The organism is uncultured Streptococcus sp. (assembly GCF_905372115.1).
GTDB lineage: Bacteria > Bacillota > Bacilli > Lactobacillales > Streptococcaceae > Streptococcus.
On record NZ_CAJPNR010000006.1, the window covers coordinates 1 to 57,671 of the forward strand.

General features: G+C 43.5%; 39 protein-coding genes and 3 pseudogenes (1 of these 42 running past the window's edge). 8 read left to right on the plus strand and 34 right to left on the minus strand.

The annotated features are described in order from the left end of the window. Positions 1-107 precede the first annotated feature (107 nt). Entirely contained in the window at positions 108-1,073 is a 966-nt protein-coding gene (locus QZ169_RS03160; protein WP_125383181.1) for a polysaccharide deacetylase family protein, read from the plus strand. A 106-nt stretch (positions 1,074-1,179) separates the two neighbouring features. Here QZ169_RS03160 and QZ169_RS03165 read toward each other — a convergent pair whose 3' ends face one another. The 8 genes from QZ169_RS03165 to QZ169_RS03200 form a co-directional block, all read right to left on the minus strand. After that, positions 1,180-2,136 carry an ABC transporter permease gene (locus tag QZ169_RS03165; RefSeq protein ID WP_125383179.1) on the minus strand — a complete coding sequence of 319 codons (957 nt, stop codon included), beginning with the start codon at positions 2,134-2,136 and terminating at the stop codon, positions 1,180-1,182. Between the two features lies 1 nt (position 2,137). Then, complete coding sequence (locus tag QZ169_RS03170; RefSeq protein ID WP_111675894.1) at positions 2,138-3,232, minus strand: ABC transporter permease; 1,095 nt, start codon at positions 3,230-3,232, stop codon at positions 2,138-2,140. Beyond that, the gene (locus QZ169_RS03175) at positions 3,225-4,760 is read right to left on the minus strand and encodes an ABC transporter ATP-binding protein (RefSeq protein WP_061591855.1); all 1,536 of its coding nucleotides are present in this window, start codon (positions 4,758-4,760) and stop codon (positions 3,225-3,227) included. Before QZ169_RS03175 ends, QZ169_RS03170 begins: the two co-directional genes overlap by 8 nt. Positions 4,761-4,899: 139 nt before the next feature. Further along, positions 4,900-5,955, minus strand: a complete 1,056-nt coding sequence (locus tag QZ169_RS03180) for a BMP family protein (RefSeq protein WP_295504852.1) — start codon at positions 5,953-5,955, stop codon at positions 4,900-4,902. A 71-nt stretch (positions 5,956-6,026) separates the two neighbouring features. Beyond that, complete coding sequence (locus tag QZ169_RS03185; RefSeq protein WP_002906685.1) at positions 6,027-6,416, minus strand: cytidine deaminase; 390 nt, start codon at positions 6,414-6,416, stop codon at positions 6,027-6,029. After that, positions 6,403-7,065, minus strand: a complete 663-nt coding sequence (deoC, locus tag QZ169_RS03190) for a deoxyribose-phosphate aldolase (protein WP_295504853.1) — start codon at positions 7,063-7,065, stop codon at positions 6,403-6,405. Before deoC ends, QZ169_RS03185 begins: the two co-directional genes overlap by 14 nt. A gap of 17 nt (positions 7,066-7,082) precedes the next feature. Beyond that, positions 7,083-8,360, minus strand: coding sequence for a pyrimidine-nucleoside phosphorylase (locus QZ169_RS03195; protein WP_295504854.1), 1,278 nt, complete (start codon positions 8,358-8,360; stop codon positions 7,083-7,085). A gap of 1 nt (position 8,361) precedes the next feature. Next, positions 8,362-8,949 (minus strand): class I SAM-dependent methyltransferase, encoded by a 588-nt coding sequence (locus QZ169_RS03200; RefSeq protein ID WP_295504855.1) that lies wholly within the window; start codon positions 8,947-8,949, stop codon positions 8,362-8,364. Between the two features lie 94 nt (positions 8,950-9,043). Between QZ169_RS03200 and coaA the strand changes: the two genes are divergently transcribed. From coaA to QZ169_RS03220, 4 genes and pseudogenes are all read left to right on the plus strand, one after another. Next, positions 9,044-9,964: a type I pantothenate kinase gene (coaA, locus tag QZ169_RS03205; RefSeq protein WP_295504856.1), complete on the plus strand. Its 921-nt coding sequence runs from the start codon at positions 9,044-9,046 to the stop codon at positions 9,962-9,964. A gap of 70 nt (positions 9,965-10,034) precedes the next feature. Further along, on the plus strand, positions 10,035-10,271 hold the full coding sequence (gene rpsT / locus QZ169_RS03210; RefSeq protein WP_002895661.1) for a 30S ribosomal protein S20: 237 nt from the start codon (positions 10,035-10,037) through the stop codon (positions 10,269-10,271). 57 nt (positions 10,272-10,328) lie between these two features. Continuing rightward, positions 10,329-10,436, plus strand: a pseudogene (locus tag QZ169_RS03215) (topology modulation protein); the annotation flags it as partial. Between the two features lie 100 nt (positions 10,437-10,536). Next, a pseudogene (locus QZ169_RS03220) lies at positions 10,537-10,956 on the plus strand (topology modulation protein); the annotation flags it as partial. 14 nt (positions 10,957-10,970) lie between these two features. Here the strand turns inward: QZ169_RS03220 and QZ169_RS03225 are convergent. Further along, a complete protein-coding gene (locus tag QZ169_RS03225) occupies positions 10,971-11,546 on the minus strand; it encodes a TetR/AcrR family transcriptional regulator (protein WP_002895666.1) in 576 nt (191 codons plus the stop codon). A 134-nt stretch (positions 11,547-11,680) separates the two neighbouring features. Here QZ169_RS03225 and QZ169_RS03230 point away from each other — a divergent pair, with 134 nt between their 5' ends. Both QZ169_RS03230 and QZ169_RS03235 read left to right on the plus strand, forming a co-directional pair. Then, positions 11,681-12,523 carry a DegV family protein gene (locus QZ169_RS03230; protein WP_295504857.1) on the plus strand — a complete coding sequence of 281 codons (843 nt, stop codon included), beginning with the start codon at positions 11,681-11,683 and terminating at the stop codon, positions 12,521-12,523. A 104-nt stretch (positions 12,524-12,627) separates the two neighbouring features. Next, positions 12,628-13,401, plus strand: coding sequence for an XRE family transcriptional regulator (locus tag QZ169_RS03235; RefSeq protein ID WP_295504858.1), 774 nt, complete (start codon positions 12,628-12,630; stop codon positions 13,399-13,401). Between the two features lie 75 nt (positions 13,402-13,476). Here the strand turns inward: QZ169_RS03235 and QZ169_RS03240 are convergent, their stop codons facing one another. From QZ169_RS03240 to QZ169_RS03250, 3 genes are all read right to left on the minus strand, one after another. Continuing rightward, positions 13,477-15,114 carry a hypothetical protein gene (locus QZ169_RS03240; RefSeq protein ID WP_295504859.1) on the minus strand — a complete coding sequence of 546 codons (1,638 nt, stop codon included), beginning with the start codon at positions 15,112-15,114 and terminating at the stop codon, positions 13,477-13,479. Beyond that, positions 15,104-15,847 carry an ABC transporter ATP-binding protein gene (locus QZ169_RS03245; RefSeq protein WP_295504861.1) on the minus strand — a complete coding sequence of 248 codons (744 nt, stop codon included), beginning with the start codon at positions 15,845-15,847 and terminating at the stop codon, positions 15,104-15,106. The genes QZ169_RS03240 and QZ169_RS03245 overlap by 11 nt, the downstream gene beginning before the upstream one ends. Before the next feature lie 152 nt (positions 15,848-15,999). Further along, positions 16,000-18,951, minus strand: coding sequence for a CocE/NonD family hydrolase (locus QZ169_RS03250; protein WP_295504862.1), 2,952 nt, complete (start codon positions 18,949-18,951; stop codon positions 16,000-16,002). A gap of 179 nt (positions 18,952-19,130) precedes the next feature. Here QZ169_RS03250 and QZ169_RS03255 point away from each other — a divergent pair, with 179 nt between their 5' ends. Beyond that, positions 19,131-20,597, plus strand: a complete 1,467-nt coding sequence (locus QZ169_RS03255; RefSeq protein WP_295504863.1) for an alpha-amylase — start codon at positions 19,131-19,133, stop codon at positions 20,595-20,597. A gap of 45 nt (positions 20,598-20,642) precedes the next feature. On the opposite strand, the gene QZ169_RS03260 is transcribed toward QZ169_RS03255, so the two are convergent. From QZ169_RS03260 to QZ169_RS03370, 22 genes and pseudogenes are all read right to left on the minus strand, one after another. Beyond that, the gene (locus tag QZ169_RS03260; protein ID WP_227963365.1) at positions 20,643-23,537 is read right to left on the minus strand and encodes a MucBP domain-containing protein; all 2,895 of its coding nucleotides are present in this window, start codon (positions 23,535-23,537) and stop codon (positions 20,643-20,645) included. 12 nt (positions 23,538-23,549) lie between these two features. Beyond that, the gene (locus QZ169_RS03265; protein ID WP_295504865.1) at positions 23,550-24,665 is read right to left on the minus strand and encodes a glycosyltransferase; all 1,116 of its coding nucleotides are present in this window, start codon (positions 24,663-24,665) and stop codon (positions 23,550-23,552) included. Between the two features lie 92 nt (positions 24,666-24,757). Further along, positions 24,758-25,804, minus strand: a complete 1,047-nt coding sequence (locus tag QZ169_RS03270; protein WP_295504866.1) for a M42 family metallopeptidase — start codon at positions 25,802-25,804, stop codon at positions 24,758-24,760. A gap of 119 nt (positions 25,805-25,923) precedes the next feature. Beyond that, positions 25,924-26,391, minus strand: a pseudogene (locus tag QZ169_RS11545) (ABC transporter permease). Between the two features lie 259 nt (positions 26,392-26,650). Further along, complete coding sequence (locus QZ169_RS03285; protein ID WP_295504871.1) at positions 26,651-29,071, minus strand: SHIRT domain-containing protein; 2,421 nt, start codon at positions 29,069-29,071, stop codon at positions 26,651-26,653. A gap of 381 nt (positions 29,072-29,452) precedes the next feature. Further along, complete coding sequence (locus QZ169_RS03290) at positions 29,453-37,213, minus strand: SIALI-17 repeat-containing surface protein (protein WP_295504873.1); 7,761 nt, start codon at positions 37,211-37,213, stop codon at positions 29,453-29,455. Positions 37,214-37,424: 211 nt separating this feature from the next. Next, complete coding sequence (locus QZ169_RS03295) at positions 37,425-38,498, minus strand: hypothetical protein (protein WP_295504875.1); 1,074 nt, start codon at positions 38,496-38,498, stop codon at positions 37,425-37,427. Beyond that, the gene (locus QZ169_RS03300) at positions 38,485-40,968 is read right to left on the minus strand and encodes a phosphoenolpyruvate synthase (RefSeq protein ID WP_295504876.1); all 2,484 of its coding nucleotides are present in this window, start codon (positions 40,966-40,968) and stop codon (positions 38,485-38,487) included. Before QZ169_RS03300 ends, QZ169_RS03295 begins: the two co-directional genes overlap by 14 nt. After that, the gene (locus QZ169_RS03305; protein WP_061423395.1) at positions 40,968-41,867 is read right to left on the minus strand and encodes a UbiA family prenyltransferase; all 900 of its coding nucleotides are present in this window, start codon (positions 41,865-41,867) and stop codon (positions 40,968-40,970) included. Before QZ169_RS03305 ends, QZ169_RS03300 begins: the two co-directional genes overlap by 1 nt. Next, on the minus strand, positions 41,852-42,724 hold the full coding sequence (locus QZ169_RS03310) for a phosphatidylserine decarboxylase (protein WP_295504878.1): 873 nt from the start codon (positions 42,722-42,724) through the stop codon (positions 41,852-41,854). Before QZ169_RS03310 ends, QZ169_RS03305 begins: the two co-directional genes overlap by 16 nt. Next, positions 42,717-43,349, minus strand: coding sequence for a phosphatidylcholine/phosphatidylserine synthase (locus QZ169_RS03315; RefSeq protein ID WP_227963355.1), 633 nt, complete (start codon positions 43,347-43,349; stop codon positions 42,717-42,719). Before QZ169_RS03315 ends, QZ169_RS03310 begins: the two co-directional genes overlap by 8 nt. Beyond that, positions 43,336-45,831 carry a PEP/pyruvate-binding domain-containing protein gene (locus QZ169_RS03320; RefSeq protein ID WP_295504881.1) on the minus strand — a complete coding sequence of 832 codons (2,496 nt, stop codon included), beginning with the start codon at positions 45,829-45,831 and terminating at the stop codon, positions 43,336-43,338. The genes QZ169_RS03315 and QZ169_RS03320 overlap by 14 nt, the downstream gene beginning before the upstream one ends. A gap of 14 nt (positions 45,832-45,845) precedes the next feature. Next, entirely contained in the window at positions 45,846-46,436 is a 591-nt protein-coding gene (locus tag QZ169_RS03325) for a CDP-archaeol synthase (RefSeq protein WP_295504883.1), read from the minus strand. A 282-nt stretch (positions 46,437-46,718) separates the two neighbouring features. Then, positions 46,719-47,720, minus strand: coding sequence for a UDP-glucose 4-epimerase GalE (gene galE, locus QZ169_RS03330; protein WP_295504885.1), 1,002 nt, complete (start codon positions 47,718-47,720; stop codon positions 46,719-46,721). Positions 47,721-47,765: 45 nt separating this feature from the next. Beyond that, complete coding sequence (gene galT, locus QZ169_RS03335) at positions 47,766-49,247, minus strand: UDP-glucose--hexose-1-phosphate uridylyltransferase (protein ID WP_295504887.1); 1,482 nt, start codon at positions 49,245-49,247, stop codon at positions 47,766-47,768. 219 nt (positions 49,248-49,466) lie between these two features. After that, positions 49,467-50,645: a galactokinase gene (locus tag QZ169_RS03340; protein WP_295504889.1), complete on the minus strand. Its 1,179-nt coding sequence runs from the start codon at positions 50,643-50,645 to the stop codon at positions 49,467-49,469. Positions 50,646-50,821: 176 nt separating this feature from the next. Next, positions 50,822-51,958, minus strand: a complete 1,137-nt coding sequence (locus tag QZ169_RS03345) for an ABC transporter ATP-binding protein (protein ID WP_295504891.1) — start codon at positions 51,956-51,958, stop codon at positions 50,822-50,824. A 21-nt stretch (positions 51,959-51,979) separates the two neighbouring features. After that, complete coding sequence (gtfA, locus tag QZ169_RS03350) at positions 51,980-53,425, minus strand: sucrose phosphorylase (RefSeq protein WP_295504893.1); 1,446 nt, start codon at positions 53,423-53,425, stop codon at positions 51,980-51,982. A gap of 244 nt (positions 53,426-53,669) precedes the next feature. Further along, positions 53,670-54,503 (minus strand): carbohydrate ABC transporter permease, encoded by an 834-nt coding sequence (locus QZ169_RS03355; RefSeq protein WP_002904353.1) that lies wholly within the window; start codon positions 54,501-54,503, stop codon positions 53,670-53,672. A 13-nt stretch (positions 54,504-54,516) separates the two neighbouring features. Next, the gene (locus tag QZ169_RS03360; protein WP_223311319.1) at positions 54,517-55,383 is read right to left on the minus strand and encodes a carbohydrate ABC transporter permease; all 867 of its coding nucleotides are present in this window, start codon (positions 55,381-55,383) and stop codon (positions 54,517-54,519) included. Between the two features lie 13 nt (positions 55,384-55,396). Then, a complete protein-coding gene (locus QZ169_RS03365; RefSeq protein ID WP_295504896.1) occupies positions 55,397-56,656 on the minus strand; it encodes an extracellular solute-binding protein in 1,260 nt (419 codons plus the stop codon). A 12-nt stretch (positions 56,657-56,668) separates the two neighbouring features. Beyond that, positions 56,669-57,671, minus strand: partial view of an alpha-galactosidase gene (locus QZ169_RS03370; protein WP_295504897.1) — the final stretch only. It continues 1,160 nt past the right edge of the window; 1,003 of the gene's 2,163 nt are visible here — the last part of the coding sequence; its start codon lies beyond the right edge, outside the window; the stop codon is at positions 56,669-56,671.

The window sequence follows — 57,671 nt, forward strand, 5'->3', positions numbered from 1 at the left end:
TATTATAACAAAATTATATAAAAATGCCTACAAAACTACTTCTTTATTTGTTATAATAGATGTAAATTTCCGCAAGGAATTGTAATTTTTTTAAAAAAGGAGATATTATGACAGGAAAACACAGAGGAAATCGCATGCAGCAACGCAAAGCTAGGAAAAGAGCTATTTTGCTTTCTTTAACAAGTTTATTACTTTTTCTTGTCCTGATTGTAGGTGGCTTTTCTTTACTAGCCAAGCTGCAGAACTCACACAACCAAAAAGAAGCTAATAATGTGTCAACGAACCAAGTCAATACTTCATCTAAAACTTCGTCAGCACCGACTCGGGAAAAAAAGACGACTTCGGATGACAGCAACAAAGACAAGGTAAAATGGGTCAAACAAGACCAACCAGTTCAAGTACCTATCTTGATGTATCATGCTATTCACGTCATGGATCCTTCAGAAGCAGCTAACGCCGGTTTGATTGTGGACCCAGCCACATTTGAAAGTCATCTGAAAGCCTTGAAAGACGCAGGCTACTATCCACTAACACCAGCAGAAGCATACAAGGTACTGACGGAGAACGTCCTGCCAGAAAACAAAAAAGTCGTCTGGCTGACCTTCGATGACAGTTTAAAGGATTTCTATACTAATGCCTTTCCGCTTCTCCAGAAATATGACATGAAAGCAACCAATAATGTCATTACCGGATTTGTTCAAGCAGGGCGTGAAGATATGCTGACGCTAGATGAGATAAAGGAAATGAAGGAAAAAGGCATGTCCTTTGAAGACCATACCGTCAACCATCCTGACCTCTCAGCGACTGCAGAAGACCAACAAAAAATTGAGTTAAAAGACTCCAAGTCTTACTTAGACAAGGAACTGTCTCAAACCACAACAACTGTTGCCTATCCATCTGGACGATACAGTGATGCAACCTTGCAGATTGCTGAAAGCCTTGGCTACAAGATGGGACTGACAACCAATAACGGACTAGCTTCCCTATCAAATGGCTTGCTCTCACTCAACCGCGTACGCGTTAATCCAACCACCACTGCAGAAGACCTGCTAAATGAAATCGCAACAAACTAATCTTATTAAAAAGCCTGCTTCACCTGAAGCAGGCTTTTTCTATTCCTATGATTATAGCTTCTTTCAAACACCAAAAACACCAGCTCCAAAGAACTGGTGTAAAGGTTTATTTAGACTTGATATAGTTGATACCATCCGCTTTCGGAGCAACAGCTTTACCAAAGAATGCCGCAAGGACTACAATCGTCAAGACGTATGGCGCAATCTGCAGATAAACCGTTGGAACGCTTGAAAGCAAAGGCAACTGGTTCCCGATAACCGCCAAACTTTGGGAAGCTCCAAAGAAGAGACTCGCCAACATGGCACCAATAGGACTCCATTTACCAAAAATCATAGCTGCCAAGGCGATAAATCCTGGACCTACGATAGTTGTCACAGCAAAGTTAACAGAGATAGACTGAGCATAAATAGCTCCTCCAATACCACCGAGCAGACCAGAGATCATGACACCGTAATAACGCATGAGGTAAACATTGATTCCCAAGGTATCTGCCGCCTGCGGATGCTCTCCGACTGAGCGAAGACGCAGTCCGAATTTGGTCTTAAACATGACAAACCAAGCAAGGAAAGAGAAAGCAATGGCAAGATAACCAACCAAGCTTGTATGTTTGAAGAAAATATCTCCCAAGACTGGAATATCAGACAGGACAGGGAAATTAAACTTGCCGAATGAACGCTGAATATTATCCGTTTGTCCCTTGTTATAAATAGCTTTAACAAGAAAAATTGCCAAGGCAGGAGCCAGCAAGTTCAGCACTGTACCACTCACAACGTGGTCCGCGCGGAAAGTAATAGTTGCTACAGCATGGATAAGAGAGAAGACAACTCCGACCAAACCAGCAGCAATCAAAGAAAGCCACGGAGTCGCACTACCAAAACTCTTCTCGAAAGTCAGGTTAAAGAGAACGCCTGTAAAAGCCCCCATAACCATGATTCCTTCCAAGCCGACATTAACCACACCAGCGTGTTCAGAGTAAGCCCCGCCAATACTTGTGAAAATCAAGGGAGCCGCATAAATCAGCATAGATGATACTAATAAACTTAATACCGTTACAATATTCATCCTAGTTTCCCTCCTTCACTTTTTTAGCTTCTTGGCGACGATTTTTAAGGAAATCAAAGATAGTCATACCTGTCATACGCTCAATCAGATAGTGGGCGCTGACAAAGAAGATAATAGAAGCTGTTACGATGTTTACAAGTTCTGTTGGAATCTGAGCTACGTTCATACCTGGAGCACCAACACTCAGAACCGCAAAGAGGAAGGCTGCAAAGAGGATTCCAATTGGAGAATTGGCTGCCAAAAGACTTACCGCCATACCATTGAAACCAACACTCAAGGAACTTCCTTGAACAAAGACATTCTGATAAGTTCCAAGTCCTTCTACTACTCCTCCAAGTCCTGCAAGAGCACCTGAAATAATCATAGATACGATAATAGTACGCTTAGATGACATCCCTGCATATTCAGATGCATTTGGATTAAGCCCTACAGCACGAATTTCAAAACCAAGTGTTGTTTTCTTAAGCAAATACCAAATAACCACTACTGCAATCAAGGCAAAGAAGATACCGATATTCATCCGAGAGTTAGACGTAAGACTTCTCAACCACTCTGTTTGATAAATCGCATTGGCACTGACACGCTTACTAGAGTCAACACTCTGCATCACAGATTCTGGGAAACTATGAATAAGAGCATTTCCAACAAAAAGAACAATATAGTTCATCATAATGGTTACGATAACTTCACTCGTTCCCAGATAAGCGCGTAGAATTCCTGGAATAGCACCAACAATACCACCAGCCACTGCTGCAATGACTACAGTCGCCAATAACATCAGAGGACGAGGTAAATTAGGGAAGGAAAGTGCAAACCAACCAGCCAAAATCCAGCCAGCTAAAGCTTGACCAGGAAGTCCAACATTAAAGAATCCAGCACGGCTAGCTACAGCAAAGCCTAAACCGATGAGAATCAGAGGTCCCATTGCGCGAGAAATCTCACCCAAACTTCTCAAAGAACCAAAAGCTGTTTTAAAGAGGGACTCATACCCCCAGATAGCATCATAACCAAAGATGGCCATGACAACCGCTCCCAATAAAATCCCTAGAAGAACTGAGATTAAAGGAACCGCAATCTGTTGTGTTTTTTTAGACATTTGAAGCTCCCTTCTGAATCTTACCACCAGCCATGAGAATACCAAGCTCTTGCTTATTAGTTTCCTCTGGAGTTACAATTCCCTGAATCTTACCATCGTGGATAACGGCGATTCTATCAGAAACATTGAGGATTTCGTCTAGCTCAAAGCTAACAACTAGGACAGCCTTGCCTTGAGTCCGTGCTTCAATCAAGCGTTTATGAATGTATTCAATCGCCCCCACATCAAGTCCGCGAGTTGGCTGACTGACAATCAGAAGGTCTGGATCACGGTCCACTTCCCGAGCAATGATAGCTTTCTGCTGGTTTCCTCCTGAAAGAGCAGAAGCAGGTACATATTCGCTGGCCGCCCGAACATCAAATTCATCCATCAACTTGCGTGCGTAAGAATAAATGTTACCGTAATTCAGGATTCCATTTTTACTGAGCGGTTCTTTATAGTAAGTCTGTAGAGCAATATTTTCAGATATGGACATTGCTAGGACTAAACCATCACGGTGGCGGTCTTCAGGAACGTGGCTGACTTTCATTTCAGTTATCTGCCGCGGCTGCTTACCAATAATAGACTGGTTCTTAATTCTAATCTCGCCAGAGCTAGCTTTTCTAAGTCCTGTAATAGCCTGAATCAGCTCAGTTTGACCATTGCCGTCAATACCGGCAATCCCGACAATCTCACCAGCACGGACATCAAGAGAAAGTCCCTTAACAGCTGGAACACCACGGTTTTCTTCAACAACAAGATTTTTTATTGACAAGACAGTTTCTTGAGGATTAGCAGGCTCTTTCGCAGTCTTGAAGGAAACAGCCCGGCCCACCATCATTTCAGCCAAATCTTGGTTAGTTGCACCAGCAATTTCGACTGTTTCAATGGATTTTCCGCGACGAATAACCGTTACTCGGTCAGAAACTGCCCGAATCTCATCCAACTTGTGAGTGATAAGAATAATAGATTTTCCTTCTTTGACGAGATTCTTCATGATTTTCATCAATTCATCGATCTCAGCTGGCGTCAGAACAGCTGTCGGCTCGTCAAAGATGAGAATGTCCGCCCCACGATAAAGAGTTTTCAGAATCTCAACCCGCTGCTGGGCACCGACAGAAATATCTTCAATCTTAGCAGATGGATCAACTGCCAAGCCGTATTTCTCAGAAAGTTCCTTTATTTCTTTAGTCGCGCCTTTCAAGTCCAACACACCATTTTTGGTGATTTCACTTCCAAGGATGATATTTTCAGCGACAGTAAATGCTTCAACAAGCATAAAGTGCTGGTGCACCATCCCAATACCAAGTGAGGCCGCCTTTGATGGAGAGTCCAGTTTAACTGACTTTCCATTCACTACAATCTCACCGCTGGTTGGCTCAAGCAGGCCAGCCAGCATATTCATCAAGGTTGACTTGCCGGCACCATTTTCTCCCAAAAGAGCGTGAATTTCACCTTTTCTGAGTTCCAAATTGATTTTATCATTGGCTACAAATTCACCAAAAATCTTGGTAATTTCTCGCATTTCAATGACATTTTCATGTGTCATGGCTCTTTCCTTTCCAGAATTTCATTTTATTTCAATAAAATTTACTAGCACAGCCAGTGCTAATAAATTCTACTGACACAAAGGCGTCTCAATTTCAAAAAGAAGCGACCCTGCACGGTCGGATCGCTCTTAAATTGTTTTATTTGTCAGGAACAGTGATGCTGCCGTCAAGGATTTTTGCTTTCGCTTCTTCAACAGCCTTTTTAGTATCTTCCGACAGGTTTGTAGTTGTCAAGTCAACTCCACCGTCTTTCAGACCGAAGGTTGTAGTTTTACCGCCTGGGAATTTACCTTTGGCAGTTTGGTTAGCAATGTCTTGGACAGTCTTACCAACTTGTTTCAAGCTTGATGCCAAAACAAAGTTAGATTCTTTACCATCTTTAGACTTGTATTTACCTTCTTCAGTTTGGTCACGGTCAACACCGAGTACCCAAACTTTTTCATCTTCATTTCTTGTTTCGTTGATTGACTTAGCTTCGTTAAATACTCCAGCACCAGTTCCACCAGCAACTTGGTAAACCACATCTGCACCTGCAGCATATTGAGCAGCAGCAATTGTCTTACCTTTAGCTGCATCACCGAATGAGCCAGCATAGTCTACTTGAATCTTGATAGATGGGTCAACTGATTTCACACCAGCTTCGAAGCCTTTTTCAAAACGAGTGATAACTGCGCCTTCTATACCACCTATGAAACCAACTTGTTTTGTCTTAGTAGTTTTTGCAGCAGCAACACCAGCAAGGTAAGCAGCTTCATTATCAGCAAAAATAGCTGAAGCAACATTCTTTTGTCCTTCGATAACATCATCGACAATAACATAATTGATGTCTGTGTTATCTTGGGCAGCAGATTCAACCGCATCACGAAGAGCAAATCCGATACCATATACTAAATTATAACCATCCGTAGCAGCTTGGTTCAGGTTATTTGCATATTGAGACTCATCATTAGACTGATAGTAAGTAAAGCCGTTATCTTTAGAAAGACCGTTTTCTTTACCCCAAGCTTGCAAACCTTCCCATGCAGACTGGTTGAATGACTTATCATCAACACCGCCAGTATCAGTTACGATAGCAGCCTTCAAATCAGTTTTCGCGTTTGAAGAATCTGAGCGAGAAGCACGGTTTCCACATGCAGCAAGTCCGAATGCTGCGACAGTTGCTAGACCAAGACCTAGCCATTGTTTTTTGTTCATTTCTGAACCTCCTAAATAAGATGTGCAACACAGTTGCAAGTTTGAGTTTGGTCAGATGACCAATAACAGACTTATGTTAAATCTGTAAAAGAATATGGAAGTAATTCCTTGACCGTCATCACGACCGTCGATTTATCTTTAGCGACCAAGGTCACTTTTAGATCCTCAGCAAAAAATTCTGCCATTACTTGGCGGCAGGCACCACAAGGTGATATGGGTTTTTCTGTCTCACCATAGACAATCAGCTCCTCGAAGTCTAAAGCTCCTTCTGAAACCGCCTTAAAAATAGCTGTCCGTTCTCCGCAGTTGGTCAATCCAAAACTGGCATTTTCAACATTAACACCGGTAAATACCCGACCGTCTTTAGCGACTAAAACCGCTCCGATAGGGAAATGAGAATAGGGAACATAAGCATTTTTGCTGGCTTGGACAGCTAAGTCAATCAACTCAGTAGTCGCCACTAGCTTCTTCTCCCTTCATAATCGCCACACCGGCTGAAGTTCCGATACGAGTCGCACCTGCTTCAATAAAGGTCAGCGCATCTTCATAAGAACGAGCACCGCCAGAAGCCTTGACGCCCATGTCAGGACCAACTGTTTTTCTCATAAGGGCAACATCTGCGACTGTCGCACCGCCAGTTGAAAATCCCGTAGAAGTCTTAACAAAATCAGCTCCAGCTTTCTGAGCCAGTTGGCAGGCTTTAACCTTTTCCTCATCTGTCAGTAGGCAAGTTTCCAGAATTACCTTGACCAAGGTACCGTTAGCAGCTTCTACAACCGCACGGATGTCTTGCTCTACCAAATCATAATTTTTAGACTTCAGAGCGCCGACATTGATGACCATATCCACTTCGCCCGCACCCTTTTGAATTGCGTCCTTCGTTTCAAAAGCTTTCACATCGGAAGTGTTGGCTCCTAAAGGAAAACCAATTGGCACACAAACCTTGACATCTGAGCCTTTTAGCTGCTCCGCAGCAAACTCTATCCAGGTTGGATTGACACAGATACTGGCAAAATCATAAACTTTTGCTTCTTCAATTAACTTCAGAATCTGCTCTTCTGACGCTTCAGGTTTTAAAAGCGTATGGTCTATATATTTGTTTAATTTCATGTTTGCTTCTCCTAGAATTAAGCAATAACCTCGATAATCTCGCTTACTGCAACGCTTTCATCACCTATTTTAACATTTTTTTGAAAATCTGTAACTAGTTCTTGAGAAATTTTTTCATTTGAATAAATTTTTGCGAAAACTTCTCCAATTTCGACCTTGTCTCCGACTTTCTTTTCGAAAACAATTCCTGTTTCATAATCTAAGTCGTCAGATTTAACTGCGCGTCCTGCTCCAAGTCTCATGGCAAAGAGTCCGAACTCCATAGCAGGCAGTTCAGTGATATAACCTGCCTGTTCTGCTTTCACATCTACAATATGAGCTGCACTTGATGGACGATAGAGATCTTCCAAGTCACCACCTTGAGCTACAACCATAGCTTCAAATTTCTTCAAAGCAGCACCGTTGGTCAGCTGTTCTCTTACTTCTTCCACCGTTTTCTCAACATCTGCTAGTCCGAGCATAATCTGAGCCAACTCACAAATGAAAGTTGTGATGTCTTCACGACCCCTGCCCTGCAAGATATCCAAAGCTTCTAAGATTTCCAGACGATTGCCGATGCTGGTTCCCAAAGGTTGACTCATATCTGTCAGAACAGCTACCGTTTTTCTGCCGACAGCCTTGCCCAAATCCACCATAGTACGTGCTAGCACACGAGCATCATCTATATTTTTCATAAAGGCACCTTCACCGACCGTCACATCCAGAAGTATACTGTCTGCACCAGCAGCAATTTTCTTACTCATAACAGAGCTAGCTATCAGCGGAATCGTATCAACAGTTGCTGTTACATCTCGCAAGGCATAGAGCAACTTATCCGCCAGCACCAACTGATCAGACTGACCGATAACGGACAAGCCGATTTCCTGCACCTGCTTGATAAAGTCTTGCTGACTGCGCTCTACCTGAAATCCTTTAATGGATTCCAATTTATCAATGGTTCCTCCAGTATGGCCCAACCCGCGGCCGCTCATTTTAGCAACAGGCACACCGAAACTAGCTACCAATGGTACCAAGACCAGAGTTACTTTATCACCAACACCGCCAGTAGAATGTTTATCTACTTTTATTCCCGTGATTTCTGACAGGTCAAACTGCTCACCAGTTCCAACCATGGTCATGGTTAAATCCGAAATTTCCCGAGTCGTCATGCCCTTAAAATAGACAGCCATCGCAAAGGCTGCCATTTGATAATCAGGCACCGTCCCGTCCACATAACCCTCAATCAGCCACTGGATTTCCTGACTGGTCAGTTCCAGACCGTCTCTCTTCTTTTGGATAATATCTACAGCACGCATCCTATTTTTCACTCCTTAGTATATAGTAGCCTTTGTCCTTCTTAACAATCTCACAATTACCGAAGATAGCTTCCATCTTCGACTTGGCACTGGGTGCTCCCTGCTTTTTCTGAATCACAAGGGTCAAATCTCCGCCTTCTGTCAAATGCTCATAGCTTCCTCTGATGACGTCGTGCACGACTTGCTTACCAGCACGAATAGGCGGATTACTGATAATATGGTCGAAAATTCCAGTAACCTTTTCATAGACATTTGACTGGAAGATATGAGCAAATACCTGATTCCTCTCAGCATTCTTCTGAGCTAAGTCCAAGGCCCTCTGGTTGATATCTACCATGGTCGCAGCCACTCCGTACGCTTTGGCTAAGGTCAAACCTAAAGGCCCATAGCCGCAACCAACATCCAAGACCCGTTCTCCAGCTTCAAAGTCCAAGACAGACAAAAGGACCCGACTGCCATAATCAATCATCTTTTTACTGAAGACACCAGCATCTGTCAAAAAAGTCAGCCGCTGTCCTAACAGTTCCACATTTAATTCATGAATATCATGTTTGGCATCAGGATTTTCTGCAAAATACATTTTAGTCATACAACCATTTTATCATAATTTTCCTAGAATTGTAAATCGTTTTCATTTCTCCAAAAAGTATGTTATACTAAAGTCCATCATACAGGAGTAACTTATGACTAACGAATTTCTTCACTTTGAAAAAATTAGCCGCCATACATGGCAAAACCTGCATCGTAAAACAACTCCGCCCCTGACCCAGGCCGAGCTCAACTCTATCAAGAGTTTCAATGATAAGATCAGCCTGCAAGACGTGACGGACATTTATTTACCCTTGACTAACCTCATTCAAATCTATAAACGTTCTAAGGAAGACTTGGCTTTTTCCAAAGGGATTTTTCTACAAAAAGAGAGCCGGAAACAGCCCTTTATCATCGGAGTTTCTGGCAGTGTGGCCGTTGGGAAATCCACCACCAGCCGTTTGCTGCAGATTTTGCTTTCTCGGACTTTTTCAAATGCGACAGTCGAGCTAGTTACCACAGATGGTTTTTTATTTCCGAATAAAACCTTGGAAGATCATGGCATTTTAAACCGCAAGGGTTTCCCAGAAAGCTATAATATGGAGCTGCTTCTTTCCTTTCTGGACAGCATAAAAAACGGTCAGGATTTCCAAATTCCCGTCTATTCACATGAGACTTACGATATCGTCCCTCAGGATATGCAGGAGGTAAAGGCTGCAGATTTTGTTATCGTCGAAGGCATCAATGTTTTCCAAAATCCACAGAACGAGCGCCTCTATATGACAGACTTCTTTGACTTTTCTATCTATGTCGATGCAGAAGTCGAAAATATTGAAAACTGGTATCTGGATCGCTTTAAAAAAATGCTGACGCTGGCTGAAAACGACCCCAAAAACTACTACCACCGCTTCACCACGCAATCAGAAGAGGAAGTGGTGGCTTTCGCCCATAATGTCTGGAAAAGCATTAACCTTGTCAACCTGCTAGACTACATTGAGCCAACCCGCAATCGGGCAGAAATTATTCTGCACAAAGCTGGAAATCATGAAATTGATGAAATTTACTTAAAAAAATAAAAAAGCTTGTCAAATCCTAACTTTTCATATATAATTAGATAGTTAGTATTTTCAATGGAGGTGAAACAACTTGGCAAACATTAAATCAGCTATCAAACGCGCTGAATTGAACGTGAAACATAACGAAAAAAACTCAGCTCAAAAGTCAGCTATGCGTACTGCAATCAAAGCATTTGAAGCAAACCCATCTGAAGAACTTTTCCGTGCTGCTAGCTCAGCTATCGATAAAGCAGAAACAAAAGGTTTGATCCACAAAAACAAAGCAAGCCGCGATAAAGCACGCCTTTCAGCTAAACTTGCTAAATAATGCATACAAAGGGAGCTCTCAGGAGCTTTTTTTGTTTCTCACACAAAGGAGAAAAGGATGAAAATAGCAATTATCGGTTATTCCGGTTCTGGCAAATCCACTCTAGCAGTACAACTGTCCAACCACTACTCCATTCCCAAACTTCACATGGATAGATTGCTATTTTTTACTCAATGAAAATCAAAGAGCAAACTAGGCAGCTAGCCGTAGGCAGTACTGGCGTACGTCAAGGCGACGCTAACGTGGTTTGAATTTGATTTTCGAAGAGTATCAACCTGGCTGGAAGGATAGTGACCATGATTGGATGCGAGAACAAATGGACAATTTTTTATCAAAAAATACCGACTGGGTCATTGATGGGAACTACTCTTGGTGTTTTTATGAACGGCGGATGGCAGAAGCCGACCAAATCATCTATCTCAACTTCTCTCGCTGGAACTGCCTCTATAGAGCTTTCAAACGCTATCTAAAATACCGTAACCGTACCAGAGAAAGCATGGCTCCAGGTTGCCCCGAAAAGTTTGACTGGGAGTTTATCTGCTGGGTTCTTTGGAAAGGACGGCGCCAGACAGCACTGGCAAGATATAATAGAATCCTACAAACCTTTCCTCAGAAATTCTACGAATTAAGGAACCAAAAAGAATTGACCAACTTCTTACAGAACCTAAAAACAAGCGAGCCCTAATGACTCACTTGTTTTTATTTGATTTTCTTTTTCTGGGGAAAGAGGGGCAGACCTAAAGAAGCTATTTTTTCAGCTGGAACCTTCATGCCGTCCTTAATCCACTTGGAGAGAACGGAAACAACTGCTGAACTCCAGAAGGAATTCATATAAGAGTTAGTTGTTTTCTTAGCATTGCGATTACGCTTTTCCAAAAAGTCAAATACAGCCTGAGTCAGCAGCTTTTCAAAATTATAGTCGATGGCTAGGCTGATAACCCGAGCTTCTTTCTTAGCTTCCTTAAAAAGAAAAAGCCAAATTTGGTACATCTCCGTTTTAAAGTTAAACTCTTCCAATTTATCCGTAATGCCTTGAACAGTGTTTTTAAAAATCTCTTCCAGAATCTGCTCTTTAGAGCTATAATTGCGGTAAAATGCAGCGCGGGAAACCCCTGCTCGCTCAACCAGCTCTGAAATCGTGATTTTTTTTAGCTCTTTCTTCTCAAGCAACTGCATGAGAGAAATTTCCAGAGACTCTCTCGTGATTTGATTGGATTCCTGATTGTATTTCTTTAAATTCGCGAGTGATTTTTCCGATATTTTCTTTTCCGACATAACAATTTCTTCCCTCTTGTCTCAGCTGACAGTTTCCGCTTTCTAGTAAGCATTCTTCATGTTATAATTGTAAAAAAAGACAGGTTTTTTGTCAATTTTTTTATTGTACATACTTGACAAAAAAGGAGAAAAATATGACTTGGAAAATTATAGCCGACTCTGGCTGTGACTTTCGTGAAATGACAAACTTAGCTAAAGACACCCAGTTTGAAAGTGTTCCCTTGACCATTCAAGTGGAAAATGAAATCTTTGTAGATAATAAGGAACTTGATATTGACCTGATGATGGAGAAGATGTATGCTTCTTCTGCTGCTTCAAAGTCCGCCTGCCCTAGTCCAGATGACTATCTCAAAAGCTTTGAGGGAGCTGACAAGATCTTTGTGGTGACTATCACTGGAACTCTATCTGGCAGCAATAATAGTGCACAGGTTGCTAAGAAAATCTTTTTAGAAGAACATCCTGATGCCCAGATTCATGTCATTGATAGTCTTTCTGCAGGCGGCGAGGTGGACTTACTTGTGACTAAACTCAATGAACTCATTCAGCAAGATCTCAGCTTTGATGAAGTCGTTGAAGTCATTAATCGCTATCAAGAGAAAACCAAGCTTCTCTTCGTTCTGGCAAAGGTAGATAACTTGGTCAAAAACGGCCGACTGAGCAAACTTCTGGGAACCGTTGTCGGCTTGCTCAATATCCGTATGGTCGGTGAAGCTAGCCAGACCGGAACGCTAGAGCTTCTGCAAAAGGCACGAGGTCCGAAAAAGGCTCTCGCTTCTGCAATCGAAGAGCTACTCAAAGCTGGTTACAAGGGTGGCCGACTCATCATCGCTCACCGCAATAACGAAAAATTCTGCCAGCAATTTAGTCAACTGGTACAAGAAAAGTATCCCCAAGCTCAAATCGAAACGGTGCCGACTTCAGGCCTCTGCAGCTTCTATGCTGAGGAAGGCGGAATCTTAATGGGCTACGAAATCTAATACGACATCTAAAAAAGTAAAGGATTAGGCTAAGATAATTGACCTAATCCTTTACTTTTTCGATTTAATTCGCTATAATAAAACCAAGTAAAGGAGTTGATATTATGGCCAGAGGAAGAGGCGCCGCAAGCCCCCAAGACAAGGAAGCAAGTCTTCTCATTTCTAAAAAACTCAAAGAACTTCTCAAGGAAACAGGTAAAAAACAAGTCGAATTATCTCGTGAAACAGGCATTCCTGCTAGTACACTGACTGGCTATATCAAAGGAACATCTCTGCCTATCGCAGCCAATCTAGAAAAGATTGCAAGATTTTTTGAGGTAGAGGTCAAAGAAATCGACCCTCGTTACCGACTAATTGCAGATATCCCTCAGCAATTTCCCGATTTAAATCGTATTTATCAGCAACTTGACCAAGACAGACAGGAGAAAGGATTAAAGCTACTAGAAGCTAGCCTGACTGAGCAAGAAACACAAGCCAACTTAAAGGACGACTACTTCCCCTACTTGGTCTATGAGAATTACTATCTCTCTCAGCATAAGCCTGAACAAGCTGATTTAGTCTGGCTGGACAGAGAAATTGACTACGATATTGCCCTTTGGGTACGAACTGACTCGTTAGAGCCCAAGTATCCGAGAGATTCCGTAGCGCTAATCAAGCAGACTCATTTTGAGCTTGCTGGGGCTATCTATGCTATCGATTATGACGGCCAAACCATTATAAAAAGGGTCTTCAACGATCCATCCGGCATCCGTCTGATTTCCCTTAATAAAAAATACAGTGATAAGTTTATCCCGCATGAGGAAGAACCTAAACTTATCGGTCGAGTTATGGCGACTTTCATGCCACTGGATGTAGAAAAAATAAAGAAAAACAAATAACAGCTCTGCAAATGTACAGAGCTGTTATTTTTACAGTCAAAAAATCAGAAAGTCTTTCGACTTCCTGATGCTTGTTTAATAAAATACTACTAGCTCTTCATTCAGCTTTTTCATGTAGTGTTTGTGGACTATGTAAGACAACACAGCTAAGCCTGCTAAAACTAGAGCGACTATCACATAAATTACCAGAGGCGCAAGAACATTGGATATAAAGAAGAGAAGAGTAATGACAATCAACATTCCTAAAATCAGAGCGATGGCTAAGAGAGTTTTCACCATATTATTTTCTCGGCTCATCAATTCTGTGACATTGGACCAATTGGTCACGAGATGCTTGTAGTCTCGGTAGTAACCCCAAGAACTCCACATTAGACTAATCAAGGCCCAAACAATCACCATGCCCAAGAAAGTCAATGGATGCATACCGGAAACAAGACTGGTTATCAAAAGCAAGGTCAAAGGCAGGATAGACTGGACGGCAAAGAGTTGCCAAAACTTCAGATGAATATATTGCTTCAAATCAAAGGGGAGAACCTTGAGATAATCAAAATTTTCCCTTTCCAGAGAAATCCCAATAGCCGTAAGGTTGCTGCCGCCTGAGTTTAGCGTTGCAATCAAAACAGCCAAGGCCATCATTGGCAAGAGGAAACGCGGTCCCAGATAAGGAGTCAAAGACAGGCCGCCTTGTATCATACCCATTCCCATACTGAAAATGACAATGTAAGGGAGAAAGGCCGACATAAAAATGGCCTGCATAATGACAGAACCCTCGCTCAAGAGCCTGATATTGTAGCGCAAGACAAACTTTTTAAGATTTTTTGCTTCCGCAATATTGATGTCATGCACGCGCTCCCGCTTTCCTACTGAAGAGCCCGTCATGAGAGCTGCCTCATAAAATTCTGGAATCACCTTGGTCTTTACGATGAAAAATAGAAGAGCCGCAACTGCCACCCATCCCAAAAATCCCAGCAAGGACGCTGTATGAAAAGGATGAAGAATAAAATCATAAAAGGCTTGAACTGGCGGGAAGAAAGCTTTAACCTCTGTACGATTTATGACGCTTCTGCTGTTCATTTGATTAATCATAAAATAGAGGAAAAAGGAGCCAACGGAAACAAGAGCCAGAATGACATTGGACAGGATGGTCTTGTACTTTCGGAAAAAGGCTGTCTTGGTAATAAAGTGGACGGCAATCAAAATCAGAAAGGTGATAACTGAACTTAAAATCAGAATAGCAAGCAGAGCCAAGGGAAGCCCAAAGAAAGGATTACCACCTTGAAAAGCCAAAATCAAGAAATAACTGAACATAGGCAAAATGGCAATCAGCAAGGTCAGAATAACCGAAATGCTTTTGCCGACAATGATTTCTGCTTCGCTAAAAGCATAGGGACGATAAGACTGCAAGTCCTTGCTTTCATAAAAGACATTGTAAAAAACCAGAAAGCCCTGAGACATAGAAAAGAGAGCAAAAGCGGAAACCAAATTGGCAAAGAGACCAGGATTGCCAACCAGTTGGTTCAGGGAGCCCATCAAGCCGAAAAGAAAGAGATAGACCAGTCCTAAAATCAGATACATGCGGATGGCCTTCAGCGATACATTGACCTTGCGCTCAGGATTCTTAGCTTGCATCTTGCGGTACTGCTGCAGCTGAGACGGCTGAATGGCGTAGAGGATGTTGATATCAACGAGTTTTTTTATAGCTTTAATTCGCATCAGGACTCACCTCTTCTCTACGGCCTGCCAGACCAAGATAAATGGTTTCAAGAGACTGTTCTGGATGTTGACCTTTTAGTTCTTCAATCGTTCCGTAGAAAATCAATTTCCCTTTTTTGAGAATAGCCACCTTATCACAGAGCTGCTCTGCCACTTCCAAGACGTGGGTTGAAAAGAGAACTGTATTTCCTTTGTCTGCATGCTGGCGCATCATCTGCTTGAGGTCAAAAGCTGCCTGCGGATCAAGACCAGTCAGCGGCTCATCCAGCACCCAAATATCAGGGTCAGACAAAAGCGCCGCTATGACGAAGACTTTTTGTCTCATCCCATGAGAAAATGAATCAATAACCTCATACCGATGAGAGCCAAAGTCAAAAATATGGAGCAGATTTCCCAGTCGCTCTTCGACTTCAGCATTTGTCATATCGTAAGAAGTCGCTACCAGTTCCCAGAACTCATTGGCAGTTAGGCGCAAAAATAAATCTGGTGAATCAGCTACATAGCCGATTTTTTTCTTGACTTCCAAGCGATTAGCTGATAATTCTTTCCCATCTACAAAAATCTGTCCACTGCTAGGATTGATGACGCTGACCAAGGACTTAATGGTAGTAGATTTTCCAGCGCCATTGTGACCAATCAGACCAACGATTTCTCCGCTTTGCAAGGTCAGATTCAGCTGATTGAGAGCTACCGTTCCTTCATAAACTTTAGTGACATCTTTAAATTCAATCATAAGAGAGCTCCTTTACCGATTTCTATAAAGATTAGTATACTCTTTTTGCAGCTTTTTGTCTCGTCTCTGCCTAAAGTCGGATATAAGATAAAGCTAAAAGCAGCTGAACTTCATCTAACTATGAAATTCTAGCTGCTTTTTGAACAGAACCATTAAGGTTGTTTGTATTTCTTTGCTAAACTAGATAAGCCTAGTGTGCTGACCAGCAGAGCCAGGCCAAGATGCAGGATTCCCTTATCTGAATTGCTACTGGTTTTAGGTAAGGCAGTTGGAGCTTGCTGCTTGCTTATTTTCTGAACTTTTCCTACTGCCTGTTCATAATGTTCTCCAAAGTGAACCACCAACTGAACTGACGGAACTTCTCCGCCTTCTTCGCTGTCAAAGATATACTCAGGAACTTCTAAAATTGCTGGTGCGACTAATTTTGCACCAATAATCTCTGGTAGAGCTGCATAAGCTGTATCAAGAGCATTCGGTATATAGTTTGCCTTTTGCAGTCGACTAGCTTCCAAAGTAGGTATTAGCGCACTGATGGAGTCCGTCTTGAAAGTCACTTCATATTGACGATCAATTGTGAGGTCGCTTGGATCGTACGTGTTGAAAACCAGAGCCAACTTGTGGCCTTTTTTCACAGTATAGAGATTAGGCTGCAAATAGACTGTATAGTCATGGAATTGACCAATTTGAGGCTTAATACTATTTTGCGAGCTAGATGGTGTATAGCCCGATTCTGGATTAGCCAGATTGACCCATCCTTTGGCAATGACTTTGTATTTGGTTTTGACAGTCGCAAAATTTTTGATATCCATATTGTTGAGATTGCTGCCCATCCAAAAGCCGTCTTTCTGACTTTCATCGCTGGCTGCACCGTTTCCAACCACATCAAACTCTTGGTCTGATACATCTACTAGGAGAGCATTGACCTGCAGATTACTGCCACCCCCCTTTGCCAGAGCCGCCTTGAAATGGACTGGGATACGTCCTTTAATGGTCATATCCTCTTTGACATCTGTCATAAATGTCAAATTAGCCTTAGAAGAAGCTTTGCTAACCGCTTCATCACGCTTGCTGGTATCAATTCCCGCTCCTGCGTAGTCACTGGAAATCGTTTCTTCTAAGCGCTTAGACTGAGCTGTCAGAATCAAGCGATTACTGCTTTTCCAGTTATCATAACTGGTCCATTTATTTGGATCATAGTTATTTTGTGCCAAAACAGCAGGAAGTTTGCTGACATCATTTTCTACATCATAGAGGTAATGAGAGAACCAAGTATTGAGTAAGTCATAAAAATCTTGCTTGTTAGCTGTAATACCAAAGCCTCTAGATACGGCAGCAGGATTGATATGATTTCCTTGGTGAAGATAAAGTTTCACATCTTGACCGGCTTTTTTTAGCGCATCATACATGAGCTCAAAGTGTTTGGTTTTGACATTGTCATCATTCAAACCATGAACTAGCAGGGCACTGGTCTTTATCTTTTCTGGATGTAGCGTGTAATCCCTCTCCTGCCATACCGGACTATAGTTACGGCCGTGCGCATTCTGGTCCTTATTTAACTGATTAATGTAGTCAGCATACTTGTTACTAATAGCAGCCCAATCTTTTTGATCTAGCAAGCGTGTAGCGACATAGAGAGAAAGCCAAGATAAATCACTGTAAGGCGGATTGGTGTAAGCCGACCCTTGACTATTGAAATAATCATACCAGCTGGCAATTCCAGCTGCTGGAACAATGGTTTTCAATCCTTCAACGCCAGTCGTTGCCACACCGAAAGTTGTCGTACCAGCCCAAGACAGACCAGTCATACCGACCTTTCCATTAGCCCAGTCGGCTTTGATTTCGATATTGCTAGTTCTGTCTGTGTAGGCTGTTCGTTTACCATTGACCCATTCGACAATATTTTTAAATGCTTCAATTTCTAAATCAGAGCCAGTTGTATTAAAACCTTCAGATCCTTTGGTCCCTAGACCAGCGCTAGAAACAAAAGCATAGCCTCGGACGAGGAAATAATCATACCAGTTCAAGTTTTCATAGTCATAAATTCCCTCATAAGGACTGTAATAATACCAATCTGATGACATTGCTCTTTTTGCCGCATCAATACTGCTCATGCTAGAAACTGGCTGGCGCTTAGCTGGCTGATTGCGGAGGCTCTTCATGTCATAAGAACCGTTTGTCGGTAGATTGAGACTTTCTAGCGTCACATGGTCTTCGTCTAAAGTTCCAGCGACATAGGGACGAGCTTCCAAGATTGTCGCAGCCTTATAATCACCCTTAGCAGCTGCTTTAGGAAGCTGCACAATAGCCTTGACTAAATCTCGCTTACCGTCACCATCCGTGTCGTGGTCAGTCTCTACATAGACTGGGAAACGAACAATCTCACTGCCTTCATAAGTATACTCCTCATATCTGTCTTCACCACTACTATATGGAAAAATTGGCTGTGAACGTCCATTCAAAAAGAGAGGCTCTTTCTTTTCAGAGCGATAAGCATCATGCAGTCGCTTGGCAACCGAATACATAGATTGCAGATTAGCACCCTGGACACTGACTGTCAAATCAGCCTCTTTTTCAATCATCCCCAAGCTCTTTGCTAGATTTGCTCTATCCTCGGCACTGCTACCCAACTGAGAATCACTGACTGCTGCCCACTTGAGCAATTCATCTACAGCCTCTTGCAGGGTTATTTCCTTATCAGCGAGGGAAGGGTTTGAAAGGCCGCCAGTATAGGCAGACAAATCTTGGCCTTTCACAGCAGTTGAGCCAGCGGAAGGTGCTGAGCTGACATCTTTAGCCAAAGCCAGAAGCTCCTGCTCCTGCGCTTGGCTAAGGCTAGGTGCTGCTTCATCAGGCACAAGCTGTGCCTTTTCTTGCTTTTCCGAGACCGAATCTTCTGAAGAAGTCTGACTTGCAGTTTCTACTGCCGTTGATTGTTGATCCTGAGAGCCAGTTTCAGAAGCCTTTGCAACTGTTTCTGTCTTGAGATTGTCCGTGCGCTCGCTACTAGCTTGAGTCGCCTCATCCGCCTGAACAGCTTGCGCCAATACCAAAGGTGCAAGTAACAAACTTGGTAAGAGTAATGTAACTAGTCTTTTCTTTCTCATAAAGACACCTTTCCTTAGATAAAATCTTTTATAATAAGCCCATTATATTATGTAAGCGCTTTTATTTTAATCTATTCTATCTTTTATCTATGGAAATGTCAAAATATCTATAGAAGCAGAAAAACGCAAACGATTGCGCCTTTCTGCTTCTTTTGGTACAATAAAGCCAATCAGTGAGAATGAAGAGGAAAATTTATATGGAAAACCAAACCTTAATGCAGTATTTTGAATGGTATCTGCCAGATGACGGTCAGCATTGGAACCGCTTAGCGGAAGATGCACCAAACTTAGCAGCGAAAGGAATTCGCAAAGTCTGGATGCCGCCAGCTTTCAAAGGAACTGGCTCTAATGATGTCGGATATGGTGTATACGACCTTTTTGATTTGGGAGAATTCGACCAAAAAGGGACCGTCCGCACAAAGTATGGATTGAAGGAAGAATACCTCCGAGCGATTGAAGCGCTTAGCCAAAACGGTATCGAAGCTATTGCAGATGTGGTTCTCAATCACAAGGCCGCAGCTGACTACAAAGAGCGTTTTACTGTCGTTGAAGTTGATCCAAATGACCGAAATGTAGAAATCTCAGAACCATTTGAAATAGAAGCATGGATGCATTTTGCTTTCCCAGGCCGCAAAAAAGCCTATAATGACTTTGAATGGCACTGGTACCACTTCACTGGCACTGATTATGATGCTAAAAACAATAGGTCAGGCATTTTCCTCATTCAAGGCGATAATAAAGGTTGGGCAAATGATGAGCTAGTGGACAACGAGAATGGTAACTACGACTATCTCATGTATGCGGATATTGATTTCAAGCACCCCGAAGTCATCCAAAATCTCTACGACTGGGCTCATTGGTTTATTGAAAGCACTGGTGTACATGGATTTCGATTAGATGCTGTCAAGCACATTGATTCTTTCTTTATGAAGAATTTCATCCGCGATATTACTGAAAAATACGGTGAAGCTTTCTATGTCTTTGGGGAATTTTGGAATAGCGATGAGAAGGCCAATAACGATTATCTAGAAAATATTGACTACCGCTTTGACCTAGTCGATGTCAAGCTCCATCAGAATTTATTTGATGCCAGCAAATCTGGAGCAGACTATGACCTGCGAACTGTTTTTGATCAGACACTTGCAAAGAATCATCCTGAATCGGCTGTAACCTTTGTGGACAATCACGATACTCAGAGAGGTCAGGCTTTGGAGTCTACCGTCGAAGAATGGTTCAAACCGGCGGCCTATGCTCTTATACTTCTAAGAGAAGCTGGATTGCCTTGCGTCTTTTATGGAGACTACTATGGCATTAGCGGAGAATTTGCCCAAGAGAGCTTTCAAGAGCTACTGGATAAACTCCTAGACATCCGCCTCAATCTTGCCTATGGTGAGCAGACCGACTACTTTGACGATGCCAACTGTATCGGCTGGACCCGCCAAGGTATGGACGATGGTCAGCCAATCGCTGTCCTTATCAGCAATGGCCAAGCAGCCAGCAAATCCATGCTGGTCGGTCCAGAATGGGCTGGCAGAGAATTCAGCGATTATCTAGGCAACAACTCCCAAATCGTAACCATTGACGACCAAGGCTGGGGAGAATTTCCTGTGGAGGAAAAATCAGTTAGTGTCTGGAGTGTTAGATAAGTCACAGCAAAATTATGGAAATGAAAAAATAAGACCAGATTGGCCTTATTTTTTTCGTTCTTTCTTGGAATGTAGTAAGCCAACAGAAGCCAAAAGGCTGATAATTGCTGCTCCCAAGAATGATGAATTTGTGTTTCCAGTATTTGGTAATTGATGTTTGGACACTCGAGATAGAACCGGACTAGTCTCAGAGTTTTCAACCCTTACAAGACTCTTCTGCTCAGAAGTTTCTGTTCCCAAAGGTGTTTGAGTGTTCGTTTTTGGCTTGTAAACATAAGTGCGAACGCCATTGGCATCTGATACAGAAACGAATCCATACTCCTCAATAGCCTTAGCATCTAGCAAACCAAATTCCTCAGCTGCTAAAGGTCTTCCTTCTACATCTACAAAGCGAGTGATTTCGATAGAAGGCTTGTCCTCAACCGGAGCATCTGTCGGTACTTCATGTACGCTGGCACGATAGACATGAGTGCGAATACCGTCCGCGTCACTGCTGGATTGGTAGTCATAACCAGCGATACTCTTAGACGCCTCCAAACCACGCTCTGGATCTGACAGTTCTTGGCCACTTTCATCTACAAAGCGAGTCATTTCCATGACTGGGCGCTCTTCGCTTGGTGCATCTTTCGGTACTTCATGCACGCTGGCGCGATAGACATGCGTGCGAATGCCATCCTCCTCAGTACTAGACTGGAAATCATAGCCAGCAATACTCTTAGATGCTACCAAACCTTGCTCAGGAGCTGATAACTCTTGACCTGTTCCATCTACAAAGCGGGTCACCTCCAAGACTGGCCGTTCTTCGCTTGGAGCGTCTGTCGGCACTTCATGCACGCTGGTACGATAGACATGAGTGCGAACACCATCTTCGTCGCTGCTGGACTGGAAATCATAGCCAGCAATACTCTTAGATGCCACCAAACCTTGCTCAGGAGATGATAATTCTTGACCTGATTCATCTACAAAGCGGGTCATTTCCATGACTGGCTTGTCTTCACTTGGAGAGTCTGACGGTACTTCATGCACACTTGCGCGATAGACATGGGTGCGAATACTGTCCTCGTCACTGCTGGACTGATAGTCAAAGCCAGCGATAGTCTTAGAAGCTACTAAACCGCGCTCTGGGTCTGATAACTCTTGACCTGATTCATCTACAAAACGAGTCATTTCCAAGATGGGCTTGTCTTCGCTTGGTGCATCATTTGGAAGCTGGAACTGGCTGAGTTCATACTTATAGACGATTTCTTTGGTTCTTCCTGCTTCGTACTCTCCCGATTCAGCATCATAGGCAGTTAGTCGAGATTTATAAGTATAGAGCTGATTCTTATGGGAAATAAGAGGTTTAGGGCTGACTGTGTATCTAGTCTTACCTGGTTGCTCATCCGTAATAGGGTTAGCAATAGCATGACCCTGCTCGTCTTGGTAACGGACAAGAACCTTGCCCGGTTCCGTATCACTCGCATAAACCTTCTTAACATCCGAAACTTTAAAGACGAAGCCATCAGCTTTGACAGATCTAAAAGCTGTATCTATGAACTTTTGGTCAATTTTTAAGCCAAGTGTTGTCTTCCCTCCCTTGTAAAGAGTTGATTCAACAATTTTAAGTCCACCATCAGGCGTCTCAATTAACCCATGTACACCCTCAATTTGAATCGTATAGTCCCGATCGATATAGTAGCGAGTCTTATCACCAGGTTTCATCAGATACAGTTTGTAGTGGAAGGTTTTAATATTGTTTTCACCAAACCAAGGCTCCGTTACTGTCGGATTATTCCCCAGCCAGTCGATATACACTAGGTCGTTATATTTTTCTAATCCCATCCCTTTTTGTAGTTTAAAAATTCTACCAATTTGAGACTCATTGAAACGATAATTTTGTTGTCTCCATGATTCAATAGGATCTCTATAACCAAACCCTAAGGAATCCGTATCTCGTGTATCAAACACTCCATTCTTTATATCCCTATTATGGAAACGCGTGGAAAAAAATTCGAGCTCCTTTTGATTAATCACAATTCTCTGAAAGTACGGATTTATAGGTCCTTTTTCAGAGAATTCCCTTTCAATAGGATACGCTTCAACTCGGACCATATCAGGATTTTTAGAATATATCTGTCTTATCTCTTTCATAGATAATATTCTACGATCTGACGAAGGCAGATATTTTCTAGAAAAAGCCTCTTCATAGGTTTTCCAACCATCCCAGTCTCCACGCCAGTTTCGTGGATGATACGCGTTTCTCAAAAACACTCTTTTTGGAATAGATTCATCAACTGTCAGATCCAATTCGGAGCGTGGAATAATAGCTTTTGGTATCTTCGCTACTTCTTCAGGTGTTGGATTTGGATTGAATATAGCCTCCCACTTATTCAAAAAGAAGAGGGCAGTATCATTTTGGATAAGTGTTGCTATTCGAGAACCTACATCCCTAAAATCCTCATCTCTAACTAGATTTAAATTTTCTACTTGTTTTAAATCAATATATTTAAAGACTCCATCCATCTTGCGAATAGCATATGCATAATCATACTTTTTAGCTGCTTCTTGTATTTGTTCGTTTGACTGCATCTCCGGCATGACTGATGTGAAGTTTGCAGCCTTAGTTATTTCAGAGCTATTTTCCTTAGTATGATAGTCATAAAATTCCTGAGCTAATTGTTTGATTTCAGGCGTGACTTGGGCTGCGCCCTTCTCTCCTTCTTCTGAGATGGTCAGACCGGAAGCTTCCTCTGCTGGTGTATTTTTGATTGTCCCATCATTTGGCAGTTCTTGATTTACAGGAGGAGTCGCTTGGTTATTTTGGACTTGATTCCCCTCTGTTTCACTACTTACCTCCTCAGCCTGCACAGTCACTGCCATTGTCCCAGCAAGCAGTAAAGACAGAGGAATTGGGATTAATTTCATTCCCAGTTCTACTTTTTTTCCTAAAGTCTTTTTCATATTATTCTCCTTTTAATCTCCTATTTTTGAAATTTTAAAAACTTTTTCCCATAGATTGACTAGTAATTCTTTGTGATAGCGATTGGCAAGTTCTTTAGATCTTGCCGAAAATCCCCTCCATTCTTTTTCTCCAAATTGGCTAAATTGCTCCAGATAGGCAATATATTGATTAGCATCATTTTGCGGTATCAGCCAGCCATTCTTTCCATGCTTAATATAAGCTCGATTGGCATAACGCACATCCAGACCTATCAGAGGCAAGCCATTGACCAGAGCCTCATAGAGCGATGTCGCAAAGGCTTCCGATACGGAAGTGCTAATATAGGCATCATAAGCTTGATAAGGTATTTGAGACTGATAGCCCTTAAAACAAACCATGCCTTCCAAATCATTGAGCTGGACTACATCTTTTAGCATGGACATGTCTGGACCATCTCCATAGATATCTAATCTAAATTGCTCATACCCTTTAAATTTCAGCAAAGCCATGATTTTCAGCAATAACAGAACATTTTTCTCCTCAGACAAACGACTGACAGTCACCAAGCGAATTTCCTTTGGATCAAAGACTCTCTTTCTTGGATACTGGACCACTTGATCTGCGTAGGTTGTTGGAATAAAGAGGGCCTTATCCCTCATCTTTTGAGGCAGATAAGCCTCTTGGCCTTCCCCAACCAAAATCAAAGAGTCTAACACATCCTGATCCAGCCAGCCCATCACCTTTTTATTTAACTCTTGTCCGAGGGCAATCATATGATCCTGATGAAGGACGCGCGCTACATGAAAATCTTGTCCACGTCTCAAGAGAATATTTTCTGGGATATCCAGACGTTCCATCATCAGCCAGTCTTCTGGTTCAAGCTCCTCCTCAGCAAACTCCTGGACACTTCGTCCCCCCAACTCTAAACCAAGAAAACGAACCTTGGTCCTATCAATGCCCAAGGCTTCATAACTGTCCAACACAAGCTGCCTAGAAGAGGCGTTAGTATATATATCTGTATCCGCTTCAGAAACCCACAATTCATAAGGCACTTTCATGCCTTCAAAAAGTTCAAATCGATTGCGGAAAGCTATGTCAATCCCAAAGGCCTGGGAACGAATACAGGAATCCACACAAACTACTTTCATTTTCTCCCTTTTAACCTAAAGTAATTCTATATACGAACATAACATATTTTTAAGAATTATACCAATAATTCGAGCAATGTTTTTGGACATTATTAGACACTCTGTCCGACTAATCCGTTTCTAAGATATGCATCCACCATACGCTCTGTTGCGACGACTGAATCAATATGGGTACGCTCATAAGAGTGGCTGGATTCGATGCCAGCGCCTAACAGGGCATGCTTGACTTCTGCTCCTGCGCTCATTGCTGCAGAGGCGTCTGACCCGTAAAATGGATAGATGTCCAGTTTATAAGGAATATCCTGCTCCTTAGCCAAATTTACCAAATGCTGGCGGAAGCCATAGTGATAAGGCCCTGAAGCATCCTTAACACAGATGGAAACCGTATACTCATCCGTCTGCTGGTCATCACCCATAGCGCCCATATCAACAGCCAGATACTCTACCGCTTGCTCCGGCAGGCTGGAATTAGCCCCATGACCAACCTCTTCAAAGACACTAAAAGCAAAATGAGTCGTCACCGGCAGCTGAATATTTTCCTCTTTATAAACGCGCAAAAGATTGAGCAAAATAGCTGCGCTGACCTTGTCGTCCAGAAAGCGAGACTTGATAAAGCCTGACTTGGTAACTGTGGTACGAGGATCAAAGGAAATAAAATCCCCGACTTCGATTCCTAAATCCCGCGTTTCTTTCTCACTTGTCACCTTTTCGTCCAAACGGACTTCCATATTGTCCTGAGTTCGCTCAACCGTCCCAGCATCCTTGTAAACATGGCAGGAAGTCTGGTGAACTAAGATAGTCCCACTGATAGTCTTTCCACTGCTGGCCACATGGACCAGACAGTTTTCTCCTTCAATCATGTTCCAAGGGAAACCGCCAATCCGATCCAGCTTGAGGCGACCGTCAGACTTAATAGCCCGAACAATAGCCCCCAGTGTATCCACATGGGCAGTCACTACCCGATACTGGGCGTCATTTTCCCCCTTAACCACGACATGGACGCCGCCTTTATTGGTCCGAACAGGCTCATAGCCCAATCCTTCCAGCGTTTGTACCAAATAGTCTGCCACCTCAGCCGTAAAACCCGTTGGGGAAGGGATAGCCGTTAATTCTTGTAAATATTGAACAGTTTGATTCATGAATGTCTCCTCATCGTTTTTCTTTATTATAGCACAAAGAAAGCCTGAGCAAATAGATTTTCAGCAGGCTTTTAATGATTTTGAGAAATTATGACACCTCAATTACTATCGCCGTACTGCTACTCTTTCTCCTCCTGGACTTCAATCTTTTGCAAATCCCAAAAGAAGAGATTGCCCAACAATCCTAAGAGAAAAAGCAAGAGAGGAATGGCATAAGGTGCTAAGGGATTATAAGCTTCTCCAGCACTAATTTTCATCTGAGGGCCATATGGAGCTATCAACTGATAATAATTAAGACCGCAAAACAAAATCGAAAATAAAAAGATAGAAAAATAAAGCCGATAGAGATGCCCTAGTAGCTATCCTTTGAATAAAAAAGTAACTTCCCCCATCAGTGTTGCAAAATTCGTAACAGCAAGTACAAAATAAGCAATGACAACAGGAACTAAAAAAAGAAAAAGGTAAAGATAACCATAAGCAACCTCCGGCTCTGGCTCAATTCCCGAATAACCGTACAGATACACCAGTAGATACAAAACTAGGGGCAAAAAAGGAATCACCCTAAACTTCCTATTTTTCATCAACATCTCTCTTTAAACAAAGAAACTTTTTCTTATTTTATTATAACAAATCTTCTTTATAAAACAAGAATTCACTTTTATTTTCAAGTATTCATTGACTGTAAAATCAAGTTTAGCAAATATTAGCCACCGTAAAAACATCCATTTGAATGACTGCTTGCTTTAGAGTTTATAAATTTAACCGTCAGTACATTATCAAGGATAGATGATGACAAAGACAAGAAAAAATCATCTCAGCTAGCTGAGATGATTCGTTTGGCTAATATTAATTAGCTTTTTTGAAACGATAGACAAGAGCTGATAAAAGAATCAGAGCAAATCCTGCTGCTATCGCAAAGATAGATGTTTCGCTGCCAGTTTTCGGCAAAACTTTTTTGCCAGTTGCTGATCCAGTAACATCTTTTCCATCTTTATCTGATGAATTACCTGGGGTTCCATCAGTCGAACCGCCTGGTTTATCACCAGATGATGACGGTGGTGGTGTCGAACCTGAAGAAGGTGGCGGTGTACCTGGTCCTTGTGGACGTCTAGCTTCAAATGTCCATGTGCCTGTAAATTTGACATCTGCGCCTGCAATAGTTTTACTATCTGCGTCATATTTGAGGAATTTCCAAGTACCATCACTTGCTTCAACAGTTTTCTTAGCTGGCTGAACCGCTTGAACGGCAGCACCGTCTGCATATTCAGTGGCATCATTTGGTAACAATGCTGTGACTTCTGCTGGCAAGCTACGGTTCGGATCTGCGCTTACAAATTCATAAGTTGCCTTATATTTCGGTGCTGGAGTAAAATTCCATTTACCGGTAAATTTAAGGTCCTTATCCGCAACAGTCTGTGCATTTGACTCTGCATAGCCTTCGAAAGTCCATGTGCCTTCAGTAACTGTAACACTTGTTTTAGCAGGCTGCTTAGCATCTACTTTAGTACCACTAGTGTAGCGATTAGCATCTGCTGGAAGCAAATCAGTTACTTCTTTTGGCAGATTTGGAAAGGCTGGATTGCTGCTGAGAAACTCATAGCTGACACCATAGTCTTTATAAGTGTTTGTGAATACTGGATTATTGCCTTCGACGGTAGCTTCCAATTTGCCGTTGTTTTCGGTCACTGTGACAGTCACAGTATGTTCTGCACTGTCATAAGTCACTCCAGCTTCATTTCCAGCTACTTCCGTCAGCTTGTAAGTATAAGTGCCTTCTTTATCATAGTTGATTCCAAGGAACTTGATATCACCATTGGCATCGTTAGCTGCTTGAAGCTCCAAGTTATTTCCTCCAACCTCAGTCAGTTTGAAAGTATACTTTTCAGCTTCAAGTGCTTTACCATCCAGAACTTTCTTAGCGGTAATCGCTGCAGTTGCTGGCTCTAACTTGTATGTATTGGTAAAAGCATCACGGTCATAGGTAACCGCTGCTGTCTTAACGCCGTTGTTGTCTGTTACAGTAACAGTAACATTGATGTCTGAATTGGCATCGTTTGTCACACCTGGCAGATTACTTGCTCGTTCACGAATGACGTAGTTAAAGGTTCCTTCTTTTTTGAAACGAAGTTTCTTAAAGGTTACGGCACCAGCTTTATTAGTTACCGTTTGAACAACTTTGTCGTTGTCATCCTTATTAATCAAATCAAAAGTAAATTCACCATCTGCCAAATTGCGGCCAGTCAATTCCTTTTTGACTTTAAAGATAACTTCATCAGAACGGGTACCTTCGCCAACACCATCAAGAGTTGTCAAAGGCGCGAATGGACGTGCTAACAAATCAGGCATCTTTTGCCCATTAGATGTAACGGTTACATCGTTAAAGGCTTTTTTGGTTACCTTATCTACTGGCTCAGTCAAACGGGTCCGGTAGATAACATAAATACCTCTTCCACTCAAATCCCCAGCATTAACTGTGAAATGATTGGAGTCTGTAATTGAAACGACATCGCTCGGGTTAAAGGATTTACGTGTGCCAGAAGCACCTTCCCACTCAGTAAAGTAGTAACCTGTAATCCCTGTATCTTCATCCAATTCTTGGTCTTCTGGAATGGCGTCCTCAATGACAACTTGACCAAGATTTTGGACATCGCGATTGACACGGATACGCCAGTTGACGTAGTTTGGATCCTTAGAATCCTGAACACCCCACTTGGAATAACCCTGAGGCTCCTCATCAACCTTGATGCGCTTCAGCCTATAGGTTCTAGCACCTGGGAAATTAACTTCTTGCTCTTGGTCATAAGGCATATTATCAGCCCAAACCACTGTGAAAGAAGATTGAATAAGCTTGGTATCTGGCATTTTCGCAAAATACTCAGCATTTGTGACAGTAATGGTTGCTGTATTTGTAACAGGATCTGTCACCAACTTAGCAACAACAGTGCCATCCGGTGCGCTTATGTTTTCCTCCAAAGTTCGCTCAATTTTGAACTGTGATGGAACACGATAAACCATGGTATCACCATTATTTAATACTTTGCTATCTGCAAATGTATAGGTCGGTGCAATGTAAAATTTACCTTCACCGTAGCCAGTATCCTTTAAAGGATTATTATTAATAGTGACGTTTGTAGTTAGTTGATAGTCGCCATCACCTAACTCTGCAGCAGAAACCCTAGGACTTGAGCTTAACAAGGGAATAAAGGTTGATACCAAAAGCAGCAAAGTCATCAGAGCATGAGACACTTTATGATAAGTTTGTTTCACCTTGAATGCGGTCCTCCTTCTTTTTATATTTTATTTTCGACAAATGCTGGCAGGCACACCATCACCTGTCTACCCCCTCAGTTTCAGCCGGTTCTAAATCAAAATTTATTACCAAACTAAAAATGAATGTATTTGTATATGATAAGCAAATATGACATATACATATCAATTATAACATAAAATATTATAATTGACTCTTTGTGAACTACTTTTTTTAGTGGCAATTATCTGTTTTTTGTCTACTTTTGTTGCGAAATAGTTACGAAAAGTTGTTTGATTCTAGCTTGAATAGATAATTAATTTTTTATTAGTAATAAATAAAATTCCTAGACTCTAAGGAGTCTAGGAATTTTAGGAGGCATTTCCAAAAGAAAATATCACTTACTTATTAAAGATTGATTGCCTGAAGTCGTCTGTTTCACGAAGATAAGCATTGTAAATCTTCTTCTTGAGCAGGTTTACCCAGCTGGCATCGACACGGCTTGTAGCATTGGCAATGTTGCTCACATCCTCTGCTACTGCTGCGTCCATCAGACTTTGCATATCTGCATAAGAGCGAATGGTTACTTTCTTAGTACTGTTTGGATTTCTGAGTTCGTACTCGATGGTAATTGGCTTGAGCTTGGTCAGCTGATCAATCCGCTCCTTATACATAGCCTTCTTGAAGGCTACCCAGGAGTCATATTCACCCTTGAATACATTTTCCAAGACTTTCTGGTCAGTCACGAGACCAACATCTCTTCCGGACCATCCATCCCACGTTTTCTTACCTTCATCAAAGGCTTCCTTAGAGTACTTACCAGAAACATAAGGGATAAATCCTTCATGGTAACCCTTGGCTGCTAGCAACTCATAAGCTGTACGACGGAACATGACATCGCCCGGCGCTCCATTTGGATTGCTCAAGGCTGAGTAGATTGGTGAGAAGAGACTGAGACTGAGGTAGCCATTTCGTCCATATCTACCACTGTCCTTGTTCTCCCGACGAGTGATGACATCATTGTCAATCAGAGAGTCAAAAGTCTTCAGCTGCTTGATTTCTTCAGCAGTAAAGCTTCGCGTCTGGTTTCCAGCATGGGTCTCCTTACCATACTTATCTGTAACATAGTAATTCTCCATCTTCCTGAACCACTGAAGCTTAGCATCATCGCTCTGCTTCAGCATAGAGGTACCTTCTAGGTAATCTAGGGTGTAAATCATGTCAAACATACCATGGACATAGTGTTGCAGGTCTTCTGCATTTTGAACGCGCTCCTTGAAGTTATATGTGTGTAGACGCGTCTTAGAATCCTTGTCCACCTTGAAGAGGGTATTGAGTGTAATGGTTGCCTCATCTGCACTTGGAGTGGACTGCAGGAGTCCGCGAGCATAAAGCTCAGCTCCCAGACCTTCGCGGCGGCCATTGCCCTCAAAGTAAATGCCACCGTCAGAATTATGGGTCATTTCATGCGTGTAGACAGAGTTACCATAGTCTTCTAACAATTTAGCTGCATCAAAGTGGGTTACACTTCCTGTAGCATAGGCATTATAGCCCTTGCTAGGATACCACTTGCCGGCTGGTCCAAAGAATTCCTGCATAGCCAGTGATTTTTTGTCATTAGCTGGAGCCCAATATTTTTGACCATTCTTGTCAACCAATGAGAATCCATCGTAAACCAGAACAGAACGGAAGAGCTTGTCCTTGCTTTCATCGCTTAGAATCTTATACCAGAAGTCATAGTGATCGCGCTGGTATTCAGCTGTTTTTCTCACTCGGTCTTCGACAAATTCAGCTAGCTCTGCATCTGTCCGAACCCTGCCATTGGCATCAAGGCGATAACGGTCATAAGCCCCCATGGAGATGGTAGACATATTGGAGATAGCATAGACACCCTTCTCAGTCATGGTCAAGAGTGGCAAGAGCATGCCCTTGTGTTCCCAGTTATCAGCAGTAATCTTGTCGTAAACGCCGACAGAATACTTGCTCTTGCCCTCGGCTGCATCCTGAAGCTGTCTAGCTTCTGGCAAATCCGACTCGGCCTCAACGATATAGGCTTTTGTATTGGTCTTGAGCCATTCATTATTGCTCTTGTCTGGCAAGAAGAGCTGACGATAGCCTTCTAGATAGTTGAAGAGCCCTCGTTTACCAGTCGCTTCAGAAAGTGAGGCATCATAAGCCATATAGTTGTTCTTAGCTTTAAGATTGTTCATGCCTGACTTACCAAGTGAAATGATGGTATCTAATGTTGAAGCATTATGATTTCCAAAGAAGTCAAATTTATAGGCTGACAAATCCTTGACATTGATATTGTCATAATTAATATTATACCAACGGTTGAGATAGGTTAGACCAAGTAAGAAGGCTTCTTTATTGTCTTTAATTTGCTGAGCTATATAGTCTGCTACAACATTGCCTTCCGTATTGATAGACTTGTCCATAGCCAGTACCTTGCGTAACTCTTCTGACAGCTTGGTCTTGACTTGGTCAAAAGTCGTATCCAGATAGAGATCATCCAAAGAAGTGTCAGCATTTACGCCTAAAACAGTTCGCATAGCTGGCGAATCAAGGACAACCTTGTTCAATTCCGGCAGCACTTGATTGAGAACTCTGCTATAGTCTGATAGGAAGGCTTCTGGTGTATAAAGAAGGTCTAGGCCATTTACAGTATATTCTGCAATTGCCTTATATTTGAAATCTCCCTTATAGGTCAGATTCAGGTAATCAACCGTATTGTCCTCAAAGTGCAACATCAGACGGTTAATTCCGGTCTTGTTGCTATTGATATCAGTGATAATCTGGTCGCCCTTCATTGGAACAACATCCAGCAAGTACTCCGTATTGAGCTTGTGATTCTCTGGAAGTTTATTTCCATAAGCAACGATGGTCTCCTTATTGTAGAATGGAAGGAGTTTTTCCATGTTAGCATAAGCTATTAAACGGTCTTCTCGGGCATTCTTTTCCTGGGCATAGTTGACAGAATAAAGGTTGAGATTCGTGTCTTCCAGCGTGGTCGTAATGTCTAGGCTAGTCAGCTTCTCTTCTGTCTGGTCCAGAGTCAGTGTTGATGTGACAAACTTGTCATTTTCCAGTGTTTTATTTCCTTCAACGGCATATGCTTCTGTGATACGGTTGTTTTCATATCCCTGATCACCAGAAATACTGTAAACATTTGTTCCGCTGACATTGCTGATGACATTATCAATCAAGCCATTGAAGTAATTGGAACCAACTACTCCACCGATTTGACCATTCTTAGTAGAGTTTTGAATCTTTCCAGTTACATAAGAACGGCTGATGCGGGCATTGTTTTCTAAACGGCCAACCAGGCCGCCGAAGCGTTGGTTGTTGGCTCTAGCGCCTGCTAGAATAGTCACATCTGCCCTGCTTTGGCTAATCAAGGAGTTTCCTCCCTTAAGATTGGCAACCAAACCACCAACATTGTATTCTTTACCCTGTTTATCATTTGACACGATAGTTCCAGTAAAGGAGCTATTGGTAATTTGGGTATTGTTAGCAATAACAACCAAACCTGCCACCTGTGAAGCATTTTCTTTTACTTCTACTCTACCTTGAACGGAAACGTCTGTGATTCGAGCATTTTCTGCATTGCGAGCCAAAGCCGCTGAGTCATAGGTGCCTACAATATTAACCTCTTTCAGGTCCAGATTGGAAATAGAAGAACCACTCTTGAGGTTTTCAAATAAAGGCTTGGCTAGATTATAAATCGCGTACTGTTTGCCATTATGGTTACCTGTCAGACTGCCTGTGAAGTTCCCTTTGAGGTAGACATAATCCGCAGGAGCCAGACTGACCTCGCTAGCATCCAAATCTGCTCCCAGAACATAGTTGCCAGCCATATTTTGCTTCATAGCGTCTACCAAGCCAGCAAAGCTAGTGTAGACATTTTGCTGACTAGGAACAACTGCCTTACTGATATAGAAGTCATAGCCAGACTTATAGCCTGTCTCACCTTCTTGTACCAGCTCAGGCAGAGATACCGTTACCTTATAAACATCCCTGCCATCCTTATGGCTTTCCGCTATGCTGTGAACCGGCAGGAGCATTTCCTTAGATTCACTTGATTTGACTTTGACAAAGTAGGTAGACAAATCCGTAGGCATAGAGCTCATGGACACGACGCGCTTAAACTGGTCGTTTTCTTTTCTGTAAAACTCGGCCGAATCAATATCTCGGAAGGCAATCTTCTTGTATTCCAATTCAAAGTCGCGGCTGTCGGTTTCAAGGTCTGTGAAGCTGCCATTATCCAGTTCATAAGTCAACTTGGTTTTTAGCGTATAACCTGTGTAGTAGTCTAAGTCGCCAATCTTCAGACTTCCTGCGAAATTGGTAATTGGAAGAGTACGAACAAGCTGATCTCTCTGGTACAATTCTGCAGTCGCTGAACGGAAGGACTGGGTCTGGTCTTCCAGTCTATATTGGACTGTAATCGACTTATCATCAGGATTTTCTGTCAGACTTAGAATGGAAACTGTTGGCTTGACTTTAGGTACTCCATTTAGAGCTTCTTTGGCTGCTGTCAGGCTAGCAAAAGCTTGGTTGACCTGCACTTGTGTGGCAGTTTGATTGTTCAGAACTCCTTCTGCCTTGGCTAATTCGTCAGTATAAGCTGTCTGCTTATCTGAGTCAGCATTTTTATATTTTGGAGCTGCTTTGATAATTGGATTTAAATCGTATTCGTTTTGAAGAGCCGTTTTGACAACCTCAAGGCCACTTAACTGTGTCTTGGCTTGATTGATTTGTTCAACAAGCTGGTTGACTTCTGCTTGGCTGGCTTGTGATTGATTAAGAATCGCTTGACCTGCTGTCAAAGCAGTATCATAGCTAGATTGATGACTCTGACTATCGTTGAAATAACGTGCTTGAGCTTTAATCTGATCCGCTTCCGCTAATAGATTGTTCAATCGAATTAAATCGAATTCTTCTAAAGTTTCTACTTTTGGTGCATCATTCGGTACCATATTTGGCTTGGCTGTACCTACTTTGACAACTTGCGTTACTGGAGCGAGAGTCTCTTCATTGAACAGTTCTTGACGATCAACTTCTTGATTATTGGAACTGTAGACACGAGTCTTAATCGTCCGTTCACCTTGCACACCTGGGGTTGCGATTTGACGGGCGTCCTGAGGCAATTCATTGGTGTATTGTTCCTCGATGTTAAAGGCTATTTTCTCAACACGCGTTTCATCTGTATAAGTCAGTGGATACTCTGGCAAGGCGTCTGTTTTTGGTGCATCATTTGGTACCAAATGTGGCTTAGCCGTGCCTACTTTGACAACTTGCGTTACTGGCGCTAGAGTTTCCTCATTTGACAGCTCTTGACGTTCAACCTCTTGACCGTTGGAACTGTAGACACGGGTCTTGATGGTTCGCTCACCTTGCACACCTGGAGTCGCAATTTGGCGAGTACCTTGGACTAGCTCGTCAGTCTCTTCTTCACGAATAGTATAGTTGATTTTCTCTACGCGCGTTTCATCCGTGTATATTAATGGATACTCTGGCAAAACGTCTGCTTTTGGTGCATCACCTGGTACCATGGTTGGTTTAGCGGTACCGACTTTGACAACTTGCGTCTCTGGAGCCAAGGTTTCTTCATTGGACAACTCTTGGCGGTCAATTTCTTGTCCATTGGAACTATAGACGCGAGTCTTGATAGTTCTCTCACCTTCAACACCCGGAGTGGCGATTTGACGGGCATCTCGTACAAGTTCATCCGTCTCTTCTTCACGAATGGTAAAGTTGATTTTCTCTACGCGAGTTTCATCCGTATAAGTCAGCGGGTACTCTGGCAAAGCGTCTGCTTTTGGTGCATCGTTCGGTACCATGTGCGGCTTAGCTGTTCCGACTTTGACAACTTGCGTCACTGGAGCTAGTGTTTCCACGTTGGACAACTCTTGGCGATCAATTTCTTGTCCGTTGGAGCTGTAAAAACGAGTTTTGATGGTTCGCTCGCCTTGAACACCTGGAGTTGCGATGTGACGGGCATCTTGTGGTAATTCATCCGTATATTGCTCTTCAATATTGAAGGCTATTTTCTCTACACGCGTTTCATCTGTATAAGTCAGTGGATACTCTGGCAAGGCGTCTGCTTTTGGTGCATCGTTCGGTACCATATGCGGCTTAGCTGTTCCGACTTTGAAAACTTGCGTTACTGGCGCTAGAGTCTCTTCATTAGATAGTTCTTGACGTTCAATTTCCTGACCATTGGAGCTGTAGACACGTATCTTGATAGTTCGCTCGCCCTCAACGCCTGGAGTGACGATTTGGCGAGTACCTTGGGCTAGCTCGTCCGTTTCTTCTTCACGAATAGTATAGTTGATTTTTTCAACTCTAGTTTCGTCCGTGTAAGTTAGCGGGTATTCTGGTAGTTCTTCAACCTTTGGAGCATCAGCCGGAATCAGGCTTGACTTACTTGTTCCGACCTTAATAATCTGTGTGACTGCTGCAAGAATTTCTTCATCTAATAAAACTTGGCGGTCAACTTCTTGGCCATTCGAGGTATAGATACGAGTGGTAATAGCCCGCTCACCCTGTACTCCTGGTGTGACAACTTGGCGACTGCCTTCTGGAATCTCATCAGTATACTGTTCTTCAACAGAAAAATCTATCTTTTCTCTTCTTGTTTCATCCGTCGCAGTCAGCTCTAATTCTGGGGCTTGATGCACGGGTGCTTCATCAGGTGCGGTACCATAAGTTGTTAGTTCCGGAACTTCTTGGACTGGAGCGGTGTCTGGTGTAGTGCCATAAGTTGTTAGTTCTGGAACTTCTTGGACTGGAGCGGTGTCTGGTGCAGTGCCATAAGTCGTTAGCTCAGGCACTTCTTGAACCGGTGCAGTATTGGGCGTTGTGCCATAGGTCGTCAATTCTGGGACTTCATTTACAGGTGCGGTATCTGGTGCAGTGCCATATGTTGTCAACTCTGGGACTTCTTGGACTGACGCTGTATCAGGCGTCGTGCCATAGGTCGTTAATTCTGGAACTTCATTTACAGGTGCGGTATCTGGTGTCGTACCATAAGTCGTCAATTCCGGGACTTGATGCACTGGTGCTTGTTTTGGTATAGATTTTACTGCAGCAGTTCCGACCAACACAATTTCCGAAACTGGCTCTGCAGTTACCTGGTCTGAAACCACTTCGCTTTTTACAATCTCTTTACCTGCAATATAATTGCGAGTGACAACAGTACGTGTACCAGTGACACCTGCGCGAATGACCTGAGATTGCCCCTCTGCGAGTTCATTTGAATATTGATATTCTGTTTGATAAGGCAGGACTTGGGTTTGGCTGCTTTCTTGGCTCTTGAATTCGAGTTCTGGTACTTCAGTAACTGGAGAAAGCCGAGCAAATTCACGCTCTTTGGCAGCAATAATCTCTTTTTCTTGCTCTGTCAGTTTATCTGTTTCAGTAGACACAGGCTTGTTGGCAGTACCCTGATTCCCAGAAAGACTAGCAGATTTACCTGCCTGCTGATCGACTTCGACAGCTGACAAGTCCTTTTGTGCCGTAGGAAGCTGATGACTTCCTGCTGCGTTCTCCTTGCCCTGTTCACCGCTTTTCAGATAGCCAACATATTCGAAACCAGCAATCTCTATAGGCTCAGGCAGCTTATCTCCTACTGTCAAATTCAGCCTTTGATTGTAGGCGGCTAATTCAATATTGGTCACTGCAAATACAGAAGGAGCTAGGAGAATAGAGCCTAGACCTGTCACCAGCAAAATAGAAGACAGGTACCTCTTGCCATTTCTACCTCGTGCAATTACTAAGACTGCTAAAGTCAGCCCAGCAGCTGCAAAAGTTGCTTCCCACAGACTTGAGTAGCCCGTCTTTGGCAAACTTTTTGCCGAAAGCCCCTGGGTCTTTGGACGGTAAACCAGATAATAAGCATCAGAGTTTTCTTCCACAAACTTTGGAAGCTCCTTAACAACTGCATTCTTCTCAGCTTCAGTGAGTTCGGACTCTACTACGTAGTGATACTGGACTGGAACGGTTTTGCCTGCTGAGACTTCTGCAGCCTCAACCGTGCTTATATTTCCCCCTATTGCGGTACTCAAAAAGAAGCTTCCGATAGTGGCAGAAACCAATCCTACTGATAACTTTCTAAAAGAATAGCGCTGGAGCGTATCACCAGTGATTCTTTTTTCCATAATAATTCCCTTTTTTCCATATAATAATCTCTTAAAATTTTACAGAATTTCCTAAAAAAATTCAATGCTTTTGCTTAAAAATATATCTTTGAAGGTTGAAATCATCATGTTTTTAAACAGCTAGAAAATAGTGTTCATTTTTACCTGAAAAATTAAAAAACAAATCTTCAATTAGAAAATCTGTTTTTTAAAATGTGATTTATTTTGTTAGTCAGGAGTTCAAATCCAATTCAAAGAGACCATAATCATGCTTGTCTCCCTGCAATTCCGCTGCATAGTGACGCGTGACGGTTTTTTGATGAATCAAGGCACCGATAGCTGAAGCCTGTCGCTTCTGTGCTTCTTTAAAAATCGGATAGGCCAAGGCAGAGCCCAATCCCAAAAATTGCTCATCTACTCCTAGATACATAATCATATAGCGTTTTGGAAAACGCTTGATCCAAAAAAGTTTAGCCAGGTTGAGCGGAGTCAGTTTTTGATAAACCAGAGAACCGTAGTCCGGCATGGCAATCAGAAAACCAGCTAGCTTGCCCTCCTTATAAGCTAGTTTAACCATAGAAAAATCAAGAATGTACTGGTATTTTTGAAAAATCTGACTGAACTGCTGACTGGAAATTGACCGATAAATTGGAAAATTTTGATAGAGGCGATTGAGGAGCTCAAAAACCTGCAGCGAAGCTTGATCCCACTCCTGCTTCTTTGAAGAGCAAATGGTGAATCCTGCTTCTTCAAAAGACTCAAAGCGATGAGCTAGCTTGTCCTGATGAGTTTGATTGCTTACCTTGGGATAAAAATTGGACAGATAGCGCTCCTTGAGCTCGAAACCAGCAGCCTGCCATAGCTCAGGATAATAGTCTGGATTATGAGGTTCTCCAGTAAAAGGGAGCTCCTCTGTTCCAGTCAGCTGCATTCGATAACCCAGCCAAAAGCTTGCCTGTACGGGGCCGATAATGCTGCTAGCTCCTAGACTGCGGGCGAAACCTGCTAAATGCTCGATAAAAGCAGATGAAATCTGCTGGTCATTGATCGACTCGAAAAATCCCAAGTAAGCAGCCTCATCATCTGGATAGAAGGTCAGAAGGCCTCGAATACAAGAACGACCGTCCTCATAGCCAATAAAGGCATAGGTTTCTAAGTCAGAACTCAGCGGGTGACTGCCCTCAATCAAAGATAACTCTTCCTCTTCCGACTGCATAAGGTGGTCTGGCTGGTAAATCCGCTTGGGCAGGGCTAGAAAATCGTCCAGCTCTACAGTATTGGGTTTGACTGGTTTAATTTCCAGCATGGTCTTCCTCCTTGATCAGTCGAATCTTGCCAGTAAGGCCATCCATCTCAATCCAGTTGCCATTTTGCAGCTGGCTGCAGGCACCTCTGACATTGACAATGGAAGGAATACCCAACTCGCGGGAAATAATAGCCGTGTGCGAGAGCAAAGACCCCTGCTCAGCAATGACACCCTTGGCTTGGGTCAGAAGATAAACCCAGCCCGGATCGGTCATCTTGGTCACGATAATCCGGTCCTGAGCAGACTCAATCTCCTGCACATCTTCCACGACCAAAACCTGAGCCTTAACGAAACCAGGCGAGCAGCCAATCCCTTGTAAGGCTTGATTGCCCGTATTATGACTGCTGGTACGGTTTTGCGGCTTCAGGTATTTCTCAAAGACCTGTCCAGCAAAAACGTAGCGACTAAAGGTTGGCAGCTCCTTATCAGCCTCCATCTTTTCTCGACGATCAGCTATCAAACTGCTAACATCTCTGGGTGTTCTGGTAAGCTCAAACAACTCTTCCTTTGTGAGGTGAAAAACATCGTCAGGCGTAGCCAGCAGCCCTTGCTCGGCTAATTGCTGCCCAAGCGTTCGGAAAATCTGCCGCATCATGCCGTAGATCCGTGTGCGGTTTAAGCGGGAGCTTTCCCGATATTTAACACCAGTCATGGCTCGCTTGCGAAGAAAATTCGTCCACCAGCCTGATTTTTGCACCTCTTCTTCAAGTTTTTGAGGGGCCAACTTCTTCTCCTCTTGCTGGCACATTTGCAGCAGGAGCTTGAGCAGACGCTCTGGATGCGTTCGGAAGGTTGGTGTTTCTAACTTCAACTCTTCTGGAGCCCGATCACCAAATTCATGGATAAAATGGACTATTTCTTGAACCAAAGGATGCTGGCGATTTAGAAAGACAGCTGGACTTTCACTTGCCATGGCCTGTCTAATCTCTGCATTTTCTTCTGCTTTCAGCTGAGCTGTTAAAGCCTGCAGAGCCAAAGCCGGCCGCATACTTTCAATCTGCTCAATTCCTGCAATCTCAGCCTGAACAGCCCCGCCGTGACGCGACTTCTTCAGGAGTCCGGTATAGACAAAAGCATAGAGATCATTGACTAGCGTAATGTCCCAGTGAGCCAAAATATCCTTTTTTAGCCTGCTGACCAAGCCAATCAAGGTCTCCGCATCTGCGTCGGGAGAAAAGCTCGTTTCGTATTCGCGCTGAATTTGGGCAAACTGCTCTTCTAATTGCCGCATTTGCTTGGGTGCCGTCCAAAACTCTCGAATAATGCGGAGCATGATTTGCAGGCGTTTGAAAGCAGACAGGTGCACCGGCATCTGAGGTACCTCTGTCTCTCGAACACCCAGCATATCCTGCCAGATAGGAATGATTTTCTTCGAAAAAGGCAAAAGCTGCAAGAGCTGATACCAGCTCTGAATTTGGTAATAGACTCGGCTATTGACCGGCTGCAGCATATTTTGAAAAGTAGCTTCATATGCAGCCAACTCAGGGGCACCCTTGCCAACCAAGCGCTGGGCAAGACTGCGGAAAATGCTGGCATAAGCCTCTTGGATAAAACTAATAGTCAGAGGACTGGAAACGCCCGGATAGCTCTCGACAATGTTGCTGTTATCCAGAATAATCTGCTGTCCCTCTGGCAAGGTGGTAATAGGTCGTGCCTGCAAGAGATAGAGCTGGCCATTTGCGAAGGTAAACTCCATATCCATGTAAGGTCCGAAAAGCTGACTTACTTGACCAGCCATGGCCTGTAACTCCTCAAGTAGTTCCTGCGATAAGTCTGGCGAGTCCTCCGTCTGCTCTGTATAAAAGAGCTGGTCCTTGGGATGGAGGGTCACCATTGTCGTAGGAATCTTATCCTCAACAACCTTATTGCCCAAGCCCCGACCGATAACAATGATGTGCTCGTTCAAAATTCCCTTGGGATTAGCTGTGAAGTAAATCCCAGACAAATCTCCCTCCTGCATAACCTGAACAAGGCAAATCATCTGCGCTTGCTTCAACGATAGTCCTTGCTCAAATAGATAACTAAGAGCCGACTCCTGATAAAGAGAGAGCAAGGTCGCTTGGATAGCTTCTTTAAGTCCATCTGGCTTCACATTGAGCTGGCTCTCAAACTGACCGGCAAAGGAGGAGGCCTTCCCATCCTCAATGGTAGCAGATGAGCGGATTGCAAAGCGACAGTCTTTCTGAGAAACCTCCTGCCGGATCCAACTTTCTGCTGCCGTCAGATCTTCTTGACTAAACTGCTCTCTGGCCCAGTCCTGGAGTTGCTGACTTAACTGGGACAAGTCCAACTCTCCAGACAGATAAGCTTCTTCCATCCACTCCAAGTCAGCAGAGCTGGCAGATTCTTGAAAAAAGTCAAAAGCAAACACTGCAAAGTCAGGAACCGGCAATCCAGCAGCCTGCATTTTCAGCAAATGATAGGCCTTGCCTCCGACCTGGTCAAGCCCTGTCTGCTTGATTCTTTTCATCAAAGTACCCCCATCAAGAGATAAACAGCAACGGACAGAACCATGGTTGTCTCCGTGATATAAGTATAACGCTCCACCCGCTCCCGGATATTAAAGCGAGTTGGATCCTTGATAAACTGCTCAAACTGGACGGTCATCCAGATGACATTCAGCACCAAGACCACCACTCCGACATGGGAAATATTCCAGAGAAGAGCGAAATTGGTCAAGATATCCAGCAGAGTCACCACCTCGATAAAGCGAGTGGCTTTTTTGTAGCCAAAAAGCTTAGAATAGGTCACATACTCTGTCTCGTCTTTTGGCGCCCGAATCTTGCGGCAGACTTCCCAGATCAGACTTGGGAAATACATGGTAAAGGCCAGCAAGACCGTCGGCAGGGACAAGAGAGGCAGATTGTACTTGTAGCAGACAAAAGAAATGGTATAGAGATTCAAAATCATCATGACTGGATTATGGGTCACTAGAGCCAGTGGCAGAGAATTTTGAATCTTGTCACGCTTGAAGAACCAGAAGGACATGAGAGTTCCGTAAATATAGAGAAAGAGGAACCAGCCGATATTGTTCATAAAGAGGATATTGAGAAGTACAGACACAGCTACGATAAAGCTGAGGGCAATAGCCAGATCCTTCTTTTTCACTCGTCCAGATGGCAGAGCCCGATGAGGAAAGAGACGTCTATCGGTCTCATAGTCCTTGAAATCATCCGCAATCCGCAGAATCATCAGAAAGACGAAAATGGTAAAAATCCCAATCAACTCCTGATGGTCAAAGTGAAAGGTGGTCACTCCGTCATTGAGCAAGAGGACAAAATAAATCTCAAAAAACATGATGGCGGCCACAAAAAATCGTGGCAGCAAAGGAAACATTTCCTTATAATAAACAGCTAATCGTTTAAACATAGCTTTTCTCCAATCTTTTCCCCCATTTGAATCTGGGTTTCTATTCCGAGGTCTGAGTAAGTCAGGATATCCTGATCCAAGCGAATCGTGCCTGCTGGATAGAGGACAAGGATGGTTGAGCCGCCCAGACCAAAGCAGCCCTTCTCCTGTCCTCTGACCAGATGGTCCTGACTGTGATTGTATATTCTGCCGACCAAGAGAGCCCCTACTTCCATCTGCAAGACTGGCCCTAGCTCGGTATCTAAAAGACAGTATTCTCTTTTATTTTCCTTGTAAATGAGGCGCCGCTTCTGGGCTACCCGTCTAACCGTATGCAGTCGTCCCTTGATTTTTCGTTTTTGGGTAATTCTGCCGGATTCAGCAGCCAGATAGCGGTGCAGGTCTTCCACTCCCAAGCGATAGACCAGCGCTGTTCCGCCAGTGAACAGCTGAGCTAACTCTTCATCCAACAGTAAGTCAGCTAGCCTGTATGTCTGACCCTTTATTGTCAGCCGTAAGTCCTGACTAATGGTAAAAACCTCCAGCTTGGCATCCGCCACAGCCAGTACTTGACTGTCAGGACAGACTGGACGCAGACCAGGCTTGATTTTCCGCTGGAAGAAAGCCGCAAAGCTAGAATAGGGGCCATCTTCATAGTCAGCCAGATTCAGCTGATAATTTTCTACAAAAGCTGCAATTTTCTTACGAGAAAAAGAAGTGTAGTCTTTCAAAGTCAGAAGATAAGACAGGCTAGGTTGGGTCAAGATAGGCAATAGGAAGCGGCCCCAAGCAGTGCCATAAAGCTTGTCTAACAGACCCGCCTTGTATTCTGTCGGTTCCACTACTTGGCCAGTCTTTCGCTGATAGACCTTAACCATGCGGGAGAACTCCCAGACCAATCAAACTTGCAACAGCTAAAATCGCAAAGACCAGATAGGCCAGCTTATTGGGCTTGGGAATACGGCAGTTGTAGACAAATAGGAAGGGCAGCAAAAGAGACAAGCCCAGCCACACCCAAGCAAAGAGACCAGGCGCCAGCCATTGACAGACCAGATAGGTCAGAGGGAAAAAGAGGGCGCTGTAGGTCACGGGCAAGCCGATAAAATAAGCGCCAGATCCTTCATCATGCTTGGCCAAGCGGTTAAAATGCGCTAAGCGCGTGACAGCAGCTAATACATAGAGGACAGCCAAGATGATATTGGCCGCTCCCAAGGGCAGCTGAGTCATGAGGAGCACAGCCGGGAGAGCCGCAAAGCTAATCATGTCGCAGAGGGAATCAATCTCAATGCCGAAGCGCTTCTGACTTTCAGTCCGCTTCATCCGTCGCGCCACGACACCATCAAAGAGGTCACAGATACCGCTAACGATAAAGGCCATCATGGCTAGCCGCAACTGGGACTGAATGATGGCATAGACTGCCAAAAGTGCAAAAGCAGCGCCCATATAAGTCAGGATAACAGATTTGTCGTATTCACCGATAAACAAAGGTTCATTCTTCTTCATGAATTCTTATTTCTCCTCTTCTTCCATCTAAAGTTACCATCATGCCAGTTTCTAGCAGCTGAGTTGCATTCTTAGCGCAGACCAGAGCTGGAATCCCGCATTCCCGAGCGACAATAGATGCATGGCAGAGAACCCCGCCATACTCTGTCACAAGACCGCCTAGAATACCAAAAACATAACTCCAACCCGTATCTGTATAGCGAGTGACAAGAATTTCTCCCGGTTCAATCGTCTCAATATCAGCCAAATCCAAGAGAACTCGAACCCGACCGGTTACCTGACCGCTGCTGGCTGGCATCCCCGTCAGCAGAGCCTGACTATCATGGACCACTTCTTCCAAGCTCATCTCTTTGTCGGTCAAATCCCCCACTGGCTCAAAATTTCGATAGGTCTGGCAATAATGCCGATTATCAGCTGCTTCTTCTTGAAGCTGGTCTGCAGTTTTTTGCCCTTCCATAAAGGCAGACAGGCTTTCTTTCTTAATGTAAAAAATATCTTGTTCATTTTTAAGAAAGCCTCGCTTTTCATAGGCTCGGCCGAGTTTTAGGCTAATCTGACGAATGAGGTGGTAATAGCGCGTGGAAATATCCTTGAACTCCTCTCGCCACCAGAGCAAGTTCCTCAGGTCTTGACTGATTTTTTCAATTTTTTTCTGCTTGGATCGAGATAGATGAGCCAGATCCAGCTCAGACTCTGAGACAGGACTGAGCGAAGCTTTGGCCGCTTGGTAATACGCTGAATCAGCAACCAACTGCTGGACAGCTGTCAGGACCTGATAAGCATCTTCTTCATAACTAGCTACTCGTAAGTCCAGCTCTCGTGCCGAGTGATAGCCAAAATCTTTTTGGAAATCCTGAACCTTGATGAAATCCGTTCGCTCAGGATATTGTGCAGTCAGTTCCTGCAATTCTTCCACCGATAGCTTCAACCAATCGTCTGTCAGTTTCTCGTCTGCCAAAACAAGATCCGCAACTTCCAGCATCCTAGCCAAAGGCTTGGTATGCGAAACATTTCCCAACTTAGCAATCAGTTGGAAAAATTCATCGACCGTCAGCCATTTGAGCAGACTGGTCTTTTTCATAGACAGCTGGACCGTATTAATGTAGGCCTGCCAAAAATACGTTCCCTCACTGTCTAAATAAGCCTGATTTAGCACTAACTGCCAAAGACTCTCGACTTGCTGGATCGGGCTTTGGTCGTTCAGTTCTTGGATTTCTTGATTCAGGCGGGTAAATTGCTGACGCAGCTCTTGCAGCTTCTCTGGCGCCTGATGCAGAAAAGTCTTAGTTACTTTTTGCGTTTTCAAGGCTACCCGCAGGAAATTCAAGAGCAAGGCTGGACTTAATTTGCTGGTAAAACCTTGACCTTGGTAGTCTTTATTGACTCCCAGCTCATCATCAAAGTCTCGCTCAATATAGCCCGGAATCTGCTCCATACCTTGCTTGACTACGCCTAAGTTCCAGAAAGGCCGAGCATAATGGAGACGCATCAGTGGAGGCATCACACCTTCAGACTCTAGGCCAATTGCCAGCAAAAAGCTAGAAAGGGCCTCTTGCCAAGAATGGCGATAAAGGCTCCACATCAGGTTGGGGCAGGGCTGAGCCGCCACGCCTCCATCCCGAAAATTTGCTGTCGTCCAGCGGCCACTGTCGATTTTAGTTGGTACTGTTGTAATGGGCCGAGCCTGCAGCAGATAGACTTGCTCTTGGACAGCACACCACTCAATATCCATAGGCCGACCAAAATACGCCACAATCTGCAAAACTTGCTCGTGCAGCTTCTGCAAGACTGACAGAGAGATTTCAACATTTTCACACTGGCTCCAGTCTGGCTTGTACCAAGGAAGTGTCAGCTGCTCAGGATTGACTTGACCACTAACCAAGATATCAGCTGATCCTTTTACATACTCCAACAGCATGGTCTGGTCCTGATTAGTCGCCACATCTAGGGAAAAGCAGACACCGCTGAAGTCAGGCTCTATCTGCTCCTGAATCAGCACCGCCATGGCAAAATCCTGCTCAGGCAAACCCTGGCGCTGCCAGTAGGCCAATGCTTCTGGATTAAAGAGAGAAAGCAGACAAGAACGAATGCCCTGCTCAATTTCTGACAGTGTCCGGCAGTTGCCAATCGAGTCATATTGACCGGCAAATGACATGGCCTGTCCATCTTCTAAAAGGGCACTGCTGCGAACGATATAAGCCTGATTTTCCTGACAAAAAGCTGCTAACTCCTGTAGCCAAGCTGACTCCAAAGGATATTGCTGCAAACGCTCCGCAATTTCCTCCTTGCCCAAATGAATTAACTCTTTAAGTCCCTGCTCTGAGTATTCTAGCAGAGCTGCTCTTAGCCAAGCCATTACTTGGTCCGCAGGCAAAATCAAACCCTTAGGAACCGAAAGCCCCAGCTGACAGAGGTTGATTAACTGATTGATTTTACCGCCATAGACGGCCGAAGGCTCTTTTTCCAGCCATAGTTCTTTCATCACAAACTCCCATTTCACATACGATTTTTTCTAAGCTTAGCCCAGTAGAGCAGACGATTGACTCCTAGATGCGTGCCCGCCCCTAGGATTAGAATGCCCAACATCTGCTGCCAAGACAGAGGGATAAAGAAAAGCAAGAAAATGATACAGCCAATCAAGGAATCAATCTGGTCTATCCAGATAAAGGTCCATTTCCAGCCATTTTCCGCCGTCTTGCCCTCTTTGATTTCCAAACGGCGCTTGATAAAGCTATTGGGCAGCTCAAACAAAACATAGGCCAGCCCCAAAAGAGCTCCAAGCACCAGATTAAACAGGACGGTATTTTCGTAGAAGGGATAGACCAAGTGCAGCTTCTCTAGGGTGGGAATACCCTTTAAGAGCAATCCCCAAAGGATCTGAGCCAAAGCTCCCCAGACAATCATGCCAAAGAAACCTTTCCAGGTCTTGTTATCCCCAAAAAGCCTCTTCCCATCCTTTAAAATCAACCCAGCATCCATTGGTCGATAAGCCGCCTCTAGCAGTGAAGACTTGCAAAAGATCATATTCAGAATCCCAGCCAGAATGACCGGCATCAGGGTGATATATAAGGCAAGAATCGAATGCATACTTATTTCCTATTCTTTTTATGAAAATCAGCTTGAAAAGATTAAGAGACTTCTCAAACTTTTATGGCTTCATTATATCATAAGTCTCTAAAGCCCTTACACAACAAACTGTCAACATCTGTCTCATCTGATAATCTTTCAAGACAAAAGTTCTTTATTTTGCTGTGTCTTCTACGTCCTCTTGCCCTCTAAAAAAACTGAACAACTCTGTCTTTAGAGATTCCAAAATTAGAAGTAACTAAACTAAATTAAAAAAACCAGCTTTTTTGCTGGTTTATCATTTTATCCTCGGTCATCATAGACATTTGGATGGCTGGAATGCCATTTCCAAGCGGTTTCGATAATGGTTTCGATATTGTCAAATTTCGGCTGCCACCCCAGAACATTTCTTGCTTTCTCAGAGGAAGCAATCAGCGTATCTGGATCCCCTGGGCGCCGCTCTGCTATTTCCAAAGGAATCGGATGGCCGGTCACTTTGCGAGCTGCTTCTACAATCTGCAAGTTAGAAAAACCAGTCGAAGAGCCAAGGTTAAAGGCATCTGAAGGTTGACCAGCACGCAGATGCTCAACAGCCAGAATATGGGCGTCAGCCAAGTCGAAAGGATGGACATAATCGCGGACATTGGTGCCGTCCGGAGTATCGTAATCGTCTCCAAAGACGGCAATCTTCTCACGTTTACCCTGAGCTACTTGCAACACAATGGGCAGGAGATGGGTTTCAGGCCCGTGGTCCTCTCCGATAGACCCGTCAGGCTTGGCACCGGCCACATTGAAATAGCGCAGGGCTACAAACTTGATACCATAGGCCCGGTCTGCCCAGCGCATAATGGTCTCCATCATGAGTTTGCTCTCACCATAAGGATTAATCGGCTTTTGAGGAGTCGTTTCCAGAATCGGAACTTCCTCAGGAATACCATAAGTCGCCGCTGTTGAAGAGAAGACAATATTTTTAACACTGCATTCCTGCATGACCTCCAAAAGAGAAACCATGCCGGCTGTGTTATTGTCAAAATACTTGAGCGGATCTGACATAGACTCTGCCACCAGTGAAAAAGCAGCAAAGTGAATGACTGCATCGATAGATGGATGTTTGGCAAAGACATCACGCATAAAGTCCTTATCCGCCAAATCCCCCTCATAAAAGACCGCTTTCGGATGGACGGCTGCCCTATGGCCAGTCACCAAATTATCAACGACGACTACCTCTTCCTTGCCTGCCGCTACTAGACGGTCTACCATGTGCGAGCCGATATAGCCAGCTCCACCTAATACTAAAATTGCCATAAAACTTCCTTTCCCTCTTACGCTAGATTCATTATAACACATTTCCTAGGGCTGGATGCCCACGGATTGGACGAAGCGCATGAAAGCCTCCTGCCCTTCCTCTGTTCGCTTGTAAACTCCCGCGTCTTCCAACACACGGCTGAAAATTTGTCCAACCGAGGCCTGAACTACTCCTTCCACCGTCTCAGCGGTGACATCTGGATTCTGGTCTTTGAGCTGATCTGCCCACTCCTGATGATAGGCAGCAACCTGACAGTCTTCTCCCAGCAAGAAAAGTTCCACCTGCTTGAGTTCTTCCTTGAGCCGAGGCGGTAGAATAGCCAGCCCCATAACTTCAATCAGACCGATATTTTCTTTCTTAATATGCTGCACATCTGCATGAGGGTGATAAATGCCGTCAGGATGTTCTGGGGAAGTTTGATTGTCCCGCAAGACCAAGTCTAGCTCAAAAGATTCATCTTTCCTGCGGGCAATCGGTGTGATGGTATGATGCGGTTCACCCTCAGACTCTGCCAACACTTGCACACTCGGGTCAGAATAGGTCCGCCAAACTTGCAAGATCTTGTCAGCCAACTCAATCAACTGCTCCTTCTTCTCAGACCTCAGACGAATGACGGACATAGGCCACTTGACAATGCCTGCCTCTACCTCATCAAATCCGCTAAAAGTAAAGCTGCAATCCAGCTCTGCTATTTCCATAGGGAAGGTATGACGTCCGCCCTGATAGTGGTCGTGGGTCAGGATAGAGCCGCCGACAATGGGCAGGTCGGCGTTGGAGCCAGCAAAATAACCCGGAAAAGTCTCAACGATGTTCAGCAAGCGCTCAAAGGTCAGCCGACTGATAGCCATGGGAAGGTGCTGGCTGTGCAGAAAGATGCAATGTTCATTAAAGTAGGCATAGGGCGAATACTGGAAGCCCCATTCCTGTCCAGCCAAGTCAAAGCGAATAATCCGATGGTTGGCGCGGGCTGGGTGGTCCAAGCGACCTTGGTAACCTTCATTTTCCATGCAAAGCTGGCAGGCCGGATAATGGCTGTTCGTAGCCTTTTTAGCTGCCGCAATTTCCTTGGGATCCTTTTCTGGCTTAGAGAGATTAATGGTAATTTCCAAATCTCCATATTCAGTTGGCGATTTGAAAGCAATGTTTTTAGCAATGGCCTTGACCTTGATGTAGTCATTTTTTTGACTAAGCTGGTAAAAATCAGCTACAGCTTGCTCGGGATTAGAGGCGTAAGTCATCCAGAAGTCCCGATTGAGCTGGCTAGGGGCAGGCGTGATTAAGTTCATCAGTTCAGCTCCCAGTATATCCTGCTCAGCCAGAGTATCACCAATCTGCCCATTCTTCATAGCTACAGCTACCAAGTCATTCTTCAGGTCAATTAGCTGCTCAGCCTCTGTCTCCTGCTCTGCCACTGTCTCTCCAACTAAAGCCATGACACGATTGCTCAGATAGATGGTGTCCATTTCCTCAAAAGTACTCTTGTCAATCACCGCTGATACAAAAGCATCCAGTAACTTCTTGGACATAGATTTTCCTTTCTTTTGCTAGTAAAGAGAGGAGGACAGAAATCGGTAATTCGTTAGAATTCGATTTCGTCGTCCCACCTCCGCACAGTTGAGTAGGGCTGTAAAAGCTGATGAAATCAGCGTAGTAGAGCCCACTCAACCACTGCGTCTTGCTCGACAATCCAAAGACAATTGAGAGGCTAGGACTTTTGTCCCAGACCCAAGTTCCTTTTCTGTGAATTAGTCCAGCACTCGGCTTCCGCCAGCTACTTCTGCAATGTAAAAACTAGGGGCATAGCCGACATCCTCTTGATACTTAGAGCCGACATTTTCCTTAAAAGTATCCACAGCACCCTTACGCACTAAAGCAATAGCACATCCGCCAAAGCCAGCCCCAGTCATACGAGCCCCCAGAACACCTTCTTGCTCCCAGGCTGTGTGAACCAAGGTGTCCAGCTCTAGACCAGTCACTTCATAGTCATGTTCCAAAGAAACGTGGGAAGCATTCATGAGACGGCCAAATTTTTCAAGATCTCCTGCCTGCAAAGCTGCCCGTGCTTGCAAGGTCCGTTGATTTTCCAAAACAGCATGGCGAGCCCGTTTGAGACGATTTTCGTCCTCAATCAGATAGCTATACTCGTCAAAGGACCACTCGTCCAACTCACCCAAGGTCGCGATAGACAGCTTGCGGTTAAGTTCTTCAACAGCTTTTTCACACTCAGCACGACGTTCATTGTACTTAGAGTCAGCCAGCTCACGACGCTTATTGGTATTCATAATCACTACGACATTGTCCTTGAGATCAAGCGGTACCAAATCATATTCAAGAGTATTGGTGTCAAGATAAATAGCCCGCTGGTCAGCTCCCATTCCAATAGCAAACTGATCCATAATACCAGAATTAACCCCGATAAATTCATTCTCAGTTAATTTACCGATTTTGACTAAGTCCAGCCGCTCCAAGTTCAAATCAAAGAGTTTCTCAGCAATGACACCCGTCAAAAGCTCTAGCGATGCAGAAGATGATAAGCCAGAACCATTTGGAATATTTCCATAAACATAGACATCCATGCCTCGGTCAATCGTATGGCCCGCCTCCTGTAGAAAATACAGAACTCCTTTTGGATAATTGGTCCAGTTATGCTCAGACTCAAAGTGCAGGTTTTCCAGCGGCACTTCAATAATCCCTTTTTCTTCAAAATTCCCTGAGAAGAATCGCAAGAGCTGGTCATCTCGCTTACGAGCCGCTCCATAAGTTCCTAGAGAAATTGCTGCAGGAAAGACATGGCCGCCGTTATAGTCCGTATGCTCACCGATCAGATTAATCCGACCGGGTGAAAAGAAAGTGTGATCCGCTTCTACTCCAAAAACCTTGGCAAAATCTGCGCGGACTTGCTCTACTGAAATGACATTTGACATAAGCTAAACTCCTTTAAAATAAATAATCGATATTGTAATCGTTTTCTTATCTTTATTATAACTATTTTCTAGTAAAACTTCAATAAATTTAGTAAAATTTTACTAATTTTATAGATAGATTTTTTGTAAAAATCCAAACAGTAATCTGTCTGGATTATTTTATAAGGAGCAATAGATTAGAAAATATTGTCTTCCGTCTCAGCATCAAAGTAATGCGCCTTGTTTAGGTCGAAGCCAAGTTTAATACTGCTTCCGGTATTCATATGATCACGTGCATCAACTTTGGCAACAAACTCACTGCCACCAACCACACAGTAGAGGTGAGACTCCGCTCCAAGCAACTCAGAAACAGAAATCTTCGCAGTTAGAACCGACTCAGGGAAGGTTTCCAGAAAGGCTGGTTCCATGTTGATATCTTCAGGACGAATACCAAAAATCAACTTATTGCCTTCATAGCCCTTCTCCCGCAACCCCTTAAGATTGCCCTCTGGGACTTGGAGACTGAAGTCTCTGTTTGGTCCGACAAGACGGCCATCTTCCAGTGTCACTTCAAAGAAGTTCATAGCTGGGCTACCAATGAAGCCGGCCACAAACTTATTTGCCGGATGCTTATAGACTTCCTGCGGTGTACCAATCTGCTCCACTCGTCCAATCGTTCCAGTTCCAGCAGGATTCTTGGTCGCTGACATGATAACGATACGATCCGCCAGAGTCATAGCTTCAGTCTGGTCATGGGTGACATAGATAGTTGTTGCCCCAATACGGCGGTGAATCTTGGCAATCTCCGCCCGCATAGAAACACGCAGCTTAGCATCCAAGTTAGACAGAGGCTCATCCATAAGGAAAACCTTTGCATCCCGAACGATTGCGCGTCCCATAGCTACCCGCTGACGCTGACCACCAGACAAATCAGCTGGCTTACGCTGCAAGAATTCCTTCAAGCCCAGGATTTCTGCTGCTTCCTTGACCCGTTTTTCAATATCTTCCTTGCTGTACTTGCGCAGCTTGAGACCAAAGGCCATGTTGTCGTAGACAGTCATATGTGGATAAAGGGCATAGTTCTGGAAGACCATGGCGATGTCGCGGTCTTTTGGCGCCACATCATTGACCACTGTACCGTCAATAGAGGCAGTTCCTTCTGTAATATCCTCCAAGCCTGCAATCATACGCAGTGTAGTTGATTTTCCGCAACCAGACGGACCAACGAATACGATAAATTCCTTGTCCTTGATATCTAGATTGAAGTCTTCCACTGAGTAGTGGTCGCTGTTGGGATATTTTTTATAGATATTTTTCAGATTTAATTCTACCATTCTTCTTCTCTTTTCTTATCTCTATTCAAAAGTGATAGCTTGGCCATTTTCACTAGCGCTATATGTCAATTCTTTGAGGTTAATAACTACTTGAGCTGTGACTGATTTATCTGCATTGCTACGGACAATCCGGAGGCTATTTTCATCCAATAGATTCACTTCAATAGTGCCATCTAGGTCAAAGGCAGCAGACTGGTTGCGGTAACTGAAAAGCTTGAGCAAGGCTTGCACAACTGGACGCTTGACTTCTTCAGCAATCTCCTCATTACTATAATAATGACGGTTGATATTGCGGCCTTCCTTAGTGTTTTCTAGCAGTTCAAGGTCATTTTTCCCAGCTAAGAAACCAACATAATAGACCTGTGGAATCCCTGGAGCAAAAGCCTGAATCAGACGACTGATGAAGTACTTCTTGTCGTCATCGCCCAAGGCTGAGTAGTAAGTCGAGTTAATCTGGTAAATGTCCAGATTATTATACTCAGCTGAGGAATACTTACGCTTGACATTAGCCCCGACCTTATATAGTTCATTGGTTGCAAAGTCAATTTCTTTATCAGTCAGAATATCCTTAACATCAACAACCCCAATACCATCGTGAGTGTCCAGTGTTGTGAATTGCTTCATAGGACTCATTTCCAGCCACTTGACTAGACGCTCTGCTTTACCACTGTATAGAGAATAAAGAGTTACCATCGGTAGCGCAAAATCATAGACAAAGTAGCCATGCTCTGCAATCTTGAACTGGATAGAATAATGCTCATGAATTTCTGGTAAAATATCCGTCCCAAACTCAGCCGCTTGCTGCTGGACTTTTTCTAATAGATCCCAGATTTCTGGCTCAACAAAGAAATCATTGGTATCTAATTTTTTGACCGCATAGGCAAATGCATCTAAACGAATCAGATCACAGCCATGCTCTGACAGTTGACGCAATGTTTTCTTGATGAAATCATTAGTTACCTGACTGCGAACATCTAGATCAATCTGCTCTTCACCAAAGGTGTTCCACAGATACTCTGTGCTTCCATCTGCAAAGACGATTTCCTGCTTAGGTGCCCGATCCTTACGCTTATAAATCAAATCAACATCAGCTTGCGTCGGACGATTTTCTGGCCAAAACTTATCCCAGCTGAGAAAGAGGTCACGATACTCACTCTGATCCTTCTTTTCCTGAAAATCCTTATAATACTTGGACTGGCGTGAGATGTGGTTGATCATAAAGTCAAACATGAGATAATATTTCTCGCCCAGCTTTTCTACATCCTCCCAGTCACCAAAGGCTGAATCAACCTCTTCATAGTCTACTGGGGCGAATCCCCGGTCACCAGTTGATGTGAAGAAAGGGAGCAAATGCACTCCTCCAACAGCATCGCCAAAATGCTTTTCTAAATTGTCATATAAATCTTTTAAATTCTCCCCCAGGCTGTCTGAGTAAGTAATCAGCATGGTCTTATTTTGAATAGCCATAGTCTTCTCCTCTAAAATCTTGTCTTCTATATCCTTTCCTAGCGGTTTTAGGTTTTCTGTCCCTTAGATCGGTTTCCACTCCAGTGCGCCTAATAGAACACGCCCTAAGCTCTGTGCGAAAGATGAATCTTCCAAGAAGCTAAAACTTCTTTTCTCAATCCCCTATTTTTCCACAGGCGTTACAAATTCAATAGTTTATGGATGTGGATGCCTTTGAGCTTTTTACAGTCTTTGTATCTTGAGCTTACTTCACTGCCCCATTGCTCATTCCAGCAATAATGTTGCGCTGGAAGATGAGATAGACGATAGTAATGGTGATAATCCCAACAACATAAGAAGCAAAGCTCGGTCCATAATCATTAAAGTATTGACCTGTGTAGTTATATTGGAAGAGTGGCAGAGTCCACATCTTGGAGTCTTTATTGAGTACCAAGAGAGGAAGCATGAAGTCATTCCAGAACCAGAGGGCATTGATAATCATGGTTGTCGCATGCATGGGTTTCATCATAGGAAAGATAATCTTGAAATAAGTTGTAAACTTTCCAGCACCGTCAATTTCTGCTGCCTCATCCAGACTGTCTGGAATGGAAATCTTAATGTAGCCTACATAGAGAAAGAGAGTCTGTGGAACAGCGTAAGCCAGATAGAGAATAATTAATCCCCAAGTGTTGGCTAGTCCTAGCTTACTCATCATAACTGTAATAGGAATCATGATAACTTGAAAAGGAACGAAAATCCCTAAAATCAAGAGCGTATACATAATACCAAAAGCTTTTTTCTTAGACATATTACGAGCGATAGAGTAAGCAGCCATGGGAATAAAAATCATGACAACAACCAAAGATAGAACCGTGATTACAATTGAATTCCAATAGTAGCCTCCGATACCATCAGCCAAAAGGCGTTGGAAATTTTCTAAAGTCGGTTGAGTCGGAAATCCGAAAAAATTATTAACGATGTCTTTGGTAGACTTAAAGGAACTGAATATCGTTGCTAAGAGTGGAATTAAAATGATAATAGATCCCAGTGTTAGCAAGATATATTTACTAAAATTAGCTTTTCTTTCTGCATTTTTCATCGGGCTTCTCCTCTTAGATTTCAAATTTCTTAGATACTCTCAACTGGATAATAGAAATAACCGCAATCAAGAGAAACAAGATAACAGCAATGGCATTGGCATAACCAAATTGATTGCTCTTAAAAGCATAGTTGTATACCAGAAGTCCTAGAGAGGTGGTCGCATTATTCGGACCGCCGCCTGTCATGGCAAAGACCTGGTCAAATGCTGTCAAACCACCTTTTAGAGCCAAGATAAAGACCATGGAAACGCTTGGTAGGAGATAAGGAAGTTCCACCTTCCAAAAAATTTGTTTGCTGCTAGCTCCATCAATTCGAGCTGCTTCTGTAATCTCAGTCGGGATAGACTGAAGACCAGCTAGGAAGATGATAATAGGCATGGCTACCCCTTGCCAAAGCAAGACGAAGATTGCTGCAAAGATTGCACCGCCATTCGTTCCTAGAAGGCTGGTTTTAAGAAATTCAATTCCTAAGGTATTCCCTATAGCTGGCAATCCGTAGTTGAAAAGTTGCTTAAAGATAAGAGCCACAGTCAATCCAGATAGGACAGCGGGGAAGAAAAACCAAGCTCGGAAGAAAGTCTTTCCCTTTATCTTCGAGTTGAGAGCTCGTGCTATCCAGATTCCCAGCATAATCTCACCAACCACCATACAAATAGTAATGATCAATGTAAAGCCTATCGCGTTCATAAACTTAGGATCGCTCATGAGAAGCATAAAGTTATTAAGTCCGACAAACTTATAATTATAGGTCAAACCAGTCCAGTTTGTCAGGCTGTAGAAGGCACCTTGAAACATGGGCACATAGAAGAATACAGCCTGTAGTACAAGGGGAACAAGGACAAAGAGCCAGCCCCAATATTTCTCAATCAATTTTTTCATAGTAGATCTACTCCTACTCTACGTCTGCTTTCATCGGATTGAAGAAGGCATTTAGTGCTTTCGCCATATCCTCTTTGTCTCCAGTTGTAATATAATTCCCAGTCAAGGTATAAAAATCACTTTCACTGGTCCAGTCTTGAGCCAGCCAAACGAGGTGTCGATCTGTAAATGCTAGTTCAGCAAGACCGGCTAGCGGTGCATCTGAACCAGCTTCCTTGACACCTTCAATAGCTGTTGGTGAGCCGTCCACATCATAATATTTCTGCATAACTTCTGGACGTGACATATATTCAACAAAAGCATTGGCTTCTTTCTTGTGCTTACTACTTGACGAGATAGACCAAGCTAGGTCTCCTGCTCCAATGGTCAAGCTTTGTCCTTTTTGCTTTCCAGGGAAAGGAAAAGTTCCAACATTAAACTTAGGATCTTGCGCATTGATTGCTGTGATAGCCCAAGAGCCATTTGGAGTCATCAGGGCATCGCCCCTAGCAAAGGCACCGACAACATCAGTATAGCCTGCTCCCTGCCAGTTGGTTTGCATGGCTCCTTTTTTGCGGAATAAATCTAACAGCCTGAAATCATCTTTAAGCACTGAATCTGAAGACTTAATGGCATTTGGCTTGGAAAAACGTAGGTAATCATTCGCTTCCTTACCGCCACCTGTTGCAGTGGCAAGAGCTAACTGATGATAACCATTCAAGGTCCAAGTATCTGCTCCTGCAATGGCAAAAGGCGTTTCTCCTTTTGCTATAATCGTATCAACTAATTCCTCAAATTCCTCCCAAGTCTCTGGAACTTTCAATCCCAGTTCTTTAAATTTATCTTTGTTGTAATAGATACCATAAGCATTAGCAGTATAAGGAATATTGTAAATTTTCCCGTCAATCGCATATTTATCTGCGTAATGATTCTTAACTCGCTTGAGATAATCTTTATTAGATAAATCTTCAAAGTACCCAGCCTTAGCCCATTCTTGCAATTCAATAGACTGGGGATAGATATTGACAACATCTGGGATATCTCCAGCCAGAACGCGCGTTTTGAGTACTTCCCCAGCATTAGGAACGTTTACCACTTTCACATGCACATTCGGATTTTCTTTTTCGAAGTCTTTGGCAATCTCACGAAGGGTATCAACCATTTCACCCTTCTGATTGAAATACTCAATCGTTACCTTACCATCTGTTGACTCCCCTTGGCTACTGCAAGCTGACAGCCCCAAAAGGGACAGTCCTGTAATAGCAGCTAAGCTCATCTTTTTATACCATTTCATGGTCTAGCCTCCTTATTTTTTTATAAAATGCAACTGTCTGCTAAGATAATCTCCTTGCGGAAGATTCATAGTGATACCAGCATACATGAGTTCTGCACCTGAGTAAACTGCGCCATTTCCCTGCAGCTCATAAAGCCCTTCTTCTTCTAAGTCTTTTAGTTTCAAGGTTGTTTCCATCGTTTCCACAACTGATAAGACTCGGACATATGTTACAATCGTTTGATCTTCATAGTTAAATTGAACTGCTGCTTCATTGGAGCCAACATCTGGATTGATTAGCCTATACTGACGTCCTAGCTGGACCACTGGCCGTAATTCTTTATACAACTTCACCTGGTCTGCAATCGCCGCTTTCTCTTCATCTGATAGACTAGTCAAATCAAGCTCATACCCCAGATTTCCCATCATAGCCACATGACCACGAGTTGCCAACGGAGTAATTCGTCCCATCTGATGATTAGGCACTGCCGACACATGGGCACCCATTGAAATAGTCGGATAAAGATAAGAAGACCCATATTGGATTGGCAAACGAGCTATGGCATCGGTATTATCACTAGCCCAGACTTGAGGGAAATACCGCATCATACCAAGATCATTTCGTCCACCACCACCTGAGCAGGACTCAAAGAGAATATTCTCATATTTCTCTGTCAAATATTTTACAATTTCATAAAGCCCCAAGATATACTTATGCGACTGCATTTTGCTCGCCAGATAGTTAGTGCCATTCCCAAGATTGGTAATATTACGATTCATATCCCATTTTATGTAGTCAATATCGTGCTGACTTAATAACTGATCCAGTGTTTCTTTGATATATGCTACCACATCTGGATTAGCATAATCCAATACGAGTTGATTGCGAGAGTAAGTATGATCCCGATCAGGTACTTGAATAGCCCAGTCTGGATGTGCCCGATAAAGCTGACTGTCTACGGAAATCATTTCTGGCTCAACCCATAAACCAAATTGCAATCCTCTGCTATGAACTTCTGCTATGAGCTCTGTCAAA

Bases quoted from the DNA above. Each gene is read 5' to 3' on its own strand.
- QZ169_RS03160 (WP_125383181.1), top strand. From the start codon at position 108: ATGACAGGAAAACACAGAGGAAATCGCATGCAGCAACGCAAAGCTAGG.
- QZ169_RS03165 (WP_125383179.1), bottom strand. From the start codon at position 2,136: ATGAATATTGTAACGGTATTAAGTTTATTAGTATCATCTATGCTGATT.
- QZ169_RS03170 (WP_111675894.1), bottom strand. From the start codon at position 3,232: ATGTCTAAAAAAACACAACAGATTGCGGTTCCTTTAATCTCAGTTCTT.
- QZ169_RS03175 (WP_061591855.1), bottom strand. From the start codon at position 4,760: ATGACACATGAAAATGTCATTGAAATGCGAGAAATTACCAAGATTTTT.
- QZ169_RS03180 (WP_295504852.1), bottom strand. From the start codon at position 5,955: ATGAACAAAAAACAATGGCTAGGTCTTGGTCTAGCAACTGTCGCAGCA.
- deoC (WP_295504853.1), bottom strand. From the start codon at position 7,065: ATGAAATTAAACAAATATATAGACCATACGCTTTTAAAACCTGAAGCG.
- QZ169_RS03195 (WP_295504854.1), bottom strand. From the start codon at position 8,360: ATGCGTGCTGTAGATATTATCCAAAAGAAGAGAGACGGTCTGGAACTG.
- QZ169_RS03200 (WP_295504855.1), bottom strand. From the start codon at position 8,949: ATGACTAAAATGTATTTTGCAGAAAATCCTGATGCCAAACATGATATT.
- coaA (WP_295504856.1), top strand. From the start codon at position 9,044: ATGACTAACGAATTTCTTCACTTTGAAAAAATTAGCCGCCATACATGG.
- QZ169_RS03225 (WP_002895666.1), bottom strand. From the start codon at position 11,546: ATGTCGGAAAAGAAAATATCGGAAAAATCACTCGCGAATTTAAAGAAA.
- QZ169_RS03230 (WP_295504857.1), top strand. From the start codon at position 11,681: ATGACTTGGAAAATTATAGCCGACTCTGGCTGTGACTTTCGTGAAATG.
- QZ169_RS03235 (WP_295504858.1), top strand. From the start codon at position 12,628: ATGGCCAGAGGAAGAGGCGCCGCAAGCCCCCAAGACAAGGAAGCAAGT.
- QZ169_RS03240 (WP_295504859.1), bottom strand. From the start codon at position 15,114: ATGCGAATTAAAGCTATAAAAAAACTCGTTGATATCAACATCCTCTAC.
- QZ169_RS03245 (WP_295504861.1), bottom strand. From the start codon at position 15,847: ATGATTGAATTTAAAGATGTCACTAAAGTTTATGAAGGAACGGTAGCT.
- QZ169_RS03250 (WP_295504862.1), bottom strand. From the start codon at position 18,951: ATGAGAAAGAAAAGACTAGTTACATTACTCTTACCAAGTTTGTTACTT.
- QZ169_RS03255 (WP_295504863.1), top strand. From the start codon at position 19,131: ATGAAGAGGAAAATTTATATGGAAAACCAAACCTTAATGCAGTATTTT.
- QZ169_RS03260 (WP_227963365.1), bottom strand. From the start codon at position 23,537: ATGAAAAAGACTTTAGGAAAAAAAGTAGAACTGGGAATGAAATTAATC.
- QZ169_RS03265 (WP_295504865.1), bottom strand. From the start codon at position 24,665: ATGAAAGTAGTTTGTGTGGATTCCTGTATTCGTTCCCAGGCCTTTGGG.
- QZ169_RS03270 (WP_295504866.1), bottom strand. From the start codon at position 25,804: ATGAATCAAACTGTTCAATATTTACAAGAATTAACGGCTATCCCTTCC.
- QZ169_RS03290 (WP_295504873.1), bottom strand. From the start codon at position 37,213: ATGGAAAAAAGAATCACTGGTGATACGCTCCAGCGCTATTCTTTTAGA.
- QZ169_RS03295 (WP_295504875.1), bottom strand. From the start codon at position 38,498: ATGCTGGAAATTAAACCAGTCAAACCCAATACTGTAGAGCTGGACGAT.
- QZ169_RS03300 (WP_295504876.1), bottom strand. From the start codon at position 40,968: ATGAAAAGAATCAAGCAGACAGGGCTTGACCAGGTCGGAGGCAAGGCC.
- QZ169_RS03305 (WP_061423395.1), bottom strand. From the start codon at position 41,867: ATGTTTAAACGATTAGCTGTTTATTATAAGGAAATGTTTCCTTTGCTG.
- QZ169_RS03310 (WP_295504878.1), bottom strand. From the start codon at position 42,724: ATGGTTAAGGTCTATCAGCGAAAGACTGGCCAAGTAGTGGAACCGACA.
- QZ169_RS03315 (WP_227963355.1), bottom strand. From the start codon at position 43,349: ATGAAGAAGAATGAACCTTTGTTTATCGGTGAATACGACAAATCTGTT.
- QZ169_RS03320 (WP_295504881.1), bottom strand. From the start codon at position 45,831: ATGAAAGAACTATGGCTGGAAAAAGAGCCTTCGGCCGTCTATGGCGGT.
- QZ169_RS03325 (WP_295504883.1), bottom strand. From the start codon at position 46,436: ATGCATTCGATTCTTGCCTTATATATCACCCTGATGCCGGTCATTCTG.
- galE (WP_295504885.1), bottom strand. From the start codon at position 47,720: ATGGCAATTTTAGTATTAGGTGGAGCTGGCTATATCGGCTCGCACATG.
- galT (WP_295504887.1), bottom strand. From the start codon at position 49,247: ATGTCCAAGAAGTTACTGGATGCTTTTGTATCAGCGGTGATTGACAAG.
- QZ169_RS03340 (WP_295504889.1), bottom strand. From the start codon at position 50,645: ATGTCAAATGTCATTTCAGTAGAGCAAGTCCGCGCAGATTTTGCCAAG.
- QZ169_RS03345 (WP_295504891.1), bottom strand. From the start codon at position 51,958: ATGGTAGAATTAAATCTGAAAAATATCTATAAAAAATATCCCAACAGC.
- gtfA (WP_295504893.1), bottom strand. From the start codon at position 53,425: ATGGCTATTCAAAATAAGACCATGCTGATTACTTACTCAGACAGCCTG.
- QZ169_RS03355 (WP_002904353.1), bottom strand. From the start codon at position 54,503: ATGAAAAATGCAGAAAGAAAAGCTAATTTTAGTAAATATATCTTGCTA.
- QZ169_RS03360 (WP_223311319.1), bottom strand. From the start codon at position 55,383: ATGAAAAAATTGATTGAGAAATATTGGGGCTGGCTCTTTGTCCTTGTT.
- QZ169_RS03365 (WP_295504896.1), bottom strand. From the start codon at position 56,656: ATGAAATGGTATAAAAAGATGAGCTTAGCTGCTATTACAGGACTGTCC.